General features: G+C 42.2%; 41 protein-coding genes, 1 tRNA gene and 2 pseudogenes (1 of these 44 only partly in view). 20 read left to right on the top strand and 24 right to left on the bottom strand.

All coding sequences use genetic code 11. The annotated features are described in order from the left end of the window. Positions 1-120: 120 nt before the first annotated feature. Complete coding sequence (locus tag N477_RS12520) at positions 121-1,119, top strand: hypothetical protein (RefSeq protein WP_063379448.1); 999 nt, start codon at positions 121-123, stop codon at positions 1,117-1,119. A 163-nt stretch (positions 1,120-1,282) separates the two neighbouring features. Here the strand turns inward: N477_RS12520 and N477_RS12515 are convergent, their stop codons facing one another. The 5 genes from N477_RS12515 to N477_RS12495 form a co-directional block, all read right to left on the bottom strand. After that, the gene (locus N477_RS12515) at positions 1,283-3,673 is read right to left on the bottom strand and encodes a glycoside hydrolase family 15 protein (RefSeq protein ID WP_063362071.1); all 2,391 of its coding nucleotides are present in this window, start codon (positions 3,671-3,673) and stop codon (positions 1,283-1,285) included. A gap of 21 nt (positions 3,674-3,694) precedes the next feature. Next, positions 3,695-5,185, bottom strand: coding sequence for an MFS transporter (locus N477_RS12510; RefSeq protein WP_063362072.1), 1,491 nt, complete (start codon positions 5,183-5,185; stop codon positions 3,695-3,697). A gap of 2 nt (positions 5,186-5,187) precedes the next feature. Then, the gene (locus N477_RS12505; protein ID WP_063362073.1) at positions 5,188-7,026 is read right to left on the bottom strand and encodes an alpha-amylase family protein; all 1,839 of its coding nucleotides are present in this window, start codon (positions 7,024-7,026) and stop codon (positions 5,188-5,190) included. 166 nt (positions 7,027-7,192) lie between these two features. After that, the gene (locus tag N477_RS12500) at positions 7,193-8,689 is read right to left on the bottom strand and encodes a tryptophan halogenase family protein (protein ID WP_063362074.1); all 1,497 of its coding nucleotides are present in this window, start codon (positions 8,687-8,689) and stop codon (positions 7,193-7,195) included. A gap of 77 nt (positions 8,690-8,766) precedes the next feature. Beyond that, complete coding sequence (locus N477_RS12495; RefSeq protein WP_063362075.1) at positions 8,767-11,568, bottom strand: TonB-dependent receptor; 2,802 nt, start codon at positions 11,566-11,568, stop codon at positions 8,767-8,769. Positions 11,569-12,224: 656 nt separating this feature from the next. Here N477_RS12495 and N477_RS12490 point away from each other — a divergent pair. Next, positions 12,225-13,847 carry an alpha-glucosidase family protein gene (locus N477_RS12490; protein WP_063362076.1) on the top strand — a complete coding sequence of 541 codons (1,623 nt, stop codon included), beginning with the start codon at positions 12,225-12,227 and terminating at the stop codon, positions 13,845-13,847. Positions 13,848-13,884: 37 nt separating this feature from the next. Here the strand turns inward: N477_RS12490 and N477_RS12485 are convergent, their stop codons facing one another. From N477_RS12485 to N477_RS12455, 7 genes are all read right to left on the bottom strand, one after another. Next, on the bottom strand, positions 13,885-15,333 hold the full coding sequence (locus N477_RS12485; protein WP_231098107.1) for an EAL domain-containing protein: 1,449 nt from the start codon (positions 15,331-15,333) through the stop codon (positions 13,885-13,887). Between the two features lie 282 nt (positions 15,334-15,615). After that, complete coding sequence (gene ihfA / locus N477_RS12480; RefSeq protein WP_023400419.1) at positions 15,616-15,915, bottom strand: integration host factor subunit alpha; 300 nt, start codon at positions 15,913-15,915, stop codon at positions 15,616-15,618. Positions 15,916-15,917: 2 nt separating this feature from the next. Beyond that, positions 15,918-18,305, bottom strand: coding sequence for a phenylalanine--tRNA ligase subunit beta (pheT, locus tag N477_RS12475; RefSeq protein ID WP_063362077.1), 2,388 nt, complete (start codon positions 18,303-18,305; stop codon positions 15,918-15,920). A 13-nt stretch (positions 18,306-18,318) separates the two neighbouring features. Beyond that, the gene (pheS, locus tag N477_RS12470) at positions 18,319-19,299 is read right to left on the bottom strand and encodes a phenylalanine--tRNA ligase subunit alpha (RefSeq protein WP_039609339.1); all 981 of its coding nucleotides are present in this window, start codon (positions 19,297-19,299) and stop codon (positions 18,319-18,321) included. A gap of 84 nt (positions 19,300-19,383) precedes the next feature. Further along, positions 19,384-20,088, bottom strand: coding sequence for a DnaA regulatory inactivator Hda (gene hda, locus N477_RS12465; RefSeq protein ID WP_063362078.1), 705 nt, complete (start codon positions 20,086-20,088; stop codon positions 19,384-19,386). Positions 20,089-20,090: 2 nt separating this feature from the next. Then, positions 20,091-21,146 carry a DUF2066 domain-containing protein gene (locus N477_RS12460; protein ID WP_063362079.1) on the bottom strand — a complete coding sequence of 352 codons (1,056 nt, stop codon included), beginning with the start codon at positions 21,144-21,146 and terminating at the stop codon, positions 20,091-20,093. Between the two features lie 74 nt (positions 21,147-21,220). Next, positions 21,221-22,408, bottom strand: coding sequence for a GGDEF domain-containing protein (locus N477_RS12455; protein WP_063362080.1), 1,188 nt, complete (start codon positions 22,406-22,408; stop codon positions 21,221-21,223). Between the two features lie 160 nt (positions 22,409-22,568). On the opposite strand from N477_RS12455, the gene N477_RS12450 reads away from it, so the two are divergent. From N477_RS12450 to gloA, 4 genes are all read left to right on the top strand, one after another. Continuing rightward, on the top strand, positions 22,569-24,068 hold the full coding sequence (locus N477_RS12450) for an ethylbenzene dehydrogenase-related protein (RefSeq protein ID WP_063362081.1): 1,500 nt from the start codon (positions 22,569-22,571) through the stop codon (positions 24,066-24,068). Then, the gene (locus tag N477_RS12445; RefSeq protein WP_063362082.1) at positions 24,065-24,742 is read left to right on the top strand and encodes a DUF1566 domain-containing protein; all 678 of its coding nucleotides are present in this window, start codon (positions 24,065-24,067) and stop codon (positions 24,740-24,742) included. Before N477_RS12450 ends, N477_RS12445 begins: the two co-directional genes overlap by 4 nt. Positions 24,743-24,747: 5 nt before the next feature. Next, positions 24,748-26,697: a pre-peptidase C-terminal domain-containing protein gene (locus N477_RS12440; RefSeq protein WP_419555240.1), complete on the top strand. Its 1,950-nt coding sequence runs from the start codon at positions 24,748-24,750 to the stop codon at positions 26,695-26,697. 74 nt (positions 26,698-26,771) lie between these two features. After that, on the top strand, positions 26,772-27,212 hold the full coding sequence (gene gloA, locus N477_RS12435; protein WP_063362084.1) for a lactoylglutathione lyase: 441 nt from the start codon (positions 26,772-26,774) through the stop codon (positions 27,210-27,212). 54 nt (positions 27,213-27,266) lie between these two features. Here gloA and N477_RS12430 read toward each other — a convergent pair whose 3' ends face one another. The 4 genes from N477_RS12430 to N477_RS12415 form a co-directional block, all read right to left on the bottom strand. Beyond that, positions 27,267-28,022 carry a transporter substrate-binding domain-containing protein gene (locus N477_RS12430; protein WP_063362085.1) on the bottom strand — a complete coding sequence of 252 codons (756 nt, stop codon included), beginning with the start codon at positions 28,020-28,022 and terminating at the stop codon, positions 27,267-27,269. A gap of 78 nt (positions 28,023-28,100) precedes the next feature. After that, positions 28,101-30,893, bottom strand: a complete 2,793-nt coding sequence (locus N477_RS12425; RefSeq protein ID WP_155731881.1) for a collagenase — start codon at positions 30,891-30,893, stop codon at positions 28,101-28,103. 284 nt (positions 30,894-31,177) lie between these two features. Next, entirely contained in the window at positions 31,178-31,492 is a 315-nt protein-coding gene (locus tag N477_RS12420; RefSeq protein WP_063362087.1) for a hypothetical protein, read from the bottom strand. A gap of 160 nt (positions 31,493-31,652) precedes the next feature. After that, a complete protein-coding gene (locus tag N477_RS12415; protein WP_063379447.1) occupies positions 31,653-33,128 on the bottom strand; it encodes a hypothetical protein in 1,476 nt (491 codons plus the stop codon). A 243-nt stretch (positions 33,129-33,371) separates the two neighbouring features. On the opposite strand from N477_RS12415, the gene N477_RS12410 reads away from it, so the two are divergent. The 5 genes from N477_RS12410 to N477_RS12390 all read left to right on the top strand — a co-directional run bounded on the left by N477_RS12410 (position 33,372) and on the right by N477_RS12390 (position 39,958). Then, positions 33,372-34,094, top strand: a complete 723-nt coding sequence (locus N477_RS12410; protein ID WP_063362089.1) for a metal-dependent hydrolase — start codon at positions 33,372-33,374, stop codon at positions 34,092-34,094. A 146-nt stretch (positions 34,095-34,240) separates the two neighbouring features. Beyond that, the gene (locus N477_RS12405) at positions 34,241-35,656 is read left to right on the top strand and encodes an alanine/glycine:cation symporter family protein (protein WP_063362090.1); all 1,416 of its coding nucleotides are present in this window, start codon (positions 34,241-34,243) and stop codon (positions 35,654-35,656) included. 215 nt (positions 35,657-35,871) lie between these two features. Further along, positions 35,872-36,882 (top strand): CobW family GTP-binding protein, encoded by a 1,011-nt coding sequence (locus N477_RS12400; RefSeq protein ID WP_063362091.1) that lies wholly within the window; start codon positions 35,872-35,874, stop codon positions 36,880-36,882. A gap of 126 nt (positions 36,883-37,008) precedes the next feature. Further along, positions 37,009-39,468: a M1 family metallopeptidase gene (locus tag N477_RS12395; protein ID WP_063362092.1), complete on the top strand. Its 2,460-nt coding sequence runs from the start codon at positions 37,009-37,011 to the stop codon at positions 39,466-39,468. Continuing rightward, on the top strand, positions 39,461-39,958 hold the full coding sequence (locus tag N477_RS12390) for a DUF6702 family protein (RefSeq protein ID WP_063362093.1): 498 nt from the start codon (positions 39,461-39,463) through the stop codon (positions 39,956-39,958). The genes N477_RS12395 and N477_RS12390 overlap by 8 nt, the downstream gene beginning before the upstream one ends. A 58-nt stretch (positions 39,959-40,016) precedes the next feature. On the opposite strand, the gene N477_RS12385 is transcribed toward N477_RS12390, so the two are convergent. Beyond that, positions 40,017-41,402 (bottom strand): fibrinogen-like YCDxxxxGGGW domain-containing protein, encoded by a 1,386-nt coding sequence (locus tag N477_RS12385; protein ID WP_063362094.1) that lies wholly within the window; start codon positions 41,400-41,402, stop codon positions 40,017-40,019. A 329-nt stretch (positions 41,403-41,731) separates the two neighbouring features. Between N477_RS12385 and N477_RS12380 the strand changes: the two genes are divergently transcribed. From N477_RS12380 to N477_RS12370, 3 genes are all read left to right on the top strand, one after another. Continuing rightward, positions 41,732-41,808: transfer RNA gene (locus N477_RS12380), tRNA-Pro, on the top strand. Positions 41,809-42,039: 231 nt separating this feature from the next. Then, the gene (locus N477_RS12375; RefSeq protein ID WP_063362095.1) at positions 42,040-42,453 is read left to right on the top strand and encodes a LexA family protein; all 414 of its coding nucleotides are present in this window, start codon (positions 42,040-42,042) and stop codon (positions 42,451-42,453) included. Then, positions 42,441-43,697 (top strand): Y-family DNA polymerase, encoded by a 1,257-nt coding sequence (locus N477_RS12370; protein WP_063362096.1) that lies wholly within the window; start codon positions 42,441-42,443, stop codon positions 43,695-43,697. The genes N477_RS12375 and N477_RS12370 overlap by 13 nt, the downstream gene beginning before the upstream one ends. Here N477_RS12370 and N477_RS12365 read toward each other — a convergent pair. Beyond that, positions 43,694-44,197: a YfbU family protein gene (locus N477_RS12365; RefSeq protein ID WP_063362097.1), complete on the bottom strand. Its 504-nt coding sequence runs from the start codon at positions 44,195-44,197 to the stop codon at positions 43,694-43,696. The two genes, N477_RS12370 and N477_RS12365, sit on opposite strands and share 4 nt — an antisense overlap. A 229-nt stretch (positions 44,198-44,426) precedes the next feature. On the opposite strand from N477_RS12365, the gene N477_RS12360 reads away from it, so the two are divergent. Continuing rightward, positions 44,427-44,684: a hypothetical protein gene (locus N477_RS12360; RefSeq protein ID WP_063362098.1), complete on the top strand. Its 258-nt coding sequence runs from the start codon at positions 44,427-44,429 to the stop codon at positions 44,682-44,684. Between the two features lie 84 nt (positions 44,685-44,768). Here N477_RS12360 and N477_RS12355 read toward each other — a convergent pair whose 3' ends face one another. Both N477_RS12355 and N477_RS12350 read right to left on the bottom strand, forming a co-directional pair. Next, positions 44,769-45,179 carry a hypothetical protein gene (locus N477_RS12355; protein ID WP_063362099.1) on the bottom strand — a complete coding sequence of 137 codons (411 nt, stop codon included), beginning with the start codon at positions 45,177-45,179 and terminating at the stop codon, positions 44,769-44,771. A gap of 39 nt (positions 45,180-45,218) precedes the next feature. Beyond that, the gene (locus tag N477_RS12350) at positions 45,219-45,497 is read right to left on the bottom strand and encodes a hypothetical protein (protein ID WP_063362100.1); all 279 of its coding nucleotides are present in this window, start codon (positions 45,495-45,497) and stop codon (positions 45,219-45,221) included. 148 nt (positions 45,498-45,645) lie between these two features. On the opposite strand from N477_RS12350, the pseudogene N477_RS12345 reads away from it, so the two are divergent. Next, a pseudogene (locus N477_RS12345) lies at positions 45,646-46,806 on the top strand (DNA cytosine methyltransferase); the annotation flags it as partial. 427 nt (positions 46,807-47,233) lie between these two features. Here the strand turns inward: N477_RS12345 and N477_RS12340 are convergent. Continuing rightward, the gene (locus N477_RS12340) at positions 47,234-48,205 is read right to left on the bottom strand and encodes a transposase (RefSeq protein ID WP_063362229.1); all 972 of its coding nucleotides are present in this window, start codon (positions 48,203-48,205) and stop codon (positions 47,234-47,236) included. 205 nt (positions 48,206-48,410) lie between these two features. On the opposite strand from N477_RS12340, the gene N477_RS12335 reads away from it, so the two are divergent. Beyond that, positions 48,411-48,848 carry a hypothetical protein gene (locus N477_RS12335; RefSeq protein WP_063362101.1) on the top strand — a complete coding sequence of 146 codons (438 nt, stop codon included), beginning with the start codon at positions 48,411-48,413 and terminating at the stop codon, positions 48,846-48,848. 179 nt (positions 48,849-49,027) lie between these two features. After that, complete coding sequence (locus tag N477_RS12330; protein ID WP_063362102.1) at positions 49,028-49,678, top strand: hypothetical protein; 651 nt, start codon at positions 49,028-49,030, stop codon at positions 49,676-49,678. Positions 49,679-50,223: 545 nt separating this feature from the next. Here the strand turns inward: N477_RS12330 and N477_RS26470 are convergent. The 3 genes and pseudogenes from N477_RS26470 to N477_RS12320 form a co-directional block, all read right to left on the bottom strand. Continuing rightward, a pseudogene (locus N477_RS26470) lies at positions 50,224-50,340 on the bottom strand (transposase); the annotation flags it as partial. A 190-nt stretch (positions 50,341-50,530) separates the two neighbouring features. Beyond that, positions 50,531-52,570 (bottom strand): hypothetical protein, encoded by a 2,040-nt coding sequence (locus N477_RS12325; RefSeq protein WP_063362103.1) that lies wholly within the window; start codon positions 52,568-52,570, stop codon positions 50,531-50,533. Between the two features lie 14 nt (positions 52,571-52,584). Continuing rightward, positions 52,585-54,150, bottom strand: a complete 1,566-nt coding sequence (locus N477_RS12320; RefSeq protein ID WP_155731880.1) for an esterase/lipase family protein — start codon at positions 54,148-54,150, stop codon at positions 52,585-52,587. A gap of 823 nt (positions 54,151-54,973) precedes the next feature. Between N477_RS12320 and N477_RS12315 the strand changes: the two genes are divergently transcribed. Next, entirely contained in the window at positions 54,974-56,326 is a 1,353-nt protein-coding gene (locus N477_RS12315) for a S41 family peptidase (protein WP_063362104.1), read from the top strand. A gap of 508 nt (positions 56,327-56,834) precedes the next feature. Continuing rightward, positions 56,835-57,039 carry the beginning of an amino acid adenylation domain-containing protein gene (locus N477_RS12310; protein WP_081216472.1) on the top strand. 3,365 nt of this gene lie beyond the right edge of the window, so the window shows 205 of its 3,570 coding nt (coding positions 1-205); it begins with the start codon at positions 56,835-56,837; its stop codon lies off the right edge, out of view.

The raw sequence follows: 57,039 nt of genomic DNA, 5'->3' as shown, positions 1-57,039 counted from the left end.
GTTAGCTGGTGATTGGAGTGAGGCTCAAGAGCCGCCAAAGTATTTACTAAATACTTTGGCGGCTCAGACAAAGGCGAGCCCAAATCTATTATTCGTTCACGTGATGGCGGATATATCGTATTGGCAACAGCCTTTAGCCACCCTCAAGATTTACTTCATGAATCTGCAGGGGATGATTGGATATTTAAAATAGACACTCAAGGTGAAGTGGAGTGGCATTATTTCGCCAACAACAAAAGTGGGCCCACGGCACACAGTATTGTAGAACTGGATGATGGTTCTATCTTAGCAGTGGGTGGTGTTAAATGGGAAAATAAAGCTCTGGTCAAAAAACTAAATGCCAGTGGTCAATATCAATGGTCAGTAAATCGAGTAGCACCTGGGATAGATCATGATTATAAATTTATTAGTGCAGTCCAAGTACAAGATAAAGTTTATCTGGCCGATGATTTGTCAGCAACTAGTGGACTCTTTACTATTTCTGCTGCTACCGGTGAGATATCACAAGAGCCAAACATACCTGATATTCAAGGGCACTCAAGCAGTATCGAGAAGCTTATCAAAAATAAAGCCAATAATTTAACTGTCATTGGGTTTGCTTACCCTGAAACCTCTGATCCTAACCGTGATTATTTCGATGGTGGCGCTTATGTACAAATCTTCGATAGTAAGCTTAATAGTGTAATGACATGGCATAATGCTCTGGATTATCTTCATGCAAATATAAGTTATGCTACCCAATTTGAAAACGGTAACTATGGAATCATTGGGCAAAGTGGTGATGGGAGTCCTGCTGTTTCGGTAGTTTCACCTGAAGGCCGTGGACTAATCAATGGTCTTGTGAACAAAGGTATTTATTATTATGAAAGCCGTGCATTAGTTTATAATGAAGAAAATGGCATGTATACCACTGTAACAAATATTAATAATGCACAAAATCTTGTTGAGTTTTCGCCATCATTAAAGTCGCATGAGCAAAAATTAATAAATGAGGTCAACTATCCGGATAGCCATAGAGTAATGGGCTTAATTGGCAACCCTGATAACACGGTTACAGTTCTTCAACGTGAATCGTATGAGGGCAAATATCGGATCATCATCAAAAAGATGGCTCAGTAAAAGCATCGAGTTTACGTTTTAAAACTATATGCACTACCCGTAATCAATTATTTTATTACGGTTTTTTTATTTTTAATTGACTTAAAAGTGACACTAATAGTTTAACCCTGATTTCAGGTGATGATCGCGGTGCATTACAAATGCACCGCTTTTGTAAGGTGGGTTATTTTAGTTTGTCACTGACGATTGGGTAATGATCCCAGACATTTTTATCTGCAAGTGAACGGACTAATTTAACGTACTCTGCATGTGTCCAAGCCAGCGGTGTTGCCGAGTTTGTGCCTTCACCTAGCTGATAACCAAACGGGTTAACACCGACGCCATCCCAGACTTGCTCTGGTAGCATCAAACCTTCGTTGGCAAAGTGCTCCATGCCACGTACATAGGTATGCTTAATACGCGTCACAGCTTCTTTGTTTAAGCCCTTAGTCGCAGCGGCAGCCGCTATTTCATAATGGCCTTTTTCACCTGTAAAGAATGGCCATACACGACCACGTTGCCCCGGTGTATTTTGACCGCCCTCAGCGTAATTAGTCCCTTTTACTTCATCTTCGCCATAGCCATCGTTACCGTAACGACGGTAGCCAGGGTAAGTATTTGGGTCACCTGCAAAGGTAAAGCTGTATTTTACACGCAAGTTTTCAGGTAACGTTTCATCCTCGTACTCTGGCAGTGTTTTCAAAATGCTTGGTGCATCTGCATCCCTGACACCATAACGAACCAACTCTAAGAAACCACCATCAATGATCTGACGCTTATCAAGTCCTGTACGACCATTGTTATCACCTAATTTTGTGTCGGTGTTTGGGTTCTCGTCTCGTGCGATACGGAAGAAGTATTCACCATCTGTGTCTTGACCTTTCAAGTTACCTTCGGTGGTGAACATGAGCTTTTCAACAGTATCGTTATACTGTTTAGCAGTATCTAAATACCTTTGCTCACCGGCTTTATCACCTGCTAGCTTGGCGATGTCACTTGCCGTCACTAGACCTGCAATCACCGCCGCGGTTGTCGAAGGAGAATACCCATCTTGCTCTTCCCAGCGCTCTTGTTGGGTCGCAGGAGGCGTAATTTGCGTGTCATTCCACAAAATCTTTGCCAGACCGCCATCTACTAGGAACTCTGCCGCAGGTTTGAGCATGCGCTCGTACCAGTAAACTAGCTTTTCATCACTTAACACACCCGCTTGCCACAATTTCCAAGCAAGCATGATCGGCATTGCTGTTTGGTCAAGTTGAACGCCTACCCACTCTAACTCACCATCAACATGTGTCTTTTGTAAAAACCAGCCAGTATCACCTTGGTTACCCGGCGTGCCATCCATTACTTGAACTTTTTCAAGGTATTCAAATGAGGTTAGCGCTGTATCTGGGTCGCCCATCGCCATGAACGCCATAGCGACTTGATAAAAGTCACGTACCCAAACAGCTTTATATCCTGTGTGACCTTGCTCAGCAGCAACTGTGTCACCCCATGGGTTAGACAGTGATGCAATGAGCGCGCCGGCGTGCGTTTTATCTTCTTGTGCTTTTAAGACTAATGCACTGACATTTAATAATTTACCGCTGTCAGTGGTGTAGTTAGCAAGACGTTGCATAGGCTCAAGGCTGGCTAAATAATCTTCCCACCCTATGTGCTCGCCTTGGCCATTGTAGTGTGCAAGAACTTTGTCATAGCCTTTATTTAGCGCAGCGGCACCTTGAGCAAAGCTTTCTGCTTGTGACTTGCCAAAGCTCAACGCAAGGTCAAAGGTCGCAGATCCATTAACTTCGCCTAGTTCTGCAAGCCAGTTTACATTGCCTTTTGTATCTCCTGTGCTTTGGTAAGTACTCGTCAATGCATGATTTTTCTTAAGTTCATTTAGATTGTCACTACTACCTGTAAAACCGACCGATGCTTGCTCAAACCCTGTACTACTTTGCAAGGTTAAAAAGTTATCCGCTTCCCAAGCAACCAAACCTTTGTCTGTCACGGTTGCTGAGTCATTCAGACCGTTGTTATTCACATATGGGTTGACGTTTACAAACGCTTTTACACCGCTCAGCTGCGTATCCACTTTTGCTCTGACAAATAAAGTCTGGCCATCAGGGTCCGTGAAAATGTGTTTTTCTAGTGTAAAGCGACCTTGCTTGTCTTTGCTGACAACTTTATAAGCCAGTGATAAAGGGCGACCTTGTGCATCTTTATAAAGATAATCAATCGACACATCTAACTCATCGCGCTCAGTCACAGTAAAGTCTTTACCTGTCACCACAAACTGCATATCACGAATTTGCGCTTGGTGAATAAGACCGAACATGGTCTCAGTGATCATGCCTTTGGCAATTGAAAACCAAACTTTAGATACTTCACCTGTTTGTGCATCATTTGCATACTGGCCATTTTTATAGGCTTCATAAGACGTGCCAATGCCCGTTTTATCTGAATAAGTCCAAAACGGCTTATCGCCCGGCGCACCCGGTGCGGTCTCAATCTGCTGCGTATTCGTTGCACTACCACACCCAATAAGGCCTGCTGCAATCAGTGCCAACGACAAACATGACAATTTTTTCATTTTTACTCCTCAGTGGCTGTTTTATTGCGCGCTTGTTTTTACACGTGCAACAGACAGCGCCGCTAAAATAAACGACACACCACCAATAACTAATGCATAAATAGGTTGATTCTCGAAAACGTTTCTTAAGATAAGGCCAAGTACACTGGCTGCCAGTAATTGAGGAATAACAATAAAGAAGTTAAAAATCCCCATAAACACGCCCATTTTGTGCGCTGGCACAGCATCGCTTAACATGGCATAAGGCAGAGATAAAATAGATGCCCACGCAAAGCCGATACCTATCATTGGTACCCACAGTAAACTTGGATCTGAAATAAACAAAAAGCTCAAAAGCGCACCGGCACCTAAAAGCAGATTTAAACTATGCGCCCACTTAAGGCCAACACGTTTAACCACAAATGGGATACATACGGCTGCTAGCGCTGCAAAACCATTGTATGCAGCGAATAGAATACCGACCCAATCAGCACCATCGTTATAGGCTTTAGAAGTCACATCCGTCGCGCCATAGTGAAAACTGGTTACCGCCGATGTGGTATAGATCCACATTGCAAATAAAGAAAACCAGCTGAAAAACTGCACCACCGCCAATTGCTTCATGGTTTCTGGCATAGTGAATACATCGTAAATGACTTCGTAAAAACCACCGCTTGTACGCTGCTTGTTTTGCAGATAGCCCGCAATAAGAATGATGGCTGAGAACGACAGTAATAGTGCACTTAACAAGTACAGCTCTTTTTCTAGCTTCAACACGGTAACACCCGCCAAAATAAGCCCACCAATCGCGCCACTCACAAGTGCATACTTGGCAAACTGAATACGTTGTTTTGGCTGTGATGATGCTTGTTTCAGCTCTGGTGATTCAAATTCGGCTAACTGCTCAGGTGTGTATTCTCTGGTTTTAAGAATGGTCCAGCCAACCGCCAAAAATAAAATCACACCACCAAAATAAAAGGCATATTTAACAGACTCCGGTATTTCCCCAGGCGCTGCCGTGTTGCTGATCCCAAACCAGTTGGTCATCATCCAAGGCAATGCAGAGGCGATAATGGCACCAATACCAATGAAAAAGCTTTGCATTGCATAGCCTGTTGCGCGCTGCTTTTTATTAAGATTATCACCCACTAATGCACGAAACGGTTCCATCGTGACATTGATTGACGCATCCATGATCCACAGCATACCGGCTGCAATCCAAAGTGTTGGCGAGTTTGGCATGATGAAGAGTGATAAAGTCGTCAGTATCGCACCATACAGAAAGAAAGGACGACGACGGCCAAGGCCCGTCCAAGTTCTGTCACTCCAGTAGCCAATTATCGGCTGTACAATCAATCCGGTGAGTGGCGCTGCCACCCACAAAATAGGAATATCATCAACTGATGCGCCTAGCGTTTGGAAGATTCGGCTCACATTACCGTTTTGTAACGCAAAGCCAAATTGAATGCCCATAAAACCAAAGCACATATTCCAAATTTGCCAGAAACTCAGTTGTGGTTTTTGTTTTTGCATAATTAGTTCTCTAGCTCATACACAACACTGGCAAGCGGTGCCAAGGTGATGTTGAGTTGATTATTTTTAATGACAAGTGTTGGGTGAGACTCCAACTTATCGGCGACTTTGCCTTGCCATCCCTCAGGTAATTCAATCGTAACCTGCTGCGCGTTATCAGCATCAAAGTTACTTGCCACAATGACTTGCTGAGCACTATTATCACGTGCAAATGCCATCACTTTTTCAGCTGGCTTGTTAGCACTATCTAATGTGTTCAGTTGCACCAATGCGCCATGTTGAATAGCAGGCATTGAGCTTAAGTTCATGAGCTTTTTGTAATATTGACGTAATGCCTTTTGCTCATCACTTAGCTGGCCACCGTCAAATTTGCCCTTATTCATCCAAGCCTGATGTGCAGGTACACCGATATAATCAAAAATGCTGGTGCGGCTCGGTTTACCAAAACCGGCCATCTCTGAGCCGTCTTCACCGACCGATTGACCGAAATACAGCATAGTCGGTGCTTTACTGATTAAATGGCTCACTACCATCGCTGGTTTGCCTTTTTCAGCACTGCCTACAAATTCAGGGCTGGCGATACGTTGCTCGTCATGGTTTTCTAAAAAGTGCAGCATGTGTGGTGCTATATCTGACACGCTTAAGTGTGCATCCATTACATTTTGTGCATTGCCAGTGCCTTGCATCAACAGCTTCAAGCTGTCATAGAAGCCCACTTTGTCATATAAGAAGTCCATTTTTCCTTGGTGAATATAAGGGCGATAAAGGGTTGGGTTGTACACCTCAGCCAATAAAAAGGCGTCAGGGTTTTGCATCTTGATGGAAGAGTTTAAAAAGCTCCAAAATTCAACTGGCACCATTTCAGCCATATCGTAACGGAAGCCATCTACCCCTTTATCAAGCCAATATAAGGTGATGTCTCTAAACTTATACCAGCTATCCGGTAGGTCTTTATCTTGCCAAAATGCATAGTGTGCACGGTAGTCTTGCTTTGCCATCTCAGCAGGCAGCGTTGGGAAGTCATAGCTGCCGTCAGGGCGCACACCGTAATTCACTTTAACGGTTTCATACCAATCATGAATATGCGGCTGCGCAGCTCGTGCGCCATTTCCCGTCCATTTCGCAGGTGATTCTGTAAATTGGCCATCCGCAAGCGGGTGAGACTTACCGCCTAGTACTTGGTAATCAGCAGATGTGGGAACTTTAAAGTCCTGCCCTGTCACATAATAAAAGTTGTTATCACGGGCATAAGTCAGCGATGTATTGTCTTGCGCGCCAAAATCTTTAACCCCTTGCGGCGCACTCAAAGATTGGTAATTTCTTGCAACATGGTTGGGTACAATGTCTATCACTACTTTCATGTCTGCATCATGAGTACGTTCAATCAGCGCTTCAAACTCTGCCAGTCGCTTTGCAGGATCTTTTGCTAAGTCAGGGTTAACATTGTAATAGTCTTTAATTGCATAAGGTGAACCTGCACGGCCTTTAACCACATCGGGATCATCAATACCAATGCCATATGCGCTGTAATCGGCAACTAAAGCATGATGTAGCACACCTGTATACCAAACATGAGTCACGCCCATGGCTTTAATTTCCGATAACGCCTTTGGCGTGAAGTCTTCGAATTTGCCCACGCCATTTTGTGCCAACGTACCCCAGGGCACATTATTGGTGTTTGTGTTACCAAATAGTCGCGTGAATACTTGGTAAACGACAGGCTTTTGCTCTTGTTGTTCGGCTTGCTTACCTTGCTCAGCTTGTTGAGAAGACTGACATGCTGTCAGCAAAACACTGCCTGATATTAAGCTCAGTGCAAGCACCAAAGGTTTTATTGTCATTATCTTGTTGTCATATTGGTATTTTAATTGAGTCTACTGACTTGCAGCCCAGTGTTGAACCACTTGCATACGTATTCAAAGTCGCGATTAATTTGTTATTCATATAAAAAAACGCGAAGTATGGTAGATACTTCGCGCCATGGCAATATTCCTAAAATACACCGCATTATTTTGTCATTTTATCGATAAATGCTTGGTGGCTTGGCAGCTTATTTACTGTGGTCTGTAATAACACTTTTAAGCTATCCAATAAGCTTTTTAAATGTTCGCCATCAAACTGCTCAGCCAATGGATGATAAGTCTTTGGCACTAGTCCCTGCCCAACCATCACTTGTTGCCATGCTACGTTTTGAAATAAATCATCGGTTTTCGCGGCGAAATGGCCAGTTTCTTCAAAGAGTGCCATTTTTCTGTGTAAGCTTGGGGGAATAGACATATTTTTACACCACTGCCAAAATCGCGAATCGTCTCTTTCAGTCAGTTTATAGTGAAGGATTATGAAGTCTCTCACTTGTTCCATCTCATTTGCAAACTCCATATTGGCGTTTTCAATGGCACTGTCCTTTATCGCATCAAATGGAAAGTGTCTGATCAAACGTAAAATAGATGTTTGGATTAAATGAATACTGGTTGACTCTAGCGGCTCCAAAAACCCACTCGACAAGCCTACCGCAAAGACATTACCTTGCCATTGCTTACGACGCATGCCCGTTTTGAACTTAATCAATTTAGGCTCAGCCAAAGGGCGGCTTGGCAAACTTTGCAATAACGCTTCTTTGGCATCTTGCTCTGATATAAATTTGCTAGAAAACACGTACCCATTACCAACTCTATGTTGCAACGGTATTTGCCATTGCCAGCCAGCTTGCTTTGCAATCGCGCGAGTATAAGGCTTAATCTCACCATCAAGTTGTTCACTGGGCAGTGCCCACGCGCTATCACAAGGTAACCAATGTGACCAATCTTCAAATCCAACATTCATCGTTTGGTCAATTAACAGGCTTTTTAATCCGCTGCAATCTAAATATAAATCAGCGCTATATCGTTCACCATTTGCTAGAATAACTGCTGCGATATTCCCTGTATTAGGATCTGTCTTTACCTCAGTGATTCTCCCTTCAACTCGCCTAACACCTTGACTTTGAGACTGCTTGCTCAGTAACTTAGCGTAAAGGCCTGCATCAAAATGATAAGCATAGGTAAGGCCTTGCAATTGTGTATTGGGGATATGCTGCAAGTGCGCAAATCGGTTTGCTTTTGCCGCTTGAGTATTTAAAGAATACTCAGCCAAACTGTCCGTTAACCCCTGTTGCTTTGCCTTGAGCCAAACTTGAAAAAAGTCACAAAAAGGAAAGCTTTTACCCTGTTCACCAAACGCATGCATATAGCGGCTATCCTGGTGGCCCCACCCTTCAAACTCAATACCTAGCTTATACGTCGCTTGAGTTTGCTCAATAAATGTGCGCTCATCGAGCCCGAGTGCGGCATTAAAATTAACCATCGGCGGAATGCTGGCTTCGCCAACGCCGACTGTGCCAATGTCATCTGACTCAATCAAGGTGATGTTAACCAGATCTTTCAGTACTCGCTTTAGCAATGACGCACTTAACCAGCCCGCGGTGCCACCGCCGACAATTAACACATTTTGAATTCGTTCAGTCATGCTCACCTCTTTAGCAATAAAAAAGCCTTATCGCAGTACGATAAGGCTTTTTCTATATTCTCAAGTTAATGCTCTACTTAAAACTTGTAGCTAGCGCCTAACAAGAATACGCGTCCGTAATCTTGATAATCTCTAACTTGTAGATGATTGTCACCAGATAAAGACGTAAATGGCTCTTCAGTGATATTCTGTGCCTGCAATGTCACAGCTAGCCCTTCAAGGGACTTAATACCTGCTTCACCAAAGTCATAACCAATTTGAGCATCCCAAATTGTTTCACCTAGGATATCCACTTGCTCTGTTTTAAAGCCGGTGCCGTATACATCACCTTTAAAGTCAGAACGTTTACGCATGCTGGTTCTGAACTGGAAACCGTTATTCTCATAGAAGAAAGTTAAGCTTTGCACTTTTTCTGACAAGCCTGGTAACTTGTATTCTTCACCGTTGTGATCTTCAACATCTTGATGAATACGCGTATGGCTCGCAATTAAACCAAAACCCTCTAAGCTGCTGTGGATCAAAGTGAACGGGAATGTGACTGCCGCTTCATAGCCCCATAGGTTGCCACCGCCACCATTGACTTTCAGTTTACGTGTTGCAGTTGGATTTGCCGGGACCAGACCCGTCTTAGGGTTAACAACACCCGTTAAATCTTCTTCTGTGTTTGAATCAAAGATCCAGTTTTTAAGGTCTTTGTAGAAAGCCCCAACAGAGAAATATCCTTCTGAGTGGTAATAATTTTCATAAGTTAAATCAAAGCCATCAGCTTCTTTTGGCTCAAGCTGCGGGTTACCACCAGTGATCTCCCAAAAGTTTCCACTGTCATCAGGCACATCTCTGTACGATCTGATAATAGACGAGTTCATCTCAGACATTTTTGGACGTGAAATCGTTTTCGCGTAACCAAATCGCAGCATTTGCTCATCATCAATAGATAAAGACAAGTTCAAGCTTGGTAGCACATGGCTGTAATCATGGTTTTCTCGACTGTCTTCTAGTACAACTTGACCACTGCCATCAATCCCTGCTTTTGCACCTTTAGTATCGACTTCAGTTTTGACATAACGCAGGCCTGCATTACCTTTTAGCGGCATGTCAGCCACTTCCATATCAATATTCGCTTGTACAAATGCTGCAGTGACTTCTTCGCTCACAGACCAAGTTCTTGCTGCGTGACTCGCATCCGTCAGGCTTTCTGCAAGCAACGAGAAATAACCATCTGCGACCATCGCACGCGAGTCATAGGCAATCATATCGCCCATACCGATAAAGTCTAAATTCGCAGTACCCAAGCGATATTGATCAGGTACCGTCAGCAAACCTGTATTATCTGGGTAAGAGAAATCTTTTAAAGTCATAAAGTAACCTTCAGATACTTTTGACTTTTCACGCTCTTTATATGACACACCCGCTTCCACAGAGCTAATAAAATCATTATCTAGCGCATGCTTTGCAGCCAACTTAAGTGCGTTAATTTCGTCTTCTAAGACTGGCGCATTAATAAAACCATCTTGCAACGTATTTTGGAATGGGTGATCCTCAACGTTTGTACCGTACTTTTCATTAAGCGCTGTGCTGCTGCCCCAAGACAACGGACCGCCCACCTTGATTAAGTCGTAATCACTATAATCCAGCTCATGAGTAAATTGTGCCCCAGTGTTGCCATCATTAAAGGTATAACCGATATTATCAGCCGCGCCACGCAAATCACCACGGCCAGTGCCTGAGTAACTCTCTAAGCTCCAAATTTTGTTCTCAACGCTCGAGTGACTTAAGTCGACTTCAATGGTTGTCGCATCAGTTAGCTCATAAGTAGCATTGAAGCCAAATGCCTGCATTTGCGCATCTTTAGACTCATAGTCATTACGTACAACGACTCTTTGGCCTTCTGTTATTGCGCTGGTAATAAAACCAGACGCTTCGTCTACCGACACACTTTGCGGGTTTAGTTGACCTTGGCCCCAACCAAATGGAATTTCGATACCACGTAAGATTTTGTCTTCGGTAAAGTCAATATAAAGCGCATCAAAGACCATAGATAGCTTGTCATTTGGCGCAGCCTCAAAGACAAACATCACAGAATCACGCTCAAGTGTTGTAGAGCGAACAAATGGCTTGGCACCACCTAGAATTGAGTACTGCTTACCATTTTCTTCAAACTCAGGGTAACCCCAAGTGTTCCAACGCTTTTCTTGGTTAGGTGATGAGCTTGTTGTTAAAGCCAGTGCAACACCATATTTGTCATCTGCAAACTGATCAATGTATGAAAAAGTGCCACGTAAACCAGCATCATCAGCATCTGGGTTTAGCTTACCGATATCTGACTTTTCATAAAGTGCATTAACCTGTAAAACACGCTCATCCATACTTAAAGGACGTACAGTCTGCATATCAATGACACCCGCGATCCCTTCTGCTTCTAGGTTCGCGCTTGGCGTTTTATATACAGTAACACCACTCATAATCTCTGAAGGGTATAAATCAAACTCTACACCGCGGTTATCATTAATTGATACTTGTTCACGGCCATTGAGCGTCGTTGCCCCTTCATTTTCACTAAATCCACGTACCGTTACTTTATTTGAACGACCGTCTAATCGTTGCGATGTAAGACCTGGCAGGCGTGCGATTGACTCTGCAATTGAAGAATCAGGTAATTTACCAATATCTTCTGCGGAAATAGACTCTACAACCTCAGATGAAAAGCGTTTAGTATTGATTGACTTTACAACACTTGCACGGAAGCCGCGTACTTCTACAACTTCCACTTTCTTTTGATCATTTTTTACCGACTCTTCGTTTTGCGCAGCAATTGCGTGATTGCTTAAGCCTGCAGTAACGAGTGCCAAGGTCAACATACTTGGTTTGAACGTAGACATAATGTTTTATCCCAATTAGCTTTTTGTACGTCGCTTTGTTGTTATTTACTTAATGCAGGGATTGATAGTAAAACTGCAAAAATAAATTCATTTGACGTTAATTTTGTTGTCACCCGCCATATTAGCGCTGTGACTTGGCTAGTCACAACTTTATGCATACGTATTCAAAGAAAGGTGAGCAGGCATGAACTTCAAAAAAATCGTCTTTAAATACTTGTAACTTCATGCTTTTATTAACTTTATTTAATTTGCAAGCAAAATTAACAATTTAAGCAATGCATTTAAGTATATTTTACAAGCAAGTAACTCAATCGCTTAACAAGCAGAGTATGACATAAAAATCGGCATATAGATGTGTGTTGAATATGTTTCCATGAAATTGGTATTACCAATTTAAATATTCCAAGCGCTTATAAAACCTGAGCGATGATCTATTTCACTATAAATTGGTAAAGATGATTTAGTAAACCTCCAATAGGCAGAGAACTGTCAAAATTTCATAATATTTTAAATGCATACGTATGCAGTTTTTTTACTCAAATGCATGCATGCCGTATGCTTTTCGACAATATTAACGACCAGAACCACTTTATACTTTTAGCTGGCTTAGTTCGCTTTAAGAAGTGGCTTCACTGCACAAAGCTGGAGAATCGTGCATGGCGCAAAATGAATGGTGGAAAGGTGCGGTAATCTATCAGGTTTACCCACGCAGTTTTAAAGACACCAAAGGTGATGGTATTGGTGACCTTAATGGCATCATTGAACGTCTTGACTACATAAAGTCGTTAGGCGTTGATGCGATTTGGATATCCCCATTTTTTAAATCACCGATGAAAGACTTTGGATACGATATCAGTGACTATCGAGATATTGATCCTATGTTTGGTAATATTGAAGACTTTGATAACTTGATTGCTCAAGCACATCAGCGTGATATCAAAATTATTATTGATCAGGTCCTCAGTCACACTTCCAATGAGCACCCATGGTTTGTCGAAAGCCGTCAAGATAAAAACAACGAAAAATCTGACTGGTACGTGTGGGCTGATGCTAAACCAGATGGGAGTCCTCCTAATAACTGGTTATCTATTTTTGGCGGCGTTGCGTGGCAATGGGAACCGAGAAGATGTCAGTACTATTTACACAACTTCTTAACTGAACAACCTGATTTAAACTTCCACAACCCGCAAGTTCGTCAAGCGGTATTAGACAACGTCAAATTCTGGCTAGACAAAGGTGTGGACGGTTTCCGTTTGGATGCGATTAACTTCTGCTTCCATGATAGTGAACTGAAGGACAACCCTGCTAAGCCAAAAGAGTTGAGACAAGGTCGAGGGTTTAGCGAAGACAACCCTTACGCGTTCCAGTACCACTATTACAATAACACGCAACCGGAAAACTTGGATTTTATGGCTGAGATCCGTGCCCTGCTTAACGAGTACCCGGGTACGGTCAGTTTAGGGGAGATTTCATCAGAAGACTCTCTTAAAACCATGGCAGAGTACACATCCGGTGGTGACAAACTGCATATGGGATACAGCTTTGAGCTACTAACCAATGATTACAGCGCTAAATATATTCGCGAAACGGTATCACGCCTAGAGGCTGTGATGACCGAAGGCTGGCCATGTTGGGCATTTAGCAATCATGACGTTGAACGCGTAGCCAGTCGCTGGTCTAAAGACGGCCAAACTGTGAACCCTCAGCAAGTGAAAATGCTCACCGCCTTACTTGGCTCACTGCGTGGTAGTGTTTGTATGTATCAAGGCGAAGAGCTTGGATTAGGTGAAGCACAGGTTGCATTTGAAGATCTTCAAGACCCTTACGGCATAACATTCTGGCCAAACTTTAAAGGCAGGGATGGCTGTCGTACACCCATGCCTTGGTCTGTGGAACAAGCACATGCTGGCTTTACACAAGGTAAACCTTGGTTGCCTGTTGCTGATGCACACGCTCAAACTGCGGTAGATCTTCAAGAGCAAGATGATGACTCTATCTTGGCTCAATATCGCGCATTTTTAGCTTGGCGAAAAACACGCCCAGAGCTTGTCACAGGAGACATTGAATTTATAACGACTAAAGAGCCGGTTTTAGCCTTTTATAGAACATTAGAAGACAAAAAAATGCTTTGTTTGTTTAATTTGACGGAACAAACTTCTGAATTTGTGGTCGAAAAAGACATAAAGGTTTCCATGGATGAACTGGCCCACCATACCGGTGAGCTAAAAGCAGATACAGTAACCCTGCCCGGTTACGGCTGCTATTTCGCATCTATCTAACACAGATGACCTCAAAAGCCCCATTTATGGGGCTTTTTCATTCCTGTATTAAATTTTTAAACGCACTGATTTTCAATGCCTTACTGTAATACCAACCTTGATGCACCACCACACCTCGTGCGCTGAGATAATCAGCCTGTAATTGTGTTTCAACCCCTTCGGCTATCAGCTTTTTCTCTAATTTATCAGCCATTTCAATCACTGCATTCAATACTGGGGATTGCAAATTATCAAGTCCAATGGACGCCACAAAGCTTTGATCTATTTTCAACAGATCAATTGGGAAGCTCTGTAAATATTGTAATCCACAGTAACCCGTTCCAAAATCATCAATGGCAATCTCAACACCCAGCTCTACCAGTTGATAAAGTACCGACTTAATTTTAGCTTGGGATAACACATCTCGTTCAGTGAGCTCTATGGTCAAGTTATTAAACACACTCTTTGCTTCACACAATTTTTTAATATAGCTTGGGCAACTCAAGAGGTAGCCATTGACATTAAAAGAGACTTTAAAATCTGGCTTAACTGCTATTACTGGCGCCAGATCAGATATCGCTTTATCTATTTGGTACAGAGACATCTCCAAAACGGTGCCGTCTCGCTCGGCCTCAGGTACAAAATAAGTCGGTCCAAGCTCTCCCTCTACAGGATGCATCCATCTTATCAATACTTCGGCACCAAGAATATTTTGCGTCTTTGCATCAATTAAGGGCTGATATACATTGAATAACTCTTGTCGGTTTAGTGCCCCTAACAACAAGGCTCGGCTACTTAACACGCGTTTATCATAATGGTTGAGCAATAACACCAAACCTAACCAAGATAATACGTACATCAAGCAAAGTGCTGTTAACCATACTGGACTTGGCAGACCTAAATAACGCGCATTTTTACTGACCACGACCGATAATTGCGGCACATTTTTGAATGGTCTTATATGTATAAACTTACGAGTTTGATCATCAAATAATTTTTCAAGCTCAATGTTTTGCACTATTGGGAAAATCGAGTGCCCTAGCGGCAAGCTATAGTCGCCTTGTAAAAAGACAGGGACCCCGGTTTCACTATCCACAATGGCGATGTAATCAAGTTCACTGTATTTACTCAAGTGCAGCATATCCTTTATCCACTCGGTAGGCAGCAAGGCATTGACCTCGTAGCCGTCATGCCGAGTTCGTGCCAATACAAATGCGGACACTTGCAAAAACTCAGAAATAATGGGGCCATGATATCTTAGCCCTCGTTTCTTAGGTGGCTCGCTAATGAACATAGGAGTAGGAAGTAAACCAAAAGAATTGCAAACGAGCTCGCCGCTGGGATTAACAATGCCAATTTCGCTCACTGCTGGGTGTTTAAAGACGAATTGCCTCATCTGTTGAATGGTTGCAGCAGAGCATTGCACATCAATGCTATCGGATTGATGTAAAAAAGTATCAACATTATTTAGCTGAGACCCAAAGTCGAGTATAACGCGCTCAGCCATCGCCCTAACATCAGCTCTATTAGATTCTGCATACTGAATGTAAATAAACGTGGATATAAGGCCAAAAAGAAACGAGCAGATCAGCCAAGAGACTACAACATTTTTAGAATGATTAGTCCAAACTGACAGCCTCTGACCCAAGTTAGAACCTCAAGATAAAAGAAGTTACGAAAGTGTAGAGAGTAAATATTACCAATATATGACAAAGGGTTTACCCTTGCGAGCAAACCCTTTGATGTAAAGCCTTACAAATAAAGGGTAGAAACTACCCAGTTATTTGGCTTACAGGTTCTTGCTTGTGCCTACTTCAACACGAGTTTTTAACTTCTGACCTGGTCGAAAAGTTACTACACGCCTTGCAGAAATAGGTATATCTTCTCCAGTTTTAGGATTTCTACCTGGGCGTTGTTTTTTATCACGCAGGTCGAAATTGCCAAAGCCAGAGAGTTTAACCTGCTCTCCGTTTTCAAGCGCTGAGCGGATTTCTTCAAAAAACGCTTCAACTAAGTCTTTGGCATCCTTTTTATTTATCCCCAGTTTTTCAAATAGGTGTTCAGCTATGTCGGCTTTAGTAAGCGCCATATCTAGTCCCTCAACGATGCATTAAATTGTTTGGCCAATTCGGCCACGACTCTGTCTACAACTTCGTTGATATCTTTCTCTTCGAGCGTTTTATCAACGTTTTGTAGGGTTAGGGCGATGGCTAAACTCTTATAATCGGGTTCAATACCTTTGCCCTTATACACATCGAATAAGTTTAGGTCAACTAATTGATTTCCGCCAACTTTCTCAATGCTTTCTAAAATATCGCCTATTTTTACATCATCTGCAACTAAAATAGCAATATCTCTGCGATTTGATGGAAATTTTGAGATACTAACCGCTTCTGGCAGCCTTCTTTGTGAAATTGCATCCACTTCTACCTCAAATACAAACGCTGTGTCGTTCAATTCTAACGACTTTTGTAATTGAGGGTGTATCGCACCAATAAATCCAACTTTTACGCCATCAGCATAAATCGCTGCTGATTGACCAGGATGTAAACCATCACTTGCTTCGGCTTTAAAAGTAAATCTAGCAGGGTCGTTGCAAACTGCAAGTAATGCTTCAACATCGCCTTTAATATCAAAGAAATCGACTTTGCGACTTTCAATACCCCAGTGTTCGTTGTGCGTATTACCATAGACAATACCACCAATCACTGCGCTTTGACGTACACCGTTTTCTGCGCTTTCGTCTTTAATGAACTTTAAACCATGCTCAAAGAAACGAATACGTGATTGCTGTCGGTTTTGGTTATATACCAAGGCGTTCACAAGACCCGGCATTAAACTCACACGCATTGCTGACATTTCAACAGAAATTGGGTGAGGCAACACAAGTGCATCGCTTTGTGGATGAAGCAGCGCTTGCTTTTTAGGGTCTACGAAGCTGTATGTAATTGCTTCTTGGTAACCGCGAGCAACAAGTTCATTGCGGAAACGAGAAACTGGTACAGATGCCTCTTGGTGATCTGTCATTTTAAGTGCTGCAGTTGGCGCAACATTTGGAATGTTATTGTAGCCGAATACGCGTGCAACTTCTTCGATAAGATCTTCTTCAATACTGATATCAAAACGGTAACTTGGCACTTGTGCTTGCCACTGACCCGCTTCAGCCGATACCTCAAGGCCAAGACGTGTCAAAATATCAGTTACTTTAGCATCTTCAATGTGATAACCGATAACACGGTCTAAACGCTCACGACGAAGTGTGACTGATTTAGTCGCAGGTAAGTCTGCATCAGAAACCGCTTCAACAACCGGACCTGCTTCACCACCCACAATTTCAAGTAGCAATGCAGTCGCACGCTCCATAGCATCACGCTGTAGCTGGTGATCAACACCACGCTCATAACGGTGAGATGCATCAGTATGTAAACCATAACTGCGTGCTTGACCAGCAATCGCTAGAGGGTTGAAGAATGCACTTTCAAGTAGGATATCTTGAGTACCCTCTTTAACACCAGATGCTTCACCACCAAAAATACCCGCCATTGCTAACGCTTTTTCGTGGTCAGAAATCAGTAATGTTGATGTATTAAGCTTAGCGGTATTGCCATCTAGCAATACTAACTCTTCATCTTGCTGTGCTTTACGTACCTTGATGCCACCAGAGATAGCGGCAAGGTCGAATGCGTGCATCGGATGACCTAGCTCAAGTAATACATAGTTAGTCACATCAACAACAGGGTCGATTGAACGAATACCTGAACGACGTAGTTTTTCTACCATCCAAAGTGGTGACTCAGCGTCAAGGTTAATACCCTTGATAACACGACCTAAATAACGAGGACATGCGTCGCTATCTACTAGCTCAATATCAATCTTGTCATCAATGGTTGGCTCAACTGTGCCGATAGTAACTTCGGTTACATCTAGACCGTTTAAAACACCCACTTCACGTGCAAGACCTTTAATGCCTAAACAGTCACTGCGGTTTGCTGTTAAATCAACATCGATAGTTACATCATCAAGTGCGAAATATTCACGAATATTTTGACCAATTGTCGCATCAGCCGGTAATTCTAAAATACCATCAGAGCTTTCTGCCATGCCAAGCTCTTCAAACGCACACAGCATACCGTGAGAAGGCTGACCGCGTAGCTTCGCTTTTTTAATTTTAAAGCCGCCAGGTAAAACCGCGCCAACTTTAGCTACCGCTACTTTTAGACCTGTACGGCAGTTTGCTGCGCCACATACGATGTCTAGTAGTTCTTCTTCGCCAACATTTACTTTGGTTACGCGAAGCTTATCTGCATCTGGATGTTGGCCACACTCAACGACTTCACCAATGACTACACCATCAAAATCACCAGCAACCGGATCTACACCATCTACTTCTAAACCTGCCATAGAAAGCTGTTCAGAAAGAGCATCCGTATCAATCGCAGGATTTACCCACTCTCTTAGCCACTTTTCACTAAATTTCATTTTTGGTTCGCTCTTATCTGAATTGGTTTAGGAATTTTAAATCGTTTTCGAAGAATGCACGTAAGTCGTTCACGCCGTAACGTAACATCGTCAAGCGCTCAACACCCATACCGAAGGCAAAACCAGTGTATTTTTCAGGGTCAATTCCGACTGAACGTAAAACATTTGGATGCACCATGCCGCAACCAAGTACTTCTAACCATTTACCATTTTTGCCTTTTACATCTACTTCAGCAGACGGCTCAGTGAATGGGAAGTATGAAGGACGGAAACGAATTTCCATGTCTTCTTCAAAGAAATTACGTAAGAAGTCGTGCAAAATACCTTTAAGCTCAGTGAAGCTCACGTTCTCATCTACCATAAGGCCTTCAACCTGATGGAACATTGGCGTATGTGTTTGGTCGTAATCATTACGGTACACACGTCCAGGAGAGATAATACGAAGTGGAGGCTGCTCAGCTTCCATGGTACGGATCTGTACGCCACTTGTTTGAGTACGTAAAACAAGCTTTGGATTAAAGTAGAACGTATCGTGGTCAGCACGCGCAGGGTGATGCTCAGGAATATTCAAAGCATCAAAGTTATGAAAATCATCCTCAATTTCAGGACCTGATTTTACTGCAAACCCGAGCTCACCAAAAAATGATTCAATACGCTCAATAGTGCGCGTTACAGGGTGTAAACCACCTGTAGGCGCTGTACGTCCAGGTAAAGTCACATCAATTGTTTCTGCTGCTAGTTTTTGCTCTAATGCAGCATTTGCAAGTGCTTCACGTTTTTCGTTAATTGCAGTTTGTACCTGGTTTTTTGCTTGGTTGATTACTTGTCCAGCTTCTTTACGCTCTTCTGGCGCTAGCTTGCCTAGGGTTTTTAATAGCCCAGTAATCTCACCTTTTTTACCAAGGTAGTTAACTCTGACTTCCTCAAGTTGCGCAATCTCACTGGCACTTGAAACGGCTTCAAGCGCTTGCGCTAAAATATTCTCTAAGTTCATTCTATACCTGATCTGGTTGAGGTAATTTGCCTTTTCTGAATCAGTTATGATAACTGAAAGGTGGGGCTAGATTCTAGCCCAAATTCACAGCTTTAGTGTTGCTTTTATAAAAGGAATGGTAAGTTTTCGCTGTGCGGCCATAGATGCGTGGTCCAACTTGTCCAAAACATCCAATAATGCTCGCATATCTCGGCTTAATCTGGTCAATAAAAATCGCGCACATTCATCACTTAATTCAAGCCCACGCATGTGCGCACGCTTAACTAACGCCTCAGCTTTATCATCATCACTCATGGAACGGATCTGAAAGGTGGTACCCCACGCCAATCGAGATTCTAAGTCAGGCAATTCGATGTTAAGCATATTTGGTAACAGATCCGCGGTCATTACCAAGCACTTTCCCGCTTCGTTAAAGCGATTAAAAAAGTTAAATAGCGCTTTTTCCATCGCTTCATCACCCGCCACTAGATGCACGTCATCAATACAGACTACATCGAGCGCATCTAGACCTTCCAATACATCAGGGCCAAATTTAATGACCTCTCTCAGTGACAGTAAAATGGTTGAAAGGCCAAGTTCTTGAGCGTGAATACACGTTGCATACAGCAAGTGGGATTTACCAGAGTCGGCCAGCCCACACAAATAAGTAAATTGGAAACTCGCCTGAATGTCGTTCAGCGCTTTCTTTAAATGCGTGACTTCCAGTGATTCTTCGCCACCGAAATAAGACGTGAATGTCTCATCATCCGGCAGTGTTACAGGTAAAGCTAACTGCATAGGATCTAACATGATTACTGCCCTACCCAGCTGTACCTTAAGTTTTCAGCGCTAACGACTTGGTGAAATGCTCTGGGATCAACATACACTTCAAATGATTGCTCAAGTTTAAGTGATTTTTGTAAATCCGACACAGAAGATAAATGCTCAACTTCAAATTGAACTTGTTGCCTGTTGCGATAGATAACATCGACATTATTGACAGTACTGATAGTTAATAGCTCTCTTTTCGCTCGCTCGATTTTATCAAACGTTCTTAATCCGTCCACCGTGATCACGGTGCTATTGGTTGCGTATGACTTGGTAGGGTCAATGATATATTCGCTCGCCAACGCCGCTGACATATCATTTATCATTGAAATCAATAACTGCTGCTTGTCGCCCACAAGTTGTACAGATTCAAACATATCCGCGTCAGTATAACGCCAATCTAATTGCCAGCTGCTTGAATTTGGCTGTTTAAACAAACGTCCTGTAATCACTCGCTCGGCATTATAACGGGCCGATGCAGCTTCAACTGGCTCTGAGAAGTTTCCCCATACCTCTGCAATACCAACCTGAGCGCGGTCAGTTAAGTCCATCAAGGGCACGACAACAGGGATCCCCCACTCAGCCGCCGTGTCATAAATTAATCGCTCTAATTGTGGGTTACTCTCTTGCGTGACAAAGTCACGTCTTAGGTTGTCTTCAATTACCAACCAAATAGCGATTAAGGGCCGTCTGTTACCCCACAAGCCAAAGCCACTTTCCCTAACTAGGCTTTCAACTTTTTCTGCTTCAAAGCGCACTCGTATTTTCAGCTCTTGATTAGCATGCTCGATATACTCATATTTGAGCATATAATCTGAAATACGCCTTTTGCTTTTTTTAATTAAAGGGTGGTTACTATGGCCGGCCTTGCCAGTGAGCTTTTTAATCACTTGGTCAAGTGCATCTTGACTCGCCTTGGCCCGAGTGGCTCGCGTTTTATCGTCCACCACTAACGTCGCTTCATATAGATCAGTTACCTCTATCGCAAACGCTGAGCTGCACATCCAAAAAAGACAAATTAAGAAGAGTTTTTGTGCCATTCGCAACCATCTAAACAAAAATAAAGTTTGATCCTAATGCAATCATACACGCTGGTAAAGCCATGGCGATACATTTAGGTCGCAAAATAAATTTGATTTTTTCCTTTACCTTTCGCTTCGTACAATGCCAAGTCCGCATCATGGATTAAAGCTTGTGCATCAAATGATTGGTTGATCACCGAGGCAATACCAATACTACAGCCGCATTGCACCTCAATACCAGATTCTAAAGTGATGGGAGATGACAGTGACTTCAGCATCCGCTCTGCTAACTGAGTTAATGACTGTTTGTCTATTTTTTCAGTTAACATCACGACAAATTCGTCGCCGCCTAAGCGACATACAAAGTCGTAACTGCGTAATGTTTGATTGAGTCGTTCACTGACCGTTTTTAAAACTAAATCGCCGCTTTGGTGGCCATGGTTATCATTGATGGGTTTAAAATCATCGAGATCTAAATATAAAACATAGACAAGAATATCCCCACGTTGAGAGCGTGCTGATAATCGTTCTAGCTCCTTAAACAGATATTTTCGATTGGCCAGCCCGGTCAAACTGTCATGCAAAGAATCATGTTCTAGTTGCTGTTGTAAGGACTCTCTCACTTCTATTTCATGCTCAAGCTTTGTTAAGCTCTCTTTGAGTTCAGAGGTCCGTTCTTGCACCTTGATTTCAAGCTCTGTTTGATAACTTTGCAATGCCCTATTGGCTTCTATCAAGGCTTGCTGATTGTTGAATGCATCCAGTGCCGAAGAGATCACATGGCTGATGGTATACAGTACATCTACTATCATGCCCGAATATTCATTTTCTTTTCGATAAGATTGAATAATGAACGCACCTAAATGCTGACTGCGATTAACAAGTGGAAAGCACAGCCACTGCATGGGTACTGAGCCCAAGATGTTGACTTCGCCCGTCTCAATTAACTGTTCAATATCATGCTGATTGAAATTACACACTTTATGTGATTTCAGCGCAAAGGCGGTCAATGAGTGTGAAATATCGTCTAAAGACAGATTATCTAACTCTTCAGCCTCGATATCGTCTTTAACATCATGAAAATACGGGAAAGATAAATTCCCATTTTCTTGATACAGGACAACGTAAAAATTGTCTGCATAAGTTACTTTTTGCAATATACAATGAATGTCTAACAAGAAGCGTTGAATTGAATCAGATGTATTCAAACACGCTACTATATCCGTCATGCTATCGATCACATAGCCGCTGTCTACTGCCTCTACAGCTATTTTTTCCATCGCGTATCCCTCTGTAACTATTAACGCTGCGCACTAAGCCTAACTGCTCAAAGTTTAGACAAAACTTTAACCTTTTGCAGTATTTGAAAAATGACATATTTATGTAAACATAACAATTTACACTATATTTACAAAAATAATAATTAATATGAAAACCTTTATGCAAAGACAAACTTTTATTGTCTTACATGTGATTGCCATTGTGATAACTATCGGCAGCATGTTAACAGGCTTTAGAATTGCCATCATTAGCCAAGACTGGTTAGCGCCTATCTCATCACTGATACCACAAGGTGCGGTACATAGCTGGCACCTTGGTTTCTCTATCGGGCTGACCTTACTCGTAGTCGTATTTATTGGTTACACTATCTGGGCACCTTTTCGCAGCTACCCATCAATTTATCACAAATTAATTAACTACTTAGGGTATGTCAGCATTTCTCTTGTTGTCTTATCTGGCTGGGCTGTTTGGGCTAATTTTTACAGTCACGAGGCGCGCAGTATCCACCAAATCGCTATGTGGCTAATGGTCAGTTACTTTATTCTTCATGCTTGGGTTTATATCTTGCAAAAAGGCCGTGGGGTATTTGCCGCAATATTGCCAAAACGACTAAAAATGACACATGTCAGTGCTGTGCTATGCCTAGTTGTCATAGGTGGTTTTTTTCACACTCTCACCCTAAATGCCAGCCACCAGCTTGATGTGCACACCATTGCCGATACCACTTTTATTGAAATTGATGGACAAGGTAATGAACCTCAATGGCAAGATGCTGATACATTTACTGTCACCACCATAGGTGGAGCTAACTTTGAAAATGGCAGCACCGATGTCTCTATTAAAGCACTGGCAAATCAATATGAAAGCTACTTTCTTATTTCTTGGCAAGACAACTCAAAAAGCACCAATCATTTACCACTATTAAAAACCCCCACTGGCTGGCAGGTACAAGAAAATGGCTTTTATCGATTCGATGAGCGTACATTCTATGAAGATAAGTTTGCCGTCATGCTTTCTGATGGGTGTGAAGCTGCTGGTGATAAAACTTATTACTCCGGTGATAAGCCTCTCAAGAACAAGCCGAAAAATTGGCATGGCAAAGGGTATCATGCTAGCTTAGATGGTAAGGTTCGAGATTTATGGCATTGGAAAGCCGTGCGAACCAATGACATGTACCTCGCTGATGATAACTTTATCGGACCGCCCAGCAAACACCTCAAAGGCAAACGTCGTTACTCTGCGGGTTACCAAGCGGATGGAAAAGAGAGCGGTGCTTATGTCATGAACTGGCAATGGTACAGCGCCAAAGGCATATCACCTAAACGCTTACCTGAAAAAATGCAGTCACACCAAGCAGTGCTACCCTGGTTCGGTTCAACTCCTTATCAAAGTGCGCAAGATACCTACCCAATAGGTACATTTTTACCCTCGGTTTTGTATCGTTCTAACCGTTTTGAAGGAGATAGAGCGGACGTGCGGGCTAGAGGGCAATGGCGCGATGGGCGCTGGACTTTAGAGCTCGTTCGCAAACACAACACCCACTCCAAATATGATGTACCACTGCAAACAGGAACCTGTATGTGGGTCTCTGCTTTTGATCACGCACAAATTGCCCACACCCGCCATATTCAAGCAATAAAACTGAGGTATTCACTGTGATACAGCGACTAATTATATCAGCCCTGATCCTAGCTGCTTTCATCGGCATTTGTTTGTTGCCGCAAGCTCAGCCTAAATTGAGCCAACATAAACGCTTCACCAAAATAACCCAAGAAGGTGACAAGCTCTCTCCATGGCAAGGCCCATGGGCATGTGTACACGACAAGCAAAATCATATCTTGTGGGAAATCAAAACCGACAACGAAAGCATTCATGATGGTTATTGGACTTACTCTTGGTTTGATGGTGAAAAAGGCAAGCAAAACTTTGGCGATTGTTATTTTGAGCCAAACCGCTGTGATACCCATGATCTTATTCGTCATACCAATCAACAAGGGCTGTGTGGCGTGTCAAAATGGCGATTGCCCACAGCTAAAGAACTACATAGTCTCATTCAAGCGCCGACATCTCCGGCATTACCGCATATCGCCAATGACTTTTTCATACATATCAAACAAGGAGATTATTGGAGCTCCGAACACAGTCAGCCTTTGGCTAAGCAATATCGTCAAGGCGGCCAAGGTGCAACCGCCATTAATTTTCATTTTGGTAAAAGTTACACACTACCCTACCGAAATGCCGCATTTGTAATGTTGGTAGCTGATCTACCAACGGCAAATATCCAACCGCAGTTAAGTCGTCGCGAAATAAATACACATCAGAAACAGGAATGAAAACTATGAGAGCCCTCCATTTTGGCCTCGCTTCAACGTTAATCATGGCAGGAAGCTGCTATGCAGGGAGTGATTATCACCGCATAGTTTGGGATGCTAACCCAAGCAGTCAAGCAACTATTGGCTTCACACCAGCAGGTGGCTCAAATCACGTCGTTAAATATGGTACCAGTACAGACGAGTCTAGCTGGACAACAAAAGCTGTGACTGCAAGCCACACTTTTGCAGGCAGCCTAAGCAACCAATTTGTGAAACTAACCGGACTGCCTGCTGACTCAGCGATTTACTACCGAGTGTGTGATAGCACTGGGTGTGGTCAGCATTTATGGTTTAAAACGGCACCTACATCAACAACAACAGGCTTTGTTGCCATCGCCGGTGGTGATACCCGTACAGGCTGGACCACACGTCGTTCAGGCAACCAAATGGTCGCCAAAATCAGACCTTTGTTTATCATGCACGGTGGGGATTATACCAATGCCAACTCAGCCTCTGAGATGAAGGAATATCTTAAAGATTGGCAGTTGACCTTTTCAAGCGACCTGATTGGCGGACAAAACTATAAACGTGTGTATCCATTTGTCGCAACGCATGGCAACCATGAAGATGATAACTACAAAACCCTGTGCCAAGTGTTTGGGGTTGATTATAACAATGACGGCCAATGCACCAGTGCTGATACCTACGGCGCTTTCAACGTGTCTAACTTGCTTCGTGTCTATACACTAAATAGTCAATATAAAAACAGCGGCTGGTCAAGCTACGCAATAGCGATGAATAACTGGCTAAAGCAAGACTTACAGAGTCAGGGTAACAGCGCGAAATGGCGTGTAGCTCAGTACCATAAACCTATGTATCCTCACTACTCTGGCAAATCTGACAATACAATCTTGCATACGTGGTGGGCTAATAACTTTTACGACCACAGCATGAATTTGGTAGTCGAGTCCGACACACATATCAATAAAATCACTGAAGCGCTCAAACCTTCAGGTAGCAACTTTGCTAAAACCACCACAGGCGGAACAGTATACGTGGGTGAAGGAAGTTGGGGTGCACCAGCACGTTCAGCGAATGATCCTAAATCTTGGACCATTGACTTAGCCAGTATCCAACAGTTTAAGGTGCTCTCTGTAACACCCAATAAACTTGAGGTAAGAACGGCGCAGTTTTCATCTTCAACCAATATCCTATCTCGTGAGCAACGTGCGGCAGACCCTCTAGCATTACCGGGCAATGTAAACTGGTGGTATGCAAGCGGTTTAGGTGATGTGTTACCACTTGTACAAAGCACATCTGGCCGTTCAATTATTGATACGCCTGATTTACCAAATCCGAATGTTCTTGAAAATGACGTACCAGCGACAGGTTTGACTGGCGCAAAAGGCAGTAAAACCATTTACACCATGGAAGTACCTGCCAACACCAATCAGCTATCATTTACTTCAAGTGGTGGTACAGGTGATGTAGATATGTATGTGAAGTTTGGTTCTGAGCCAACAACATCCAGCTATGATTGCCGCCCATACAAAGATGGCAATAATGAGTCGTGCTCTATCACAAATATTCAAGCGGGTACGTACTATGTCATGCTAAATGGGTATGCGACCTACAGTGGTGTTTCACTGGTTGGCTCATACGGCACAGTTGCCGATCCGGGTAACAAACAACAATGGACAGGCCTGTCGGCAAGTAAGTCAAACTGGACTTATAAAACCTTTGAAGTGCCTGCTGGCCAAGCTAAATTAACGGTAAAAATAAGCGGCGGCACTGGTGATGCCGATCTGTATATTCGTTCAGGCAGCCAGCCAACAACCTCAACGTATGATTGTCGTCCTTATGAAAATGGTAACACTGAAACATGCACCATCACCAACCCAACTGCGGGCACATGGCACCTTGGTGTTAGAGCTTATGAAACCTATAGCGGCGTGACTTTAAGCGCAGAATATTAAGCTATACGTCGATTGCCCCTTGCGAAGTGAGCGTTTGCCCATATTATGTTGGGCATATTCACAAGGGGCAAGTTATGAACTTTTTACATACTATGGTGCGCGTAAAAGACTTAGACGCATCACTTAAATTTTATTGTGACCTACTAGGACTGGTTGAAATTAAGCGCAAGGACAGTGAAAAAGGTCGCTTTACACTCGTTTTCTTGGCTGCACCGGGCCAATTAGAGCAAGCACAAGACACCTTTTCACCTACAATTGAACTCACCTATAACTGGGATACTGAAGAGTACACAGGCGGCAGGAACTTTGGCCACTTAGCATTTGCTGTGGACGACATTTACGCACTATGTGACAAAATTCAACAAGCCGGTGTGACAATAAACCGCCCACCAAGATGCGGACACATGGCGTTTATCAAATCACCTGACGGTATTTCAATTGAACTACTGCAAAAAGACAAACCACTGGAGCCGCAAGAGCCTTGGTTATCTATGCCAAACACAGGGTCTTGGTAAGCAACTGAATAAAGCGGACCTTTAATCCGCTTTATTCAGCTTTATTCAGCTTTTTTATTCAGGGATGTGATACGAGCTCACTAATTCCTTCATGTATTTTTTAAATGGAAGCGATCCCGTTGTCTCGTGCAATGGTCCAAATTGGTACTTATTATCTTTTGGGATCAGTATCGCCCGATAATACTTTTGATGGGATTGATGTGACAAAGACAAGCTGGTCCACCAGCCGTTTTTCTTAGCAAAGTAAAAAAAGGTGGGTCGGCTTACCACGGCAAAATCGAGCTTTTGCTGTAAAATCAGCTCGAGTAACTCTTTCTCACTTTTAGCATCCACCCTCGTCAGCTTCTCCCTTCGCTCAGCTTCTGCCAACTTGGGGTAATAATAGCCTTCGACGCCGCCATATTTTTTTCCATGCAGCGACGCTTGGCTTTGATAATCAAACGGTTTTTTTATGCTGGAGACAAATTCATCTGTGTCATAAAAAAGCGGGTCACTCCAGACAAACTTTTGCTGATCAACGTCGTCAAACCATAAAGGGTTCACGCCTAATACGGCACCTGCTAACGTGTTCCGTTCAAGTTGCTGCCGGATCTGCTCTTTGCTCATAAACACCAGCTCATATTGCAGCTTAGGCTGAAACTCGTTTAACAGATTGACAATGTCAAAGTACAAGCCCTTTTTATCCGCTAAACTCTCGATATAAGGCGGTTTGTTATGGTAAGTAAACAAACTTAAGCGCTCTAGCTGCTCACTTTTCACACTCATTGATAAAAGGGCAAAGACACCCAGTACAAATAACTTTAGCAACATACACCCTGACAATGACTAAACAGCTCTAGTTATAATTTATCCTGTCGCTGTTTAGTCATCAAGTTTTACACAATAAAGTTAGTTGCAATAACCTTCATTGTACCGAACTAACACTGTTGCCCCTTGGTGCATACCAGATACTTTAAGGTAACCCCAATATTGGCTTTGTCCGGTCAGATTAATACACTCGCTGTTTCCTTCCAATGCAGAACGCGCCTCAACATTGGTGTCGTTGGGCCAGCCTTGGTTACTGTATTCTAAAGTTAAGTCGCCACTGCCATGCGCTGTTTGAATACTAATACTGCCCTGCTCTTGCACATTCTCTAGGCTAAACCACATAGGAGTTTGACTCGCTGCCAAACAAACAGGCGTGCCCGCACTTAACCTGCCGCCAGATAAACCACCTTGGGTAACACACAGATCAGGTAAAGTAGAAGCTGGCGGTGTAAAATCAGCAACCAAGGTTACATTTTCAAAGCGGTTATATCCGCGCAACATGATGAAATAGTCACCGGTTAGTGGCTGCGCGATATCACATCTTTCGGCATTGCCGCCAACATACGGACGACAATCATAACTATCCAGTGTCGGTACTTGTCCTTGTTTAACATACAGGTCGGCATCGCCCGTACCACCTGACGTCGCAATCACTAAATCAGTGGCGCCTGGCGGTAAAGTGAGTTTAAAGTACTTAAATGCATCTTGCTCAGCTGTCACTGTGACAGACTGCCCTTTAAGCAGGGTCACCACGTTATTGGCCGTTTCTGATACTTCTACCGAGGTCGATACACTGGCTTGTGCACCTTGCGGGTCGCTCACGGTTAGCGAAACTGTGTAAGTCCCCTGTGCACTGTAGATATGAGTCGGATTTGCACTGGTACTTTGCGCACCATCACCAAATTGCCATAAATAAGTCAGTACTTGCCCTTCCGGATCTGTACTTCCTTGACTGCTAAACTGGATGTCATTACCAATCGTGCCTGAGTAGGGCCCGTTGATAGATGCAAGGGGCGCTTTATTGTCGTCACTTCCTGCAAGTGCTAATGTCCATTGCGTAAACTCCTGGTCATAGCGCTGTGCCCAATCATCGACTGTTGTCTTGTACCCCGACCAGTTTCCTTCTCTGGTATGGGTAAGCATGACTTTCAACTCTTCAAAGTGGCGTTCAAACATAAAGCGCACCGCTAAGTAGCCCCAACGATAAATTCGGTCTTGATCAAAGCCTGCATACGTCGTCGCAAATATCTCATTCAAACGATAGGTACTGCCATCTTTAATCGTATCGATGGCTGCCTGATTATCATTTAAATTAGCAACATACTCGGCAACCCCTTCACTCCACCAAACAATCGCTTCAGTTGGCGCATTAAAGTCACCATATAAATCAAATCGGCCATCAAGGTAATGTACATACTCATGCTCTAGGTTCCAAACAAAGTGGTCCGCTTTGGCATAGCTTGCCTCATAAGCAATAAAATTAGCCTGATTACCGACTTTACTGGGGTCACCCTCCAAGTACATGCCGCCATTATTGGTATCAATCTTAAAAATCGCTTTAGCATATTTGCCATAGTCACTGCTGCTATCAAAAATATTCACCTGTAACATGGCATTATTGTCATCTGCCACGGGGGTTTGGTTGGTTGCGAGCATTTGATGAAAACGCGTCTCTTCAAGCGCCATAGTCTGACACGCCGAGAGGTGCTGCTGCGCAGTCATATTTTGTGAACGGATCCGAATTGTTGGACTACATTGATGTGTTTGAGACAATGCCTTTTGCGTCAGTGTTTGTTCAAAATTACAAATGCCAAAGGTGTCACAATCAGCGTAATACGTTGCCACATCTGCCGCAGCGAGCCAGATCCCATCTCCATAACCAAAGCTTTCAAAACGGCTAAATAAGTCTTTCAACGCCGTATCAACCGCCGGCTGAATTGGGGCGTTTTTATAGGTTTTTAATCTCGCTAACTCACTGGCAGAGTTGATGATCAGGTATTCAGCATCTGAGCCAATCATCCAGTTTTGCTTTGTAAATTCAGCAAGCATGTTTACCAGCTCACTGTCTGATTGCACCTTAGCCACAAACTCCGTATTCCACTGCCCGCGATACAGTATGGTAAAAATGCCATTTACCGCACTGCGCATATACCATTTATCCGCGTAAGACTGCTGCCACTTTGATAGCCATGCTTTAACAACTGGCAAATAGACATCTTGCATTTCGGAAGAGTCCATTGACGTGATGACTTCTTTCAACACCTTACCATGGGCATCCGAGTTGGTGTAAAAATGCGGACTTTTTACAAACTCGTCTATGGCGGCACGTACATCAGGTTTTAGGCTCGAACCAAAGCTCACAGAGTCATTGTAAAACTCCACATAATAACCTGCACGAATAAATAGAAATAAGGCCTCTAAAGCCGCACTGCCATTGCCGTCATAACTCGTCGCCAATGACTTTGCACGAATTGCTGCTGCACGCATTTTTTCTGTCGTAAATACGGATATTTGAAGGTTACTCGATGCACTAAATAATTCATTAACACAACTTGCGCCTTGCTGCACAACCAGATCAGCAATGCTCGCATCATTCGCTTGCGCCAACAAATTAATGTCACACTGTACGACAGCAGCCTGTGTCTTCATTGTCATAAGGGCAGAATTAAGAACACTCTCCGTGTGATTGAGCAGAGTATTTTGTGCAGTTGGCGCGTTGTCATGCACTGCTTGACCATGCTCATCACCGTGATTTAGGTGTTGCAGTTGAGATGTTTGCAAAGGTTTAAAAGCTCGCTCATTAACTTGATGAGCAAAAGACTGTAAACTACACGCCACTAAGGGTAGCGCTATAGCAAGTGATTGTATTTTCATAATATTACCTTTTAAAATGTGTATCCAAACCCACTAACTGGGCACACTTTTTTAACATGATAGCAATATTGCATACAATATATTTTATATAATATTATTTCATAAATAGCAGGATAAATTCTTTATTTGGATATTTGAAATACCGAATTATTCCTATTGGAATAGCATTGCTTTAACACTTGAAAGCGAGATAAAGCAAATAAAAGCAGGTGGTTATAGAAGTTTTTGGACGAAATATGTCAAAGAGGCAAAGCAGCCATTAAGCGGTGATCGTTTTGGAAAGCCTAGTCAGAGATATTTTTATTTACATATTGAATATTCACCACCCCTTGATTGCGCATAGTCACTAACAGTGTTTGTTTTTCCAATCTCAATGGGTACTCGCCATCCGGTAAATTCTTGCTCGCTAAATTATTTAATCCAGTAATTAAACCTAGAGTTTGTGCCTCATCATGGGAAGGTATATGGACTTGTCCACGGGCCTTAAAATAATCAACGCCTTTATCAACTGCGCCTTCCACGACAGACTTAGCAATTTTTCTGCTTGCTTCATTTTTCAGCGCTTTAAAAAATAATGATTTAAATATAGTTGCGATCATGCCAGTGCCTTAATGCTGAAACTTAACTTTATTGTGACATATGAAATTATTACACTCCATTACACCCACTGATTAAAGCAGCTTTTATATTTAAGATCCGTCACGAATTAGATACAAATCGTTTCTAAATGTTTCCTATATCTACACTTTAAATTGATGTTCATAGTAAGGCCGCTTTTATATCTCGCCAACGCGCACTGTCGATAAGCGGGTCATGCTCTAACTTCATATAATGTGCAGCACCACCAAGTTGGTTAAAACTCGCTACTTTTGCATGGCGTGCAGCACCGTGCGTGATCGCTGCCAATGCGTGTAAACGTGTGAGGCATTGCCCTGGGTCTAATGTACGCTCATCGCAAGAGTAGTTTTTAGGCATGGCTTCAATATCACGCTCAGTGGCAATTTCGGCTAACCGTAATGGGCACAAAGGCTCTCGCGGAAAATCACTGTGCAGACATAAATTGCTGCCGTTGTGTAAAATGCGATTGCAAGGCACAAATAACTCTTCATAGTGATAGTCGTGAACCCATTTATATCCGCATGTTGCCAATCGGCCAATAGCAATGGCTACAGACACCTTTTCATCAAGCCGCTCTAATTGAGATATTTTCATCACCTCGCAGTGATCTACCCGTGCTAGATCGTCTATGTGTGTTTGATAGGTGTGATAAGTAGAAAAACGATGTTTGTCAGAAGTACTTTGAATAAGGTTATCAAACAATAACTCTACAAAGTGGCTTTGCAAAGCCACCTCAAAATGGCTGATCCCACGTTTTTTACCCTGATTTACAATCGTATCAAATGTAGTTGGTAGCGTACCGAGCTGCCCCAATAGCTCCTTATCACTAAACGCCCAAGGTAAAATAGACATGCCTTCTGCATCAACATAACCTAAAGTCTTAATCGACTCGATAAACCCACTAAACGCAGGCGATCTGCCAATGGCACTTTGTTTAATTTTTTCTAACAGCGCACTATTAACAAACGCCATCGAAAAGTTATTACTTACAATACAAACGGGACGGGATAAGGCCAACTCATCCAGTGCAGAAACATTTAAAGCACTTAGGGGTTTGCCCCAATTAAGTAGATAGGGATCTAACCCAAAACAAAAAAGGCAATCACCTTTATCCAAGCTGCTGTTCAAATAATCCAATGTATTAAACACATAGGATAAATTGTAATCGTGCATCACACGCTTAGCACTGCCACATAAGCCAAATAAACCAACATCTGCGTAGCCACGACACAATGCGGACTCTACAAGATAGCTGTGCACAGTAACACAGCTTGGCGTGATCACTTCTCCCTCTTGCAAGCTATGCACTCTTAGCATGTTTGGACGCCTTTTCACATCCTGATAGACCACGTCAAATGTACCTATGTTGAGTAGTTGGCCATTGCAAATTGATAGCGCCTGCACTTTAGAATCTGAGTTTAAGAAGTCTCGATAGATAGCGCCTTCATAACGGCTATCGTACACATCGATAAACATTTCAGTATTCGCACTGGCCGAGCCACTACTGAAGTTTGAAAATACATTAGAGCTATATTTATCTGCCAGTCGATTAAGCCAAGTTTGAATAAACGCGCTTTCCATTGGGTGATTTTGCAGCATGGGATTAAGAAAGTGCATAAAAAGATCACTCCTAAGCCAGTCAAGGAAAGCTCAACGAAACAAGTTCATTAATCGTGTTAACTGTCTAAGGCTAGCCAACTGGTTAAATAAAGAACATTACACCATATTACAGCTGCGCTTATTCTCCATAAATAACGGGCTTAACATGTAGCAATGTGCTTGTCTTGGTTTTTCATGTACACTAGCAACCAAGTGTATTAATCCAGTATTACTTAATTTATTCAGCTACTTGGAAGTACTATGGCGAATTTCTCTACACATTTAAAAGCGTCCACTATTGTCAGCGCGACGCTCAGTTCACTGCTATTGAGCATCGCAGAGGTAAATGGCTTTCAAGCGCTTGGATTATTCATCGTTGGCGCATTAGCTGGGTTATTACCTGATCTTGACTCAGATAAATCTAAATCGCTCAATAGCCTGTTTAGTATTTTTGCCATTCTGGTGGCGGGTATTTTACTGCTGAATTACCAATTTAATTCAGTTATCGAGACCTGGCTCATTGGCGCACTGATCTATGCTGGCTTTATGTATGTGATTAAGCCTATTTTTGAGCACTTTACAGTACATCGCGCCACGTTACACTCAATCTCGGCGGTCATTATGTTTTGCTTGCTCACATTTCATGGCACCATTTTGCTTGGTATGAGCTTACACATCACTGCACTTTGCTGTTTATTTGTGTTTGTCGGTGCAATGACGCATTTAATCCTAGATGAGTGTTACAGCGTCGATATAGACAACAAAGAGCTCAAAGCTTCCTTTGGCACAGCGATGAAACTCATTGATTTAAGATACCCTTTAACTTCTATATCCCAACTAGGGATAACAGCTATGTGCCTATATTTCGCAATGCCTTACTTTGACGATATCTCTTATTTAGTAATGAATTGGCACGACAAATTACAGTCTCTGAACTTTTTACCTGATTTAGACAACCTCTCTTGGCAAAGCTTAATTTCATAAGATGAATTGACGCCTAAGCTTTGTAAACACACGCTATGCAAACAATACTGTACAATTGAATTCGACGCAGTAATTTCGTATAGATGCCAAGTTGTGGTAAGTTACGCGCTCAAAATTATTCGTTACCTTAAATTAAAGGATATCCGATGGCTGAGTTTTTTAATCAAATCAGCGGCCTGTTGTGGGGACATATTCTTATATACCTCCTGATCGCAGCCGGTGTTTTCTTTACAATCCGACTTGGGTTTATTCAATTTGCTCAATTCCCGCATATGGTCAAAGTCATGGCCAATAGCCGAAGCGGCGCCGGTGAAGGTATCTCTTCATTTCAGGCATTTTGTACCTCACTCGCAGCACGTGTTGGCACTGGTAATATGGCCGGTGTGGCGGTCGCCCTTTATTTAGGTGGTGCAGGTGCTATTTTCTGGATGTGGCTTATCGCCTTAATTGGTATGGCTACCAGTTTCGCAGAAAGCGCACTCGCTCAGCTTTATAAAGTAAAAGATGAAGATGGTAACTACCGAGGCGGGCCAGCTTATTACATGCAGTATGGTTTGAACAAGCGCTGGATGGGGATATTATTCTCACTCTGTCTTATCCTTGCTTTTGGCCTAGTATTCAATGCAGTACAATCAAATTCCATTGCGGCAGCATTTGAAGTGGCATTTGATGTACCTAAATATGTAATGGGCATTGTGCTTGTTATTGGTTCTGCGTTCATCATTTTTGGTGGTCTGAAAACCATCGCACGCTTTGCAGAGCTCGTTGTACCATTCATGGCATTAGCTTACCTGTTAGTTGCACTGTACGTCTGTTTTAGCAACTTTGAGCTACTACCAGATGTATTCATGCAGGTGATTAACAGCGCATTCGGTTTAGAGCAAGCAGCTGGCGGTGCAGTAGGCTATGCCGTTATGCAGGCGATGATCCAAGGTATTAAACGCGGCTTGTTCTCGAACGAAGCCGGTATGGGTAGTGCAGCAAATGCAGCAGCCAGTGCAACACCCAACCCAAACCACCCTGCATCACAGGGTTATGTACAAATGCTCGGTGTATTTGTCGATACCATTGTGATCTGTAGTGCAACTGCAGCCCTAGTTTTATTATCAAACCAGCTGGTGCCTGAATCAGGTGTGACCGGTATTGCATTAACACAGGCCGCCCTTGTAGAACATGTTGGTCAATGGGGTGCAATCTTCATTGCCGTTGCTATTTTCTTCTTCGCATTCACATCGATTGTGGCGAACTACAGCTACGCTGAGACAAACCTAATGTTCTTGCAAGAAAACAAGACTGCCATGATGGTATTCCGTCTGTGCGTATTAGGCATGGTAATGTTTGGTGCTGTGGGTGAGCTTGGTCTGATTTGGACACTGGCTGACATCTCAATGGGTATGATGGCCATTGTGAACGTTGCTGCGTTATTCATGTTGTCGGGGATTGTGATCTGGCTTGCCAAAGACTACAAAGCCCAGCTTAAAGAAGGTAAAACACCTAAGTTTGACCCAAGCAGCCGACCTGAAATAGCAAAAACGCTTCCTAAAGGTATTTGGCGCAAGTAAATTACCACTCACCTTTATCTAAAAAAGCGGCAGTTAATCTGCCGCTTTTTTTGTTCTCCTTGTCATTCAAAGCCATTAAATCCACTAACTTATATTAAGAGACCATTAACAACAGGATGAACACCATTCTTAGAAAGACAACAATTGTTATGGTATAACATTTCAAATATAATGCGCGGCAACCGTCACACAAGTGTGAAAAATTGGAGTATGTAATGCAAAGTGATAATCAGCCGATCTCGGCTATTCCAACTAACATCATCACCGGCTTTTTAGGGGTTGGTAAGACCTCCGCAATTAAGCACCTACTTGCGCAAAAGCCTGAGGATGAAAGATGGGCTATCTTAGTCAATGAGTTTGGTGAGATTGGCATTGATGGTAATTTACTCAGCGGCAAAAAAGACGAACAAGTATATATTCGCGAAGTACCCGGTGGGTGTATGTGCTGCGCATCTGGCTTGCCAATGCAAATTGCACTCAATCAACTACTCAGTGAAGCTAAGCCGCACCGCTTACTCATTGAACCCACAGGGCTTGGACATCCCTTAGAAGTACTGCAATTATTATCAAATCAATATTACCAGCAACTACTTAGCCTTGAAAAAGTCATCACCCTAGTCGATGCACGAAATCTTACTGATACCCGCTACACAGAGCATGCCACATTTAATCAGCAAATCGCCATCGCTGATGTCGTGGTTGGCAATAAGCTAGATTTATATCAGGGCACTCAAAAAACACAGCTTGAGCTATTTTTGGCCGAAAAAGGGTTTGATAGTAAGCAATTAGAGTTTTGCTCACACGGACAACTCAGCCCCCAGTGGCTTAGCGGCAAAACAATCAATAACGCAAAACCGCCTTGTCATCACCATCATCACCATGATGCCGATCCCGCAAGAGACATTAACGCAGAGCCTTTCCCTGAAGATGGCTTTCTAAAAGCTCAAAATGAAGGAGAAGGCTTTGTCAGTGTGGGCTGGCGTTTTGCCCCCGAGCAAGTATTTGACCGGGATAAGCTGAGAGTATTTGTCACCAGTGTCGACGCGGAACGTTTAAAGGCGGTGTTTATCACCATGGATGGCATTTTTGGCTACAACAAAACAGCCGATGGCACCACAGAAATAGAACTAGACGAATGTATTGAAAGCCGCATTGAGATCATTGGTGAAAACCTAAGCCCAGACCTTGAAGCTACTCTGCTTACTTGTTTAGTAGCCCATCAATAAACACTTACTGACAATAATTTATTAGATTAATTTCAACAAAACTTTAAACAAAGGAGGAGGTTACAAGCATCCATAAAAACCAGCTGTAAAACAGCTTTAATAAGCGAACCAAAGAAAGAAAATAAAATGAAAACAAACACATCAATACTCATTGCCGCATTTGCAACGCTGGTATTTTCAAGCGTTACCAATGCATCCGCAATAAATCAAACGAAAGGGAACTTTGAAGACAAGTTCCGACAATTAGACGAAGTGTTGCCAACACCAAACGTGTATCGCAATGCTGCGGGGGAGCCAGGGCAACAATACTGGCAACAAAAGGTAGATTATAAGATCAAGGTCTCACTTGATGAGCAAAAACGCCGATTGACAGGTCATGAAAAAATCACCTACCACAACAACTCCCCTTATCGTTTAAAGTACCTTTGGGTGCAGCTCGATCAGAATATCTTTAAAGATGACTCCATTGCCAATATGGCAAACAACTTTGGTGGCGTTGGTCGCCGAGGCCCTTACACCGAGCACGGTGATGAAAATAAGCCAGCAAAAATCAGCTTAGGTGAGCTCAGACGCCAACAGTTTATGACGGACAATGAACTAGGCTATGAAATAAGCGCAGTCACGGATCATCGTGGCAAGAAACTCAGCTTTACCATCGTCGGCACACAAATGCGAATAGACTTACCTAAGCCACTGAAATCAGGTGACTCGGTTAAATTTGCCATTGATTTTGCATTTAACATCGTAGAAGAAGACGCTGTATCTGCCCGCTCAGGATATGAGCACTTTGCTGATGATCCGCGTCCAGGCGGTAACGATATATTCTTGTTAGCGCAGTGGTTCCCAAGACTCCATGCTTACACAGACTATGAAGCATGGACTAACAAAGAGTTTTTAGGCCGTGGTGAATTCACGTTAGAGTTCGGAGATTATGAAGTTGAAATCGATGTGCCTGCCGACCATATTGTCAGTGCCACGGGTGTATTAACCAACCCAAAAGACGTGTTAAGCAAAACCCAGCGTAATCGTTTAAAAGCTGCCAAAACGGCCAAACGCCCAGTCTTTATCGTTACCGAAGAAGAAGCGCTTGAAAACGAAAAAGCGGGCACAAACAAGCGTAAAACTTGGAAGTTTAAAGCAGAAAACGTCCGTGATTTCGCATGGGCGTCATCGCGTAAATTCATGTGGGATGCACGCGGCTACCAGCAAGGCGGTGAAGAGATGCCATTGGTTATGGCCATGTCTTTCTACCCAAAAGAAGGCGGCGCCCTGTGGAAAAAGTACTCAACTGAGTCTGTGATCCACACCATGGAAGTCTATTCACGCTTTTCTTTCGATTACCCCTACCCAACTGCACAATCAGTCAATGGCCCTGTCGGAGGCATGGAATACCCCATGATCACCTTCAATGGTCCACGCACCGAGCTGCAAGACGATGGGACACGTACCTATTCTCAAGCAGAAAAACGCTTTTTAATTGGCGTAGTGATCCATGAGGTCGGGCATATTTATTTTCCGATGATAGTTAACTCTGATGAGCGCCAGTGGACATGGATGGATGAGGGCTTAAACAGCTTTTTAGATGGCGTAGCAGGGCGCGAATGGGATCCAAACATTCCTTGGGGTGTTGAGCCAAGAGACATTGTCGGCTACATGAAATCTGAAAATCAGGTACCAATCATGACGCAATCTGATAGCGTCTTGAATTTAGGCCCCAATGCCTACACTAAGCCCGCTGCCGCATTGAACATTTTGCGTGAAGTGATCCTCGGTCGTGAGCTGTTTGATTTTGCATTTAAAGAGTTCTCAGAGCGGTGGCGATTTAAACGCCCTACCCCATCTGACTTTTTCCGTACCATGGAAGAAGCCTCAGGTGTTGACCTAGACTGGTTCTGGCGCGGTTGGTTCTACTCCACCGATCATGTCGATATCTCCATCGATAAAGTTTATCAGATGCGCTTAGATACTTATGATCCTGACATCGATTTTTCGCGTCAGCGTCAGTTTGAACAAGATAAGCCTTCTTCATTATTTGTTGAACGCAACAAAGCCGAAGGCAAAAAGCTGTGGGTAGAGCTCAACCCAAATATTAAAGACTTTTATGATGACAATGACAGATTCACCGTCACCAATAAAGAGCGCAACGAATACAAAGAGTTCTTGGAATCTCTTAAGCCTTGGGAGCGTAAAACACTTGCCCGCGCACTAGAAGAAGACAAAAACTATTATGTACTGGAGTTTTCGAATATTGGCGGTTTAGTGATGCCGATTTTGCTCGAGCTAACCTATGAAGATGGTAGTAAAGAGAGCCAATATATCCCTGCTGAGATCTGGCGCAGAACGCCTAAGCACGTTCGCAAGCTAATCGTCACCGACAAAGATAAAGTACTGACCAACGTGGTTGTCGACCCTGGTTGGGAAACGGCCGATGTGGATGTAGAAAACAACCACTATCCACGCCGTATCATTCCTTCTCGTGTTGAAGCGTATAAAAAAGCCAAGAGTAAAATCAAGGTCAAACGCGACATCATGCAAGATATCAAAACAGAGCTTAAAAGTGATAAAAAGGAAGTGAGTAATGACTAACTACCTAAATTATTTCATCATTACACTGACTTTATTGCTCAGCGCTGTGGTTTTTGCACATCAACAAAAAGCAGCTGAAACCACGGTTTTATTCAATAAAAACTCAGGCCAATTAGAGATCATGCATCGCTTTTATCTGCACGATACTGAGCATGCGGTCCAGTCTTTATTTGATAAAAAAGCCGATATCCTTAATTCAAAAGCAACCCAACAACAATTTGCAGATTACGTCGCGAAGCACTTTCAGTTGAAAGCACTGAATGACCAGTCAGTCGAATTAACCAATGTAGGTTTTGAAGTTGAAGGTAAGTTTTTTTGGGTTTATCAAGAAACAACTCTACCCAAGGAAGTACAAGGCTTAAAAATGTATAACGGCTCACTGAGAGACCTTTGGCCTGCACAGATCAATATGGTCAACGTGGAAGGCAAAGGCAAGGTACGCACCTTGTACTTTAGCCGCAATGATAAGTGGCTCGTGACCAAGTTTTAGGCCTGAAAACACCTAATGACAATCAGGGAGCTGCCTAATGGAAAGCTCCCTTTATATTTTATCTTACAAAGATGTATGTTGTGCCGTTAGTGATTTTACTCGTCACATTACCGCTTTTGAAGAAACCACCGCTGTAGTTATAGATATCAGCATAGTTCAGCATAGAATAATCAGAGCCCTTACCATCACAGCCTTCTATTTCATCCCAGAATAGTCTGAATACGCTATACCCTGTCATGCCATGGTTTAGGCCAAGCGTGTCTTGTAACGGGATACAACGCGCGGTCTTTAATTTATCCATATCTGCAATAGAATAATAGCCAGCATCACGCATCGTCATCATCATTTCTTGGCTATTGTTCTTAAAGTGGAACCACTGAGGATCAGTCAAATGGAAATTATCCACAAACGAAGTGATATTTTGCGTCTCGGTATAATGTGACGCGTAATTGTTTGCACTGCTGTACTCTTTACCCGGCACATAACGAATGGCCATTAATGTCCAGCCACCGCCTTGATTTTCCATATCACAGAAAGTAGTAAATTCAGCCAAACCGCCCACACCATCCGGATCTAATGTATAAAACCCTGACAATGCACTTGGATCGTTCTCTAATACAGCCTTACAACTGCTGTTGCCAATATTAGGTTGCACTTGTTTGTTAGCTCTAATTGTCGCGGTGTCATTACCATGCAACGTAATATCTTGAGCAAATAGGTGTCCGTCAATATCTAGCATGTTGATCACTTCATGTATATGAGTGAGCTCAGCATCTTTTGACTGTTCTTCTTGTAAAAACAGCTCATGGTTTTCAAACTTAATTGTCTGCTCGTTAACTTTAGCTTGGTTTAAGTTGTAAGTTTGTCCTGAGTCCAATTGACCCGTTTTGCTAGGCGCATACACAGCCAAATAAGCAACTTTTTGTGAAACTCGAGTATTTCCAGTTGTTTGTAATTCTTGATATTGAATTTTAGCGTTAAAACCGATCTGGTTAACATTATTGGCTCTGGCAACGTATGCAAAACCACTGTTATCAGATTGCGGGCTTAGAAATAAATAGGGTACTTGATCGTACTGCTGAGAAAATTCAAACGTTTGGCTCGCAGTACTCATATCAAGTACGCCCACTTCCCAGATTGACCCATCCGCCATAGTGTGGATACCAGCCCCTAATGTAAGCGTCGAGATGGTTTCGTTGGTATGCGTACCATCTAAATACTCCCACTCTTTATAACTTAAGCTAAACGAGCCGTCAGGGTTCTTTTTCAGTGAAACAGCACCTGGATCTGCATGTAAATTGCTGGCAACACCTGTTACAACCACCTCATTGGACGTTGCTGGCACAAGCACACCATTATGACTGACTGTATTTTCAACCAAAACAGCAGCGTTTGCAGAACTTGCAGCGAATACTGCTGCTGACAATAGAGCAAGTTTAAACATTTACTTTTCCTTATGTTTTACTAGGTATGAGGTCGCATCATTGCAACCATCGCGATTATGCTAACAAACCACGTCCCTTTTTGACATACGAAAAAGTCATTTTATTAAGTTAAATCAATATATTAAAAATATTATATTTAAATAAATACGCCCCAGTTACCGTATTCATAAGTACGACAAACACTAAGCAAAAAACACCTAATTAGCCCAATTTAACAGGGTAAAACACAGCTCTCAGCATGCAAAAACCGCTTTATGACCATTTAATGTCCAAACAAACCAATTAGTTATTGCCTTTTAAAATAAAATCATTATAGTGACAACCAAGTCGGCATATAGCGCAGCTTGGTAGCGCACTGTCATGGGGTGTCAGGGGTCGCAGGTTCAAATCCTGCTATGCCGACCAACTTTTATCTTATAAATCATTGAGATACACCCTTTTTCTTCCTCTTTCTAATTTACACCGCCCCATTAATGCCCCATTACCGTCCCATTATACAGTAGTTTTTATCTGTTCATTATTATCCTGATTCATATCATTTTCAGCCTCCTTATAAAGTCACAATAGTAATATTTTTACTTGTGCCAACACGTTTACAGCAACTATACTGTACATATGAACAGTATAGGTTAACGTATGAAAGTAATACCCATAAAGGCACAAGCTGGGATCACAGGATTTGAGTCTCCCGCAGCAGAATACCGAGAACTAGGACTGTCTTTAGATCAATTATTAGTGCAACACCCTAATGCAACGTTCATTGGCTTGGCGTCCGGTGATTCGATGCAAGGCGTGGGAATATTCGACGGAGATTTGCTTGTAGTAGATAGAGCCGTGCAACCGCAACAAAATGACGTGATAGTTGCGAATTTTAATAACGAGTTTGTTTGTAAATTATTAGACGTTGAGAATCGTTTGTTGCGCTCTGCTTCGCCTATTTATTCTCCCGTTAGAATTAGTGATGATGACAACTTTCAATTAGAAGGTGTTGTCATTGGTTCAGTTCGCATGCATCGCAGCAATTCGGTATTAACTAAATGTATGCACTAGTAGATGCAACCGCCTTTTATGCTTCTGCTGAAAAAGTCTTTGACCCGAGTATTCGCAAAAAGCCCGTTGTGGTCCTATCAAACAATGACGGGTGCATTGTTGCTGCATCACCTGAAGCCCGACGTTTAGGTATTCCAAAGTTCGAACCGTACTTTAAATTGAAGGACATTCTGCAAAAGAATGGTGTAGTTATTAAGTCGTCGAACTATGAGCTGTATGCTGATTTGTCAGATAAAATGATGAACGTCATTAATCAGTTTAGCGACATCCACTATATCTACTCTATCGATGAGTCGTTTCTAAAATTCGACGGCTATAGTGATGTGGTTTCATCGTGGTATGACTATGGGCATTTAATAAGGCGTTCAGTTTGGCGCAAAACAAAACTACCTGTTGGGGTGGGTTTTGGCCCTACTCCAACGCTAGCAAAAGCCGCAAACCACGCAGCTAAAAAATTCCCTAACGCTACTGGTGTGGCTGTGATCGATAAAGAGCAAAGTCGTAGGCAGATACTGTCGAAAATGGGTGTCGGTGATGTGTGGGGAGTTGGCCGCAGATTAACAAAGAAACTGCAGCTATTCGGCGTCGAAACAGCGCTCGACTTAGCAAAGCAAAACCCTCGATTGATGCGGCAACAATTCAGCGTTGTGCTCGAGCGCACTATTACAGAGCTAAATGGTGAAGAATGTTTATTGTGGGATGAAGTAAAACAGAGGAAGAAAGAAGTTTATAGTACCCGCAGCTTTGGCGAACGTGTTACAGATCCATTTTCCCTTAAAGCTTCACTCGCTTCGCACTGCTCTATCGTGACCAAAAAGTTGCGAAAGCAAAACTCATTGGCTAAACGCATAGTAATATTTGCGCACAGTTCGCCGCATGAAAATGACTATTTCAAAAAGTCATTTATTAAAGAGCTTCCCGTTTCATCCAATGATGCAACCGTATTTGCTAATGCAGTTGAGAGTATCTTTAGTCAATTGTATAAGCCTGGTGTTCGATACTATAAAGCCGGCGTAGGTGCTATTGAGCTAGAAGACGATGTATTTCAGCAATCTGATATGTTTAATCAATCACAAGATAAGCCGGAGCTTATGCGATGCCTAGACGAGATAAACAACAGATACGGCTCTACTGCTGCCCGTATAGGGTCTGAGTTGCAAACTAAAGGCTGGGAAATGCGTAGAGAGTTTTTATCTCCACGCTATACGACAAGGTGGTCGGATATTCCAGTGATCAAATGCTAGGCATTTAATATGTTTAGTGCATCTTCAGCGCTCATTTGCCAGATGTTATAGTTTCCGGCCTCAATCAGCATTCTTCGGTATATTTCTATCATTGGCATATGGCTATTCATATTGTCATTTTTCTGTAGATACTGTTCCTGCTCGCGAAACTTACCTTGCTCTACAACCAAAAATCGAGCGAAGCACATATATTCAGTTTCACCGTTTCCATCAAACCCTAGAAAAGTTGATCTGTGATGATCATCCAATTCCTTACAGGCGGTTCTTGCTCTTGTATCTTCAATCGCTCTATATAAATCCAATATGTTCAAAACCAGCTGACATGACTCCTCACTCATTTCTTCTGACAAGTGCTGAAATACTTGATTGTAAAAAATTGTATAGCCTGACTGTAAAATCTTTATTAGTTCTTGGTAGTGGCTGGCATCATTCTCATTTTGAATAGACAAAATCTCAAATTGATTGATCAACTGAAGTCTCTCTTGTTGGCTAAGATTCATTAATTGTCCTTAGTGTTTTCCGTTATCTTAAACACTAGTTAGGCACACAACTGTCAAAAAGCAAACAAGAGTGAAAGGCTATTGATATAAATCAATCTAATAGAAGTGGCTTATCGCATTGTCTAAAGGGAGCTAACCTAAAACCTTCGTTTCCTTCACTTGCCAATCGAGCTAAAGTTATCACAATATACGCTACATTGAAGTTGAACACTCACGAAAGGAGATTATCATGTTAACGCCTGAGCAAAAGGTATTCGTAGAGAGCAAGGCACAAGAGGCAATCGCAAAATATGGCGAGCACATAAAAGTCTATGGACGATTGACGCAAGGTGGATATTCACTTGATAAAGAGCTTTACAATACTCCGCAAGCTGAATATTTTAGGGATATTGTGCGTGCTCATTTTCAAAACTTGGAAGGGTTTATTAGTGAGATCAAGCTAAATAGCGATGGCCGCTATCTAGATGTCAGGATCGTCCCCATTTAGAAGAATTCTACATGAGCTAATATAGCTAATTGCTTGTAGATTAATTTGAAACTTAAAAGCCGCCTATAGCGGCCTTTAAGTTATTTAGCTATCCTTTAGCAAATCATAAAAATGTTCGTAAAATCTATATTTAGGACAGTTCTTCGGAGTAATATCCTTTATATATCCTAAATCCTCCATATACCGAAGTGCTGCGAGAAGCTCTGGGTGCTTATCAGGGTGATAAATAAAACATGGTTCATCTGTAGAAATCTGATAATTACTTTCTAATACGAAAAAAGTGCGCGCTCCAGCAAATATTGGATTTTGAACGTCTTCTATCATTTCCCGAATGATCTCTGGGAATTTTTCTTTTAAACCTTCCCATTGCTCAACTGCTTTTTTTTCACTCTCTTTTTGTCTACGCTGATCTGTATACTTATTTCCGTAAAAGGTGCCAGCAGCACCGGTAAACCCACCAACAACAAACCCTATTGCTAACGAAAGAATATCCACACACCCTCCAACCTTCTCTCAAATAGGATCATTATACCCCTATTCCTTAACCCTAAAAAATTCACCAAGGGACATTTTTGCAAGCTCTGGATAAGCTTCCACAAATTTACCGAGAAAATCTAAACCCGGATTTCCTCTGCCCGGCTGCAGCCTATTGCTAAAGGTGTTTAACTCACTCTGACTATCAGGTTCACGCCCATAAACCTGACGAAATAAAACCCTGTTACCAGCATCACCTTTTAAGCTCGTCAATACAGATAGCCCAGCTTCTATGTGTCGCCTGTCTGTCTCTTTCTTTTTTGGCATTTCGCTCGCCATACGCTTCCTATTATTGCTCGAATCATAGAGTGATCTAAAAGTTAAATCAAAAAAGACTTAACTTAAATCATAAATGATTTGACATTAAATCAAAGATGATTAATCATAACTCAATATTAAGTCAAAGATGATTTAAAAGGAACTGAAAATGCTTTATCAAAATGAATTAGTCGTTGATAACTTTGCAGGGGGCGGCGGTGCTTCAACCGGTATGGAGCTAGGCCTGAACCGTCATGTCGATATAGCCATCAATCATGACCAAGATGCTATAGACATGCACAAACTAAATCACCCCGAAACTAAACACTATTGCGAGTCAGTATGGGATGTTGACCCTATAGAAGCTTGCAATGGTCGCCCAGTCGGGCTTGCTTGGTTCAGCCCTGACTGCAAGCATTTTTCAAAAGCCAAAGGAAATGTACCAGTTAATAAAAACATACGTGGTTTAGCTTGGGTTGCTGTACGTTGGGCAGCACTTGTACCTGTCAGAATCCTAATGCTAGAAAATGTTGAGGAATTTCTTACTTGGGGACCTGTTGTAGATGGAAAGCCATGCAAAGAGCGAAAAGGTGAAACGTTTAATGCTTTTATTCTAGCGCTCACAACTGGCTTACCATGTGAAAACCCAGCATTCAATGAAGTATGTGAAGCGCTATGTATAGAGAATGATCACATAACACAAAATAAAATCATCAACGGCCTTGGCTATAACGTTGAATGGCGAATACTAAAAGCTTGTGATTACGGCACGCCAACTATTCGTAAACGATTATTCCTAATTGCACGAAATGATGGCAAACCAATTGAGTGGCCCGAGCCCACTCATGGTGAAGGTTTAAAGCCATATAAAACAGCAGCGGATATAATCGATTGGTCCGTGCCAGTTAAGTCTATTTTTAACCGCAAACGTCCTTTGGCAGAAAAAACTATGGCCAGAATCGCAAAGGGGTTGCAAAGATTTGTACTTAACTCGAATAACCCTTTCGTAGTTCCTGAAGAGTGTTCAATACCTTTTATTACTGAACATGCGAATGCTAGCAATCAACGCAATATGTCCGCAAATGAACCCCTTAGAACAATATGTGCCCAAGTGAAAGGTGGTCATTTTGCACTTGTCTCTGCTCATATTGCAAAACACTACACAGGTGTTGACGGCTCGGACATTCAAGATCCATTGCATACCGTAACAGCTAAAGATCATAACGCACTTGTCACAAGCCACATGGTTAAGCTACGCGGTTCAAACATAGGTCACGGTACGAATGAACCAGTACACACCATCTCAGCCGGTGGCTTTCATATCGGTAAAGATACCTGACACCCATATTAATTTATACCACAACTACACCTGAACATATTTCAAAGCAGAAACAAACTGCTAGAAATTGCTACATTCAGTTTAATCGTCTAATTAATCACTGAAATTTATAACTTTTTTTGATTTCAGACATGACCGACCAAATAGCTTTTACAAGCTACATTGAAGTTGGAATGTTAGGACGTCTTAAAGGTTAAGCAAGCAACTCACAGACAAGTACCTGACACCCATATTAATTTATACCACAACTACACCTGAATATGTTTCAAAGCAGAAACACACCGCTAAAAATTGCTACATTCAGTTTTATCGTCTGATTAATCACTGAAGTTTATAACTTTTTTTGGATTTCAGACATAATTGACCACATAGCTTTTACAAGCTACATTGAAGTTGGAATGTTAGGACGCCTTAAAGGTTAAGCGAACAATTCACAGCATTGCGTCAAGTTGCTTCGTCGTTTTAGTTTTAAGTGCTCACAGTATTTTTGCTTGGCATCAGGGTTGCCTACTGATCCCTTGAACACCTTGGTAAATTTGGTAGTGAGCTTTAACCAATTATCTGGTTGGATATTAAGCCTTGATAAAATGGGTTGAGTGTCTGTGATAAATCCACGTTTATCTTCGCGCATACAACGCCCTGTTAAATCGACAAGTTCTAAATAATATTTAAATTCAAACGGTAAGCCTTTTGGCATGTATTTTCTTGGGTTGCCTACAAATCGCATGAGTGACTTAGGCTGTTTACCTACTTTTTCTGTATCAATACGTTTTTTAATGCTGGTATGGTCTGACTCTTCTGGTGTCTTTGCAATTTTTGCTCTAACCGGATTCAAATCCACATACGCTAAACACGCTGCAAGCGCTGCTTCATCTAATAAGGCTTGTGATTTAAATCGCCCTTCCCAAAAACGGCCTGTGCAACCATCCTCTTTATTGGCTTTACGCGCGATATCTTCGTTGAGCGTTCGCATAAACCAGCTGATATCCGCTAGACGATTTCTATACTTGTCTATCAGCTCTGACAGCAAACAGCGCTCTAAGTTGCTCAGTGGCTCTCCGCTGACAAACTTATGAGTCAGCCAAGTCCCTTTAAACTGTTTATGCCAACGAATAAGAATGGCCTTATCATTTAGGCGTTTTACTTTTTTATCATCTACATACAAAACAATATGGGTATGGTTACTCATCACCGCATAAGCACAGACATCAATACAAAACACCTTGGCTAGCTGCAATAACTTCTCTTCAACCCACCCTCTTCTATGCTCAAATGACTTACCCGTTGCTTTATCTTCTCCGCATAAAAACGCGCGCCTTACGCATCGTGATATACAGTGGTAATACTTAGTATCCACCAAGCTAACTTGTCTCTTCCTTGCTATTGCCATAAAAAAAGCCATCCATACTTTAATATTTATTAAAGCATAGACAGCTTCGTACAATATCTCTAAGTTATGGCGGGCGTCATGCTCGTTAACACCACCCCCAAAAGATTGCAAAAAAGTTAACCAAACATTATAATAATGTTTTTAAATTCATGCTTTCTCAGCACCTTATTTGCAGGCAGCAATAGTTCAATATGGAAATTTAAACGTGAACAACAAAATAAAACTGCTATTAATAATCGGATTTTTTACAAACAACCTAGCTTTTTCCTCTTCCTACGATATTAACGGCTATCAATCCCATCTCCACAACACTTCCGTAGATATAGAAGATGAATATCACCCCTTACTGCATGCCATAGAAGTGTACAAAATGCCAGATAACGATAGGAAAGAAGCACTTCTACTTATTCAAGAGCGTCAACAAGAAGGTCTGAAGTGGGTGGGTGCATCCCCATCTAAGATCGCTCCCCTGTGGAATGCTGAGGGGTATATTATTCAATACGAGGTCCAAGTTTTGAGCGCTTTAGGCGGATCTCAAGGTGAGATTTATATCAACGCCTCCTCTGCTTTCCACTCACTTTACAAAGAAAGTGAAGCACAAGCTTATCTATACTTTCATTATAAATTGGTTCTACTAACATGAAAACCTCTCAAATTAAAAAGTAGATATTTTTCCTATTTTTATAAGCATATATTTTTTCAAAAAAATTTATAAAAAATAAATATTAACACACCATTTATTATTTAATTTTTTAGGGTAAATATTAAATAACTTCAACATCAAAAAAAAACCTATGACAAATTCAAAAGGAGAAAAATGTCATGATGAAATTTCTAACTATACTGCTATTGGTCGTCTCTTCATTTAGTTATGCAGATGTATCCGGAGATGGAAATGTGTATTATACACGTTCTTTTGAACATGCTTATTTGAATGCAAACGGGAATAATCTAAATCAGGTGGTTACTGGTTATCGAAATTCTTGTGGACCAATGTCACTGCTGATGGCAAATAACTACGTAAGTTGGTATTTTTCTGGACAGGCCGCACCATTTACAAATAATTCATCAGAAGTAAAAAGTGCTTTGGATAGACTATATTCATATTTAGGAAAACGTAGTAATTCAATTACGTCTGTTTACAACTTAAACAAAATCGCAGATGAAAGATGGGGCTGGAATAAACATTCCATTTTGAGTACAGAAATTTCAAGTTTAAATACAAAAAGTAAGATGTATAACTACCTCAAAACATTATTAGGCAACAATAATGTTTTAATTGTAAATCTATTACCAAATAGTCCTTTAAACTCTGCGAATATTGGTCATTTCGTTATCATATATGAAATAAATGATAACAACAATATGGTAAAGGTATTCGATCCATGGGATGGCAGCATCAAAACTACTAGCAAAAATAATTTTTTCAATAGCTGGGTAGCAACTGCTATTACGCTTGCTGTATATCCTTAACCTGATAGAGGGAGATCATCTCCCTCACATTATTCAATAAATAAAAAATATGAAAAAAAATACTGTCAGAGTAAGGCGTACAGCTCCCACCCTCACAGACCAGGAAGATACTTGACATATATGGACACTCCCTTTATGTCAAGTTGAGTAAGTCTGTCGGGGCAGTTTTTACTGCCTCGTTATCGTTATTTTACTCCCTACTAGCCACATTTTGATGATTAACCACTTGCAATAAAGCGTTGCTCTGACATATATCCGGGCTTAACTGTTATTCAGCGCCCCTAATGAGCTACGAGTCTACACACCCTAAATTGAAAACACCCAATCGGTTTAAATACCATGCCTTTTTCGGGTTTTATGTAGGCAGATTAGGCCTTTTTTCATCTACTTTTAGCAACTATAAATTGGGAGGTTGTTAGGTGCTCACAACACCCACTCGGGTTATGTTACCCTTGTCATGACCGAGCTTCCCAGGAGATACCTGACACCCATATTAATTTATACCACAACTACACCTAAACATGTTTCAAAGCAGAAACAAACCGCTAAAAGTTGCTTCGTCGCTTTAATTTTAAGTGCTCACAGTATTTTTGCTTGGCATCTGGTCTTCCCACCGAGCCTTTAAACACTTTGGCAAATTGGGTGGTGAGTTTTAGCCAATTCGCTGAATATGACCTGTCAAATTTAATGCTGATTAGAAGCTCTAAAAATTAAGCTTAATTGATATATTTTGGCTAGCATACGTATAGCGACTAGATCAAAGTGACCGTTCTTAAAAAGCGCAGCTTTATAAAACATATACCTGCGCTTTTATGCTTTTGCAATTAGAACGGATTGTTCACTAACCTATTATCAAGGTAGTTGAGCATATTTTACTTCAAGCTTCGCACTGGTGATCGTGGCAAAATAGCTTCGCTCATAAGGCGAAGCAGTTAAAATAATACCGTGATTATTATTTTCATCTTCCACCCATTTTTGTACTAAATGGCTTAGCTGTTCAGACTCTACCACATAGCTATTATTAGCCATTGCAGTGGGGATCGTGCCTAAGTGTTGATCCCAAGCAGGACACACATTAAAGCTTTGGCAAAAATCATCATAGCTAACCGCTTGACCATCTAGTGTACGCTTGTTTTGATTAAAAACTTCTATCGAATTAAATGGCGTCATTAGGCTGGACTCACCCACTTCGATGATCAGTTTAGCCTCCAAAACATGGCTACCTGAGATCTCTGGGCTGAAAGTTAATAATGTCTCATAGTCATAAGGAATTGAAGCACCTGACCGTAAGTAACCGCCCACTCTCGTATTATTAGAGGGTGTCACTGGTGATGTTTGCCAGTTGCTGCGCTCTAGTGCATATTGCAGTGCATCGAGAACCACCGTATACACAGGCATAAACTGCTCTTTTTTATACGCTCTGGTTTCCCCCAATAAATTCAGCCTGGCGGATACTCTGCCCTTGGTAACCAGCAATCCAACAAAGCGATATGGCCCATCCGCTTTAACAAGTGCCTTATTGCTTACATTAAACGTCACCTCATTATCACCCGCAGCTAAGTTTACTGAAAACGTAATAAGGCCCAAATCTGTGTTATCTGCAGCAAAGGCTTTTAAAGACACTTGATAACGACCAGATTGCTTTACATACACAGGAAAGCTGACATCAATACCAGAGTAATATCCGTCAGCTAACACGGGCTCTTCTGTGATCTCTGGCATGATCTCTATATCATCTCGACATAAATCAGCGTAAGAGGTCTCTGTCGATAAAGCATGGTCAGGTAACAATGCAGCTAAATGAATACCCTCGGAGTCTACTTTATTCACCCAGAACTTAGTAAGTTGATATTGCGATGTTTTATTTAAATTGGCTTTGAGCTCATCCCGTGAATAACTTAGCTTAATGACTGATGCACCCACTGGCAAAGACACGTTTTTATTGCTGAGTAATTTGCGCTCACTGTCAGAAATATCTAGATTCACGACGTACTGACCCGCTTCCAACACTTCTAAATTAACTTTTGCATTGATTGCTTCAACACAGCCTGTGCTGTCTAACACTTTGTCATAGGTGATATCATTAACATCAATAAAAGGGCTCTTCACATCAAGCATCATACCGTCTGTACGACGAACAACTCCATTGCTGGTGTTAATATCAGCCACCATACTAACTTTATATTGACCGGGTTTACCGAGCAGAAAGTCAATACTGTAGATCCCATCCGCTTTTTGTGCGTCAGCTTCTTCCCCATTATCTTGCGCAGTCAAAACGGTGTTCAGACCATCAGGGTCTGTTATGGTGAACTCGGGTGAAACGCCTGCGATCGGTAAGCCCTTATCTAAGATAATCACAGCTAAAGGTGCCACCTCGTCTACCAAGTACTCAGTGCGCGCAATGGCCATCCCAACTTGCAGGTTAGATCGCATAAATACCGTACTCATCACCACCGTATCATAGGTCGCGGTGGGAAAACGAACAACGGCTTGCCATTGGCCTGATTGCGGTTGCAGCTGCTCAGGGAGCAAGAAAATACCACCGGGTAATGGATTCGCAGCATCTAGTTCCGCGCCTGCGATAAACTGCGTTTTAGGATCATTGGCATCAACAACCAGGTTGCCCTGTGGGTCAAAAAGTTGAACACTGGCCCCCTCTACAGGCACAACTAACTCGACCCGAAAACTCTGTGCGCCTTGTACGTCAAATTGCAATGTCGCGCTTTCATCTCCTGTTTTAATCGCCACTGACGGCGTAGTCGGCGAATTTGCGACAATTTGTCCTTGAATACTTGCCCAAGCGGGCGATGCCAAAAGCATCACGACCAGTATTAAACCTTTAACAATGAAGTTATCTGTCCAGTATTTAAACGTTTTAAATCTCTTTATCATCTTTCAAATCCTTTTTATTTAAGATGTATTGTGTTGTTAACTATGCGAGTAATGTTTTGTGCATTTTTTAACGTTGAATGATTCGCCATTACATTGCCTATCGCTTGGCCATAGTTGGGGTTTGCACTGTTTAACGTCACAACAATATCATTATTTTGCGGTTGAATAGATGAGGTCGCAGCATATTTCAAAATAGTGATGGTGCGGCTCCGTTTCTTTGGCCGCGCAGGCAGTCTTTTAGTAACAATTTCTACTGTGTGTGCAGAAGAAAAGTCTCTTAACACTCGCCATGCGCGCTCTGCACCATAGTGCGCTATACCGGGGAACAACCCTGCGGACTCATTGGTGGTCAGGTCGTTATCGCCATTTAAATCTGCATCAGCGCCAATGGTAAAGGTTTTACTGATATTACCACGCACCCCAGAGGCAATTGCTTGCAATGCTCGTTGGGTGGTTAAATCTCCAAGGCCTGGGTTTTGAGGTCCCTGTCCAAACGTCCACGTATTGACATATTTCGCGGCATAACCATTCGGATCATCGCCAATGTTTTGATACCGATTAGCCGATGTTTTTTGAATGATGGATAGATCCGCTGCCACAGATCCCAAATGCGGAGTCGATAGTGTCGACAAACTTAAAATATCAAACGGTGGGGCGAGTGCTTGTAAAGCTTGGCTATCCAAACCTCCTTTACTGTGCGCAATAATATGTACCTTATCGGCTTTAAGCGGCTCCAAAAAGTCGCGAATGTGGCCTTGTAATAATGCAGCATTGCCCGCACTTGTCCCGTTGGCAACTAGGCTAAATCTATCGTATAAAATACCTTGCTCGTCTAAATATGCCAGTACACCTGTTGCAGCGTCGTCATCCCAAGTGGATGAGTCTGCACTGATCCCGTGGGCAAGTACATACGGTGCTGCTACTTCAAATTCAATTGCCACCCAATCAACCGACATACACCAGTTGTCACCGGCATTAGCAGTATCTATATCTATTTTTATTTCATTGATTTGGCCAAATTTAATCTCTTCTATGGGGATAGAGATGACATCATCAGTCCATTGGCTGTCCTGCCCAATTAAGGTTTTTTTAAAACGACCATTAAAATATAAGTCATCAACCTCAGGATTAACTCCAGGTATATTGGCACTACTGTCGATATCATACACAGGTAAGCTCAAGGTTGCCGTTGCCCCCAACATGCCATTACCAACCAATTTACCTGGGTCTAATAAATAACCTTGGTTGTCGAGTACTGCACTGTTCACAACCTGAGGGACTTCGAGCTGAATAACAAGCGGACCACCACTACTAAACGTGCACCCAGTGTCTAGACCTTGACCTTGGTCAACGACATACACACCCAGCTTTTCTTCTGGCGGAACGATTGGTGAAGAAGAGGTACTAATAGATAATACGTGGGGTAACTCACTATCTAGCTTATCCAGTTGGTGTTGCTGTGCGGCAGAGTGTCCTTCACCACCCACAGAAGTAAAACTCACCCCAGCCAAAGCAAGGGCAAACAATCCATGTTTGGAGGCACTTTTTAAAAAATGCCCCGCCGTGTCTTTAAATTCCATATACGCATCCTTTTTTCCATATTTTACGTGTGCTTGTCTTTGCTGTAATTAGCCAAATAGCGAGGTGAGTTACTTTACCGCCTCTTACCAATAAATTCATAATTAGAGAGTTATATTCAACAGACTAAGTACGTAATATTCCATCACTACAGTGATCAATTCAGTCATGCAAGCCGCGACATGCTCACACACCCAATCGAGGAACTCAAGTAAGCAGCACTAACCTATTAGCTGAATAAACACCGTATCTATCGACCGGAATTGACCCCTTGCTACACCTAATAGATAAAAGTCTTACTTATCTTATAAATTGATTTATAAAAGAAAAGTACACATAGCAATGCCAATGGAGGCCCCACTTTACTTGCTCTTGTTAATTGCAAAACTCTGATTTAAAAATGAAACGTATAAGACTAAAGTTTGATGAAAAAGCGTTCACATCGAAAAGATTAAAATATGTGATGTAATTTCAAGCTATCTCACCCCCCTCGCGAATCAATACGTGGATTTACTGAGCCTGATTTATCGGTCAATTCAGTCTGGGCGCGCTGCCATCGACGGTTTAAAGTGACGACTCACTAAATTAGAAGTGCGTACCATTAAAGGTAAAAACATACAAAATAACCGCTCCAATGGGATAATAAGCTGACAAGTATTAGGCCGCTCGTCACTCCTTAAATATGACTATAAGAAATTAATTTTCGCGCTTATCAATCATCAAAGTTAAAACATCATTATTTTAATAACTAAAATAAATTTAAACCTTTTGTGATTGTGATGCGTCAAACTAAGCATTAATAAGAATAAAAGGAATAACGCCTCAATGATTAAAGTTTTAAAAATAATGTGCGCGCTTACAGCCGCTTCATGTATCAGTATTTTTTCGGCAAATTCCCTAGCAAGCAGTAATACTACACACGCTCTGCAACATACCATTTCGCCAAAGCAAGCCAGTGAAGATTTTGATCAATGGTTCAATTGGTTGCACCAAACTCACCCCGATTTATCACACAGTGTGCAGGATGTAGATAAGTTCTATGACACCGTCACGCGAATAAAAACCGAGTTAGGTACACCGATGACTGCAATGGCATTTTGGCAAAAAATAGCGCCGCTTAATTCAATGCTTGCTGATGGGCATTTAAAAGTGGGTCATGGTTCATCTTCTCAGTGGAGAGAGTGGATAACCCAAGGCGTAACACTATTCCCTTTTGAAGTGAACATTAAAGATGATGGTCTCTACATAGCCCGCGATCTAGGCGAGCAAAGTAGCAAGTATCGAAGCGCAAAAATACAGTCTATTAATGGCACAGACGCAGAAACACTGTTAAAGCAATTACTTGTAAATACACACGGTGATACACTCGCATTTCGCAAAGATGTATTACAAAGCCAGTTTAACCGTTTGTTTTATATGACCTTTGGTCCACAAACATCATTTAAAATCGAGTATCAGCAAAACAATAAAACAAAACATGTGACGCTCGATGCAAAAGCTGCCATCCCAACCGCGCTGGCCAAATCGTCGTTCTCAGATGAATTTAATGTTTCTTACCACGATAAAACAGCGGTTCTCCAGGTAAACACGTTTGCTTGGGATGACTTCAAACAGTTTTTAAACTACATGGACTCTGTATTTACGGAAATAAAAGAGAAACAAATTAATCATTTAATTATTGATATTAGCCGCAATGGCGGTGGTAATGATGATATGTGGATGGCAGGTATTATGCGCTACATCGCGGATAAACCGTATCGTCACTTTTCTACTTACCGTTCAAAAGTGCTACTAAAATACAGAGATCCAGGTCAACTCGTTGGCGCTATTGAGCAAGGCGAAAACACCCGTTTAATCGAACCGGAAACGCACTTACCTAATTTCTATCGTGGCAAAACATCACTTCTGATTGGTACGGGCACTTATTCATCGTCTATTGTGTTTGCCAATACAGTGCAAGATCACCAGTTTGCTCAGCTAATTGGTAAACCAACTGGTGGCCGAAGCACGCAAAGTGGTGGCATTCAATTTATGCATTTAACTCACAGTCAGCTTCAGATGATTTCACCACGATTTATTCTTACTCGCCCAAGCGGTAATCAACAAATGACACCAATCCAGCCGGAGCTGTCTATTGAGCAGCTTGCGCTGCCAGAGCAAGTAAAGACGATGCTTTAACATCGCCTCTAAGCAAACGTCATGTGTCACAACATGGCGCTTGCTTTCATATTCGTCGCACCGCCCTCAAGGTATTTAAAGGTAACCAAGCCACTGTTTCAGCCTCGTGTATGCGCAGCATCCAACTAAAACTCTTTGCACGCATTCTTAGCAGCCTCAAAATTGAATTGGTGACAGCCATAATTTACTGGGCTTATAGATGTAAAACCTCGAAGTTAACCCGTTTAAATCGTATGAAAAGCCAGCTTAGTCTGGTTTTTTCATTTTTCGATACTACCTGTACGGACATGGCTAAAGTATGAATTGAGCGGATGCAGTGTATTTGCAATTTACCGGCACTGTCGGACTTACATTAACTGTACCATTGTAAATGCAAGAACAGTCACTTGTTACGACCCTAACACTTTTATTCCCAAATTACTTGTGCGTAATTGACAGCGCATTCTGATACCTTTTATACCCAGTTTGATAATAATTAAATCAACAAAAATAATAGAAGGAAACGCAAATGCAGAAGGCAAAAAATAGTTTGGTGAGTGATGTTGTTCACTCTGATCATCAGACCGTGTATGAGCTGATACACTGGCAATCACAACAGGTGCCTCATCGTATCGCAATAATAGATGGGATAGAGGAGATCAGTTATGAAAAGCTGATGCTTGCAGCTTGGATAATTGCAGCTGAAATTGAAGCACAGAATATTCCCAGAGACT

It is taken from the genome of Pseudoalteromonas luteoviolacea H33-S, assembly GCF_001625695.1.
Taxonomy (GTDB): Bacteria; Pseudomonadota; Gammaproteobacteria; order Enterobacterales; family Alteromonadaceae; genus Pseudoalteromonas; species Pseudoalteromonas luteoviolacea_B.
The sequence above is the reverse complement of the archived record's forward strand: the minus strand, read 5'-3'. Positions and strand labels throughout refer to the sequence as shown.

Bases quoted from the DNA above. Each gene is read 5' to 3' on its own strand.
- N477_RS12515 (WP_063362071.1), bottom strand. From the start codon at position 3,673: ATGAAAAAATTGTCATGTTTGTCGTTGGCACTGATTGCAGCAGGCCTT.
- N477_RS12510 (WP_063362072.1), bottom strand. From the start codon at position 5,185: ATGCAAAAACAAAAACCACAACTGAGTTTCTGGCAAATTTGGAATATG.
- N477_RS12505 (WP_063362073.1), bottom strand. From the start codon at position 7,026: ATGACAATAAAACCTTTGGTGCTTGCACTGAGCTTAATATCAGGCAGT.
- N477_RS12500 (WP_063362074.1), bottom strand. From the start codon at position 8,689: ATGACTGAACGAATTCAAAATGTGTTAATTGTCGGCGGTGGCACCGCG.
- N477_RS12495 (WP_063362075.1), bottom strand. From the start codon at position 11,568: ATGTCTACGTTCAAACCAAGTATGTTGACCTTGGCACTCGTTACTGCA.
- N477_RS12490 (WP_063362076.1), top strand. From the start codon at position 12,225: ATGGCGCAAAATGAATGGTGGAAAGGTGCGGTAATCTATCAGGTTTAC.
- N477_RS12485 (WP_231098107.1), bottom strand. From the start codon at position 15,333: ATGGCTGAGCGCGTTATACTCGACTTTGGGTCTCAGCTAAATAATGTT.
- ihfA (WP_023400419.1), bottom strand. From the start codon at position 15,915: ATGGCGCTTACTAAAGCCGACATAGCTGAACACCTATTTGAAAAACTG.
- pheT (WP_063362077.1), bottom strand. From the start codon at position 18,305: ATGAAATTTAGTGAAAAGTGGCTAAGAGAGTGGGTAAATCCTGCGATT.
- pheS (WP_039609339.1), bottom strand. From the start codon at position 19,299: ATGAACTTAGAGAATATTTTAGCGCAAGCGCTTGAAGCCGTTTCAAGT.
- hda (WP_063362078.1), bottom strand. From the start codon at position 20,088: ATGTTAGATCCTATGCAGTTAGCTTTACCTGTAACACTGCCGGATGAT.
- N477_RS12460 (WP_063362079.1), bottom strand. From the start codon at position 21,146: ATGGCACAAAAACTCTTCTTAATTTGTCTTTTTTGGATGTGCAGCTCA.
- N477_RS12455 (WP_063362080.1), bottom strand. From the start codon at position 22,408: ATGGAAAAAATAGCTGTAGAGGCAGTAGACAGCGGCTATGTGATCGAT.
- N477_RS12450 (WP_063362081.1), top strand. From the start codon at position 22,569: ATGCAAAGACAAACTTTTATTGTCTTACATGTGATTGCCATTGTGATA.
- N477_RS12440 (WP_419555240.1), top strand. From the start codon at position 24,748: ATGAGAGCCCTCCATTTTGGCCTCGCTTCAACGTTAATCATGGCAGGA.
- gloA (WP_063362084.1), top strand. From the start codon at position 26,772: ATGAACTTTTTACATACTATGGTGCGCGTAAAAGACTTAGACGCATCA.
- N477_RS12430 (WP_063362085.1), bottom strand. From the start codon at position 28,022: ATGTTGCTAAAGTTATTTGTACTGGGTGTCTTTGCCCTTTTATCAATG.
- N477_RS12425 (WP_155731881.1), bottom strand. From the start codon at position 30,893: ATGAAAATACAATCACTTGCTATAGCGCTACCCTTAGTGGCGTGTAGT.
- N477_RS12420 (WP_063362087.1), bottom strand. From the start codon at position 31,492: ATGATCGCAACTATATTTAAATCATTATTTTTTAAAGCGCTGAAAAAT.
- N477_RS12415 (WP_063379447.1), bottom strand. From the start codon at position 33,128: ATGCACTTTCTTAATCCCATGCTGCAAAATCACCCAATGGAAAGCGCG.
- N477_RS12410 (WP_063362089.1), top strand. From the start codon at position 33,372: ATGGCGAATTTCTCTACACATTTAAAAGCGTCCACTATTGTCAGCGCG.
- N477_RS12405 (WP_063362090.1), top strand. From the start codon at position 34,241: ATGGCTGAGTTTTTTAATCAAATCAGCGGCCTGTTGTGGGGACATATT.
- N477_RS12400 (WP_063362091.1), top strand. From the start codon at position 35,872: ATGCAAAGTGATAATCAGCCGATCTCGGCTATTCCAACTAACATCATC.
- N477_RS12395 (WP_063362092.1), top strand. From the start codon at position 37,009: ATGAAAACAAACACATCAATACTCATTGCCGCATTTGCAACGCTGGTA.
- N477_RS12390 (WP_063362093.1), top strand. From the start codon at position 39,461: ATGACTAACTACCTAAATTATTTCATCATTACACTGACTTTATTGCTC.
- N477_RS12385 (WP_063362094.1), bottom strand. From the start codon at position 41,402: ATGTTTAAACTTGCTCTATTGTCAGCAGCAGTATTCGCTGCAAGTTCT.
- N477_RS12375 (WP_063362095.1), top strand. From the start codon at position 42,040: ATGAAAGTAATACCCATAAAGGCACAAGCTGGGATCACAGGATTTGAG.
- N477_RS12370 (WP_063362096.1), top strand. From the start codon at position 42,441: ATGTATGCACTAGTAGATGCAACCGCCTTTTATGCTTCTGCTGAAAAA.
- N477_RS12365 (WP_063362097.1), bottom strand. From the start codon at position 44,197: ATGAATCTTAGCCAACAAGAGAGACTTCAGTTGATCAATCAATTTGAG.
- N477_RS12360 (WP_063362098.1), top strand. From the start codon at position 44,427: ATGTTAACGCCTGAGCAAAAGGTATTCGTAGAGAGCAAGGCACAAGAG.
- N477_RS12350 (WP_063362100.1), bottom strand. From the start codon at position 45,497: ATGGCGAGCGAAATGCCAAAAAAGAAAGAGACAGACAGGCGACACATA.
- N477_RS12340 (WP_063362229.1), bottom strand. From the start codon at position 48,205: ATGGCAATAGCAAGGAAGAGACAAGTTAGCTTGGTGGATACTAAGTAT.
- N477_RS12330 (WP_063362102.1), top strand. From the start codon at position 49,028: ATGATGAAATTTCTAACTATACTGCTATTGGTCGTCTCTTCATTTAGT.
- N477_RS12325 (WP_063362103.1), bottom strand. From the start codon at position 52,570: ATGATAAAGAGATTTAAAACGTTTAAATACTGGACAGATAACTTCATT.
- N477_RS12320 (WP_155731880.1), bottom strand. From the start codon at position 54,150: ATGGAATTTAAAGACACGGCGGGGCATTTTTTAAAAAGTGCCTCCAAA.
- N477_RS12315 (WP_063362104.1), top strand. From the start codon at position 54,974: ATGATTAAAGTTTTAAAAATAATGTGCGCGCTTACAGCCGCTTCATGT.